The following is a 50107-nucleotide window of genomic DNA, read 5'->3' as shown; positions in this document are numbered from 1 at the left end:
GATCGTCAGGGTGCATCTACTTAATTTAAGAGTATCACTTTGGGGTGGGGGGTGTCACCCCTTTTTTGATTTTTTTTGGGGAAAGGTTTTTACTCTTAACTCTGGGAACGAAAAAAAGGGAGAATCACGGGTGGTGACTCTCCCTCTTATCAGGGTGCATCTACTTATCACAATATAGCATCTTGGGGGTGGGGGGTGTCACCCCCTAAGACAAATTTTTTTGACAGTAATATGATTTGAAGATCGAAAAATGATTATTGTGCTTAAACGAGTAGAGCGAACATCAGAGCAAATTCAAATGGAAAAAATTGCTCGCGATCTTGCTTTTGATTAGCTTTCTGGAAAAGAGCGAAAAACTTGAGTCCGACAAAAAAAAGAGAGTCACAAACTGTGACCCTCCCAATCATCAGGGTGCATCTTGCTAACACAATATATCATTTTAGGGCTAGGGGGTGTCACCCCCTAATTTGTTTTTTCTGTAAAGATTGTGTAAAAACTGAGTAAAGGTTTCGGTTGATAGTCGAGACGCGACACTGCGCGTCTCCAAACAGTTAAGCGATCGCTATTTTAGCTTTTTACCCAACAGTTGATTAGTCAACTTCGGATCTGCACGTCCGCTAGTTTTCTTCATCACCTGTCCCACAAAGAAACCTTTCAGTTTTGTTTTACCATTGTGAAACTGTTCAACTTCTTTGGGATGTGCAGCTAAGACCTCATCAATAATTTTTTCCAGTTCTCCAGAATCGGAAATTTGCACCATTCCCTTACTTTCGACCAGTTTTTTGACTGAACCCCCCTTAGTCAAGAGTTCCGGGAGAATTTCTTTAGCAATCTTACCACTAATCGTACCTTCTTCAATTAACTGAATCAACTCAGCCAAAATTAAAGGTGTCAGCGCAATTTCAGTAATACTGAGTTTATTCGTATTCAAGTAAGCAGCAATATCTCCCATCACCCAGTTAGCTACCTGCTTTGGGTTAGCTTTCGCAGCTACAACAGCTTCAAAATATTCTGTCACCGTACGATCTTCAGTTAAAACCTCAGCATCGTAAGCAGAAAGTCCTAACTCTTGTTGATAGCGCGATCGCTTTTGCGCGGGAAGTTCGGGAAGTTCAGCTTTCCATTGCTTGAGTTGCTGCTGAGAAACTTCAATTGGTGGTAAATCCGGTTCGGGAAAATAGCGATAATCACTCGAACCTTCCTTACTACGCATACCTTTAGTCCGTTGACTACCTTCTTCCCAAAGTCGAGTTTCTTGAACCAGAGTTTCTCCCCCATTTAAAGCTTTAATTTGACGTTCAATTTCATAATCGATCGCCTTTTGGATTGCGCTAAAGGAGTTCATATTCTTGATTTCAATCTTCGTCCCAAACTTTTTTTGTCCCACGGGACGCACAGAAATATTCACATCGCAGCGCAGAGAACCTTCTTGCATATTACCGTCACTGATGCCAAGATAGCGCACGATCCGACGTAACTCTTGAGCATATTCTGCCGCTTCTTGACCCGATCGCAAATCCGGTTCCGAGACAATTTCTAATAAGGGGACTCCAGCGCGGTTAAAATCGACCAAAGAATGAGTCGAACCAGAAAGGCGATCGCTACCTACATGAACCAGCTTACCTGCATCTTCTTCCATGTGTAAGCGAGTAATCCCAATCTTTTTGCGAATTGGTTCTTTCGTCTTTTGATCGAGAAGTTCAATTTCTAACCAACCATGTTCCGCGATCGGCAGATCGAACTGCGAAATTTGATAATTTTTCGGTAAATCCGGATAAAAATATTGTTTACGGTCAAATTTACTGTAAGGAGCAATGTTACAGTTCAAAGCTAAACCAGCTTTCACTGCATATTCGAGAACTTTCTCATTCAGGACGGGTAAAACCCCAGGATAACCGAGAGTAATCGGAGAGATATGAGTATTCGGAGGTGAACCAAATTCTGTCGAGTCAGCACTAAAAATTTTTGTCTTCGTATTAAGCTGACAGTGGGTTTCCAGTCCAATAACTGCTTCGTATTCAGTCTTAACTTTGGTCGCTGTGGTCATAAGTTAGAAATTAAGGAGAATTTCAAATATTAGCCTTATTGTATCTTTGACTGTTCCAACAGCATTGGTAGTATTTCCCCTAAAACAGTTTAGGGTGCTATAAAATGCACCCTAGAACCATGTTTATTCTCTTCGGAGCAAATCTGCATTCAGACTACATTAAGCCCCAGAAGTGCAATAAACCTTGACCTGAGAACAATTCGATTAGCAGCGCAGCTAAAAAGCCGATTTGCGCTAGACGACCATTCCAGATTTCTGCTTGTGGTGTGAAACCGAATTTCCACTCGTTACGGTCTTCTGGTTTAGTAATAGGTGTTTGTGGGTTAGTCATAATTGCTTCCTCCGTGAGTTAACTGAGAATTGACGAAAATTATTTAGGTTTTGGTGATACTCTGGCTTACATTAAGCCCCAGAAGTGTAGTAAACCTTGACCTGAGAACAGTTCGATTAGTACCGCAGCTAAAAAGCCGATTTGCGCTAGACGACCATTCCAGATTTCTGCTTGGGGTGTGAAACCGAAATTCCAAGCGTTGCGTTCTTCAGGATTGGTGATGGGTGTATTTTGTGGGTTAGTCATAATTGCTGTAATGGGTATTTAGTTCTCTATGTCAATCAATTTAACAAAAATTTATAGAGGGGTTATCTCTCCAAGGAGATAAACCAGTAATAAAACTTAATAATCTGAAAGTAAGAGGAAAATTTTTGAGGAATGTTTAGAGGGGACTGGGGACTGGGGACTGGGGACTGGGGACTGGGGACTGGGGACTGGGGACTGGGAGACAAGGAGGATAAACTAATAACTGCTAACTGATAACTGATAACTGCTAACTGCTAACTGATAACTGGTCACTGCTAACTGTTCACTGCTAACTGTTCACTGCTAACTGCTAACTGATAACTGCTAACTGATAACTGTTCACTGCTAACTGCTAACTGCTAACTGTTAACTGTTAACTGAACCTAGTCCCCCGATCGCGTTACCTGTTTGGGGGTCGAAAAGGTGTATCTTATCTATTTGGATGGATAGCCAGAGTGAGTCACCAGGTTTAACGATGCGTTCTGGGGGTATTCTGACTTGTAGGGGTGGTTCGATGGAACCGGAAAGAGAGACGGTGAGATAAGTTTCGTTACCGAGGGCTTCGACTAATTCTACTTTGACAGGTAAGTTTTTGGTAGCTGGGGGACTAATTTGGAGATGTTCGGGACGAATACCGAGAAGTAGCGATCGCGTATCATAAGGTTTGAGAAATGTTGACCATGCTTCGGGTAAGGTAAGTCTAAACTGTGCGTGAGAAATGAGGAGAGGCGCATTTACCTTTACCATAATAAAATTCATTGGTGGCGAACCGATAAATTCGGCGACAAAACGATTTGCTGGTCGGTTATAAATTTCTAAGGGAGTAGCAATCTGCTGAATTTCACCTTGATTCATGACAGCGATGCGAGATCCCATCGTCATTGCTTCTGTTTGGTCGTGAGTGACGTAAATCGTAGTTGTCCCTAATTGTTGCTGAAGTTTGACAATTTGACTACGAGTTTCCGCACGCAGTTTAGCATCAAGGTTGGAGAGAGGTTCGTCCATGAGGAACACTTGCGGTTTGCGCGCGATCGCCCTTCCTAATGCTACCCTTTGTTTTTGTCCGCCGGAAAGTTCTTTCGGGAGTCGTCTCAGTAAAGGTTCAATTTGCAATAATTTCGCTACTTCGCGGACGATCGCATCTACACTCTTTTCTTTTTCAGAAACGTAATGTAAGCCTTTGGGTAATTTTCTGGTAACACCGACAAATAAATCTTCTGCCCAAGGAGGTAATTGAGATTGGTTGGAGTTATCTGGGGTTGCTGTCTCGGTTTCTGCTGCTTCCCCTTTACTCATGCGTCGTAACCCAAAAGCGATATTATCGTAAACACTGAGATGAGGATAAAGGGCGTAATTTTGGAATACCATTGCAATATCGCGTTGCTTGGGTGGAAGATTGTTAACTAAAGTAGACCCTACGAAAATATTGCCACCAGTAAGTTCTTCCAGTCCAGCAATAACGCGGAGTAACGTACTTTTCCCGCAACCAGAAGGACCAACGAGTACCATAAATTCGCCATCTTTGACTGTTAGGTTAATACGTCGTAACACATTAATGGATTTTGGCGATCGCGTTTCAGCCTTCAACTGCGGTGGTGTGTCAGCAGGAGACAACAACGGTTCCGTCGTCACAGGTTCAATAGTATCCTGACTACTACCCCCGCGATCGCGAAAACTTTTATAGACATTTTCTAATACAACCTTTGCCACTTCCAGATCCTTTCCCAACGAAAATCACACCGATCGGCAAACCTACCGATCCTAGTGTAGTAGTTAAGCAACCAACTCTCTTAACCGTAGCGATCGCCATTACCAACTTACCCTACCGAAAAATCTCGCAGCGATCGTTAAACGTCTTTTTTTTATAATAAATATCATTAACTATATTTTATTACCAAATAAGATGTCATCAATTACCCAAAAAGTTGATTCTGTTATTGGTTGTTTACTGGGAACGGCAGTAGGAGATGCTTTAGGACTTCCTTATGAAGGTTTATCAAAGCAAAGACAACGAAAAATTTATTCTCGGATCGATCGACATCGCTTTTGCTTTGGTAAAGGAATGATTTCTGATGATACAGAACATACTTGCATGGTTGCTCAAGCTTTAATTGTTTCGGGGGGAGAGCGAGCTAAATTTGCTCGCTCTCTTGCTTGGCAATTTCGCTTTTGGTTGTTAAGTTTACCTGTTAATTTAGGTCTGGCAACCCTGAAAGCAATCTTGAAGTTATGGTTAGGTTTTTCGCCAGATCGTAGTGGTGTATTTTCGGCGGGAAATGGACCAGCGATGAGAAGTGCAATCATCGGTGTTTGTTATGGCGATAATTTGGAAAAAATGCGCGAGTTGGTAAAAGTTTCGGCGAGAATTACGCATACAGATCCCAAAGCTGAATGGGGAGCGTTAGCTGTGGCGATCGCTGCACGCTTTGCTACCAATCAGTCAAAGGTATCTCCAGAAACATACTCTCAATTTATGACAGAAATTTTACCACCAGAAGCTCCTGAATTTCTCGAATTAATTGAACTAGCTTGTGAGAGTGCAATCAAACAGCAATCAGCAGAATTATTTGCTCTAGATTTAGGACTTAATCAAGGAGTTACTGGTTATGTTTATCATACAGTCCCTGTCGTAATTCAAATTTGGTTGCGACATCAAACAGACTATGCAACTGCTATTCAAGAAGTTATTCGTCTCGGCGGCGATACTGATTCTACAGCCGCAATTTTAGGTGGAATTATTGGTGCTTCGGTAGGAAAAGTTGGTTTTCCTCAGCAGTGGCTTAGGGATTTATGGGAGTTTCCTAAAAGTAGGGAATGGCTGGAAAATTTGGGGAGGAAATTAGCTGAAGTTAGGGTTAGCGGGAGGAGACAAAAACCGTTATCTTTGCTACCTGATGCGATTTTCTTGCGCAATCTTTTTTTCTTATTTGTCGTAATTTTACATGGGTTGCGGCGTCTGTTACCTCCCTATTGATTATCTCAATCATGCCAAGCTAGAATTTAGGTAAATTATTTAATCAAGAAAAACGGCATTCCTTTATTGTTGCCCCAAAAAAAGGCGATTAACGAGCATAAGCAGAATGTTTATTTTCATTGTTTGATGTGATATAATGCCAAACAAGAAAATCAATTATTTTTTAGTAAAATCTTGTTAAGAAATAGTTGACAAAAATGTCAGACGAGCAATTAAAAAAAGACGCTGCCAGATTACGGGAATGGCAGGAAAAAATTCACACAGCCAACCGGAAAAATATTTTCTGTCATTGTCGTGACTGTGACAGCGAATGGGTAGATTCCTCATTTGAGGTTGTTTGTAGTCAGTGTGGAAGCAAAAATGTAGAAAGTATTTCTTGTTGGCAATTTCCCGATGATTGAGTTGAATAATAAGCAAAAGTAGGGAAAATAGCAAGATCGCCATTCCCTACTTTCAATTTCTTTTGCTGACACTAAATTTTAACAGTCGAAATCAGCCCTAGCTTGAAAAACCTTGGGCTTTAGCATCATTTTTCCTCCTCAAATTATCTCGAAGGACTCACCTCTAATCCCTAACTACTTTTTTTGTTAAATCAGGAAAAAAATAGTTGACTTTAGGGTTAGGCGATCGTAGAATTAGACATTAATCGATAACTGCCTTGATTCTTGTTCGAGTAAACGAACTAAATCTTCATTTCCACTAGCTTTAGCTGCTTCCATACGGCGTTCTAAACTGCGACGAATGTTATTTAAGTGAATTTGTGCAGATTCGGAGGAAATGCCGCTATTTACTTGACTGTTAAGAAACGCACAAGGATTAGTAGTAGAATTAGATTGAGCTAGCTGTGAAGATTGACATTTAACTACAGGACGCTTGCTATAAGCAACGCCACGATATTGCAAGTAGATTTTAGGCTGAAGTTCAGGAATATGTCTGGGATATTTGTATCTAATTTCTTGTCCTCGGTACTTACCTGCTACTTCGCCTTCAATAACTTCCAGATTTAAACTTTGGCGATCGTAGCCAACACCACGGTAAGAAAATCTCATTATTTTTACTCTCCTATTGTTGTTTGAAAAAGAAAATTAATAAATAGGGAACAGTCATTAATTGGTTAAGGAATAACAGCAAGATTCGTAAAAATATCTTACTATTATTCAACTTTGTCAAAAGTGGAAAAACTTAACCACGTTTGTAAGTAACACCGCGATAGATGAATTCTTGGCTAGGTTGATGACGGCGATTCAAACGAAAACGGTGAACTTTCCAAGCAGAACCCCGATAAGTACCGCCAACTGCGCCTTCAGTTACTTCTAAAGATACTGGCTGAGTTTCGTAATTGTTACCGCGAAAATGAAGTTTCATCTACTTTACCTCCGAAGGGATTTTGATTGGATTAGCGGCGTTACTGGGAAATAGTCCAGTTGAGATGCGATTGCTCTCTCCGTCAGAGGCAAGGAGAGAGCAAAAGGCGCTCGTAGCCTGCATTACAAACTTATCAAATTTATTTCTGTATCTATTTTGACAGTTTTTCTAGTTAAGTGGCAACTATTTCTGGCAAAAATCAAGAAATTATAACTTTTGGTCTACATCGATACTTATTGTCGTGAAAAAATGGGTAAAAACACCATCTCGTTTTTCAAACGGATTGAATATTATACGAGAAAATGCGATCGCTCTGGTTAGGAAAAGATTAAGTTTAATTAAATTATTGAGTCAAAAGTGAATCTATGTGCAAGTCGCGGAGAAAATAGAAGCGAGATTCGTTGTTGACTTTTTTGCGACCCAAGTAGCCAGCTAAAGGCGAAGAAAGCTCAATTAAAATTTCGTGTAATTCTTTTGGTGTTAACGATGGAGAATGATTTGAACCAATATACGTGCCATGTAGTGAACCGACTTCAGCATTATCTAGACCTGTTTTTTCCAAGTAGTTTTTGACAACCTGAACTACGTGCGATCGCAGCTTAATTTCTGTTAAAACTTTCTCAATATACTCATCAATTCTGGCATCAATTTGTCCAGCTTCTAAATACGGCTTTAATTCAATCAAGTTAACTGAACCTGGAAATTTGGCTTCTAATTCAACTAACTTTTGCAAAGTCATAGGCTTAATGATACTGATAGTAGATTTTTGAGCAGATTCTTGTAAAAATTTCGTTGGTTTACCGGGACCAATAATTAACTTAACAGCACTTTCATAATCTTCTTTTCCCAGATGTCTTATCCCAATTCTATATAACTGTTCAGCCGTAGAATCAGGAATATTTTTACCCGCTTTGCACTCTCCCACCAAAGAATATGGTGTAGTGCAATATAAATCCATACCACCAGCACCACCCTTAGCATTAGGATCGACACCAAAACCGAGAAATTCGAGACTTTTATGAACTACTCGTTCAAAGTCTGTACCAGCTTGATAGTTACTTTTATTGGCATCTTTTTCATCACTACGATTACCAAAGATAACAATATTTTTAATCCATGCTTTTTGGGGATCGACTAATTTATTAGGTGTTTCACTTTTCCAACCTAAAAAGTGACTGATTCTGTTAGCTAGCAGTGGTGCTGATGAATCATTGAATTGCGCGATCGCACTTTGCAATTCTTCCAATTCCGGATGAAAAGGTGGCTGTTGCGCTTGTAATTGCTGACAGCGCTTTTGAAACATTGTCTTGCTCAAAACAGGTTGCGTACCTTCAATTGACAAGGGCGACAATAATGCAACAAACAAATTTTCTGGATCTACAATAGCCGATACTTCTATTGCTTGAGCAAACTTATAGACACGCAAATAAGCTAGAAAAATATAGGGTTGTTGGGCAAATATTTTTTGAAAAGTTTCTGGTTGCCAAATTGTTAATCGCGATAAAGCTTCACAAGATTCGCTACCATCTAAAATTTGGCAAAATTCACAACTAGCCCAAGCCTTAACTTGTGGTGTTTCAGAGTTGAGTTGAACAAGAGCATTTTGAGCTATTGGCAGAAAATTTGAGCGATAATATTGCTCAATAGGTAATAAACTAGGCGATACTGCTGAGGGATAGAGAACAAATTCACCAGGATCTATATATTGTTTGAATAGAGCAACAACAATTCGCCCTTGAAGTAAAGCTTCAATATCTGGTGCTGGTAAACATAAAGCTGTATCAATCATCACTCAAACCCTCCGGTATTTTTCCAGTTGGCTCACTTAATATTTTGTGAATCAAAATATTATCGATTGCCAGTTTTTTTCGATCGACAAAATCAATAATATCTTTGTCTTTTAGATCGTAATCATCCCGGCCTTTATACACCAACCAAACCGCTAAAAGAGGTTCGATATCTTCTGGTTTAAAATCAGCATATATACCACCGTATTGAGGAGATAAAAGTTTTGTCAAGTTTTCCTGAGCTTTACTAGCAGTCTCGCTAACAGTTCTCGAACGAACAAAACAACCACGATTTAAATCGAACTTTTTATATGCAACTAAACGGCTTAAACCAGCCATAACTGAATTGGAGTTCGTCTTTTGTAATACTAATATTCCTAGTTTGATAGTTTTTCCCTTATGTTTACCAATGACTTTAAACTTGATATATTTTTTATTATCTTTGTTTGGTTCAACCTTCTTTTCTAAGCGCTCGATTTGAAACTCGTTAACAGTTTTTCCAGATAAAGTGTGAAAACCTAAACAAAGAGCGTTAGCAATCTTGTCTTCTTCTTCTATCCAAATTGTCCGAGTTTTTTTGAGTAATTCAAGTTCTTTATTATAAGCATTTTCTACCGGAGGAGATGTAACATTATCGTCATACCAACGTTCTCTACACCATTGTAAAACTCGTCTCACCGAGCTTTCACTACCTAGTTTTCTAAGTTGATTTTCTTCAAACGGATAAACTTCAGTTGGTGGGTTTAAATTTCTTTGCTGATAAAAAGGTTGCAACCATAATTTGACTAACTCAACTATCGAATCATCATCGATAAATTGTAACTGAATTGACTCATTGGCGGCTGAAACTCGATCTGCTACTCCCCCTGGCATTTGTTTGATTTTCCACTTCCAAGTATCGGGCATCATTACTGTTAAAATGACTATACCATTGCTCTCACTAGATAAATTAATACTATCAACCAAAGATTTGATTAATTGAGCAACAACATGGGTTCTGGTTAAACCTACCTTACTACGTCTAATATCCACTGTATCCAGTTCGTCAAAGCAAATAGTAACAGCTTGATAATCGCTAACTAAACTTAATATTTGGCTAATATTTTCAAAAGCTTTTGATTCGGAATCGCGACCTAAGATGCTAGATTTTGGTAATTCTAATTCTTCTGCTTTTTTGGGTGATAAATCATTACCTGATAACCACTTGAGGGCATAAGGAGTTTGTTCTTCAGAAAGTGTCCAAAAAATAGCCCGAACCAGATCCACATCAATACGCTTGCTTCTTGTCAGTCTACTGAATTTGCTTGTCATTATGCCAACCCACCGATAAATTTTTTCAGTTGTTTGAGTAGAATCGTTCAGAGTTGCTACTAACTTTTGAGCCGAATTAGTCTTAGCTTCTGAGTTACTTGTTTTCAAAACTTTATTAACCATAAAAGTAGCTAATTCTTGCCATTGTGTGACATTTTGACTGCCAATTCGATCTAAACTTTCAGCCAAAGTCTGTTGAAATTCACGATTAATAAAGTGTAAAGAGTATGTTTCTACACCTGCATAGATAAATAAAGCAGTTCCATCTAATTTGCAACGGCGACGAATGCGACTAATAATATGACTTTTGCCGACTCCTTTTTGGGCAGTAATTACCATTGAAGTTATTTTATTATGTCCAGAGGTTGCCTTGCGAACCCTATTAATTGCTTCAAAAACAGCATTGGAAGCATGAGCATTAAAACTTTCAAGATCGGGAAAATTTCCATCCCAAATATCTTGCTCTCTAACAATAGCTAAACTAGCAAAGGGATTTTCTTTTTTTATAGCAGCTTGAATGTCGTCAATTGGAGATGTAGTCATAGGAATTTTTTTCAGGTAGATGTATTTAGTAAATGATTGAGGAAATTTAGTTATTTAAGTGCGTAGCGTAGTAGCGCAATTCTCCTAAAGAAGTTTTAATTGAATCTTCAGCTTTGTCAGGAGTAATATCGAGCATTTCTCCACCCTGAAGCAAAAAGATTCCTTGAGCTTGCATTTGACGGAGCCATTCATTAAAGTTAGAGCGAGTTATACGATCGCCAATTTCTCTTCTGATTCGATAGATGGGGACGAGATTTTCTAGGTTGTAATCCTGATTCAGGCGATCGTAAACATCCAGTGTAAGCTGCTTAAATTCGTCGTAAGACTCAATCTGAGCCGCTTCAGGTGATTTTTCTTCAGAAACACTAATTCCATCACCCACAGAGCGAATCCACTTGAGTAGCCCATTTGCAACTGCACTACCCACTTGATTTCCCCCAAACTGAAACTCAGGTGCTTGCAAACCCTCAGCAAGCATTTGTAAACCCGTGTTTGTCAGCGAAACGGTAAACGAGCTACCTTTTTTCTTAAGCGCGATCGCACCAGCTTCCTCCAAGCGATCGTAAATACTGCTATATTTTGCCGATTTTTCTTTACCTCGAATCAGTTTTTTGTTTAAATCGCCTTTTTTCACTTCTTGCTCAATTCCACCTAAATCCCATAAATACAGAAGTAAACGAGTTTGAGCTTGCTCTTCAAAACTCTGCGAGCTTATTGTTGCGTCTTTTGGTGACATCTGCGTATTTCCACTTAAAATAAAAATCTATCTCTAGTCTAAGGTCAAACCACCCTGAGATATTGTAACTTAACCTCTTTCACAGCCGAGACGCGATCGCCAGTACAATTTATTAAGAAAATTCAATTTTCTGCAAAAATTCTCTTTAGTAACTCGTGACTATTGACTCACTACTCCAACCATTTCAACGCTTTGGTGTTCATCTCGGACTCGCTCGTATTGAACAACTTTTAGCTGATTTAGGCAATCCTCACCAGCAAGTACCAATTATTCATGTTGCAGGTACTAACGGTAAAGGTTCGGTTTGTGCTTATCTTTCATCAGTATTAACTGAAGCTGGCTACAAAGTCGGACGTTATACTTCACCTCATTTAGTAGATTGGACAGAAAGAATTTGCTTAAACGAACAGCCAATTTCGACCACAGAATTAGAAAAAATTCTTCAACAAATTCAAGCAGCGATCAATCTACAAAAAGAATCTCCCACACAATTTGAAGTTATCACTGCTGCGGCTTGGTTATACTTTGCTCAACAAAAAGTAGATATAGCCGTAATCGAAGTAGGCTTAGGAGGAAGATTAGATGCAACTAATGTTTGTCACGATCCTTTAGTCACAATTATTACTTCAATTAGTTTAGAACATTGGCAACGTCTTGGTCCTACTGTCGCCGATATTGCGAGAGAAAAAGCTGGTATTCTTAAGCCCAGTTATCCCGCAATTATTGGTAACTTACCAAGGGAAGCTAAAGAAGTAGTTGCGAAGCGAATTCAAGAATTAAATTGTCCCGCAGTTTGGGTAGAACCCGCACAGAAGCTATCAGATAATTGGGCAGAATATCAAAATATAAAATATCCTTTACCCTTATTAGGAGAAGTACAATTAATCAACTCAGCTTTAGCAATTTGCTGTTTACAACATTTGCAAGAACAAGGTTGGAAAATACCGCTACAAACTATTGAAAATGGGATGGCAAAAACTCGTTGGTTAGGGCGACTGCAATGGTTAACTTGGAACCACCAAAAACTACTTATTGATGGCGCACATAATCCAGCCGCAGCCGAAAGTTTGCGTCAATATGTAGACACCCTCGATACAAAAGTTACTTGGGTAATGGGGATTCTTGCTACTAAAGATCATGCTGATATTTTTCGAGCATTATTACGTCCTGATGATAAATTATATCTTGTTCCAGTACCCGACCACAGTACAGCCGAGCCAGAATATTTAGCAAATTTAGCTCAAGAAATCTGTCCTAATTTAGCAGAATGTCGCACTTTTCCGGAACTTTTTGCTGCTTTAAATACAGCAATTCAAGGCAAAAGTCAAGTAGTTTTGTGTGGTTCTCTTTATTTGATTGGTTATTTCTTGAAAAGAGAATCGGAGATTAGGGATTAGGGACTGGTATTTTCAGTTACCAGTTAACAGTGAACAGTGACCTAATAACTGTTCACTGTTATTTCTCAATCCCCAGCTAAAATCAAGAAATTTGATTCCAGGTTTCGGCTGCATCAGCAACAGCTTGTTCGACAGTTTTTTCACCTAACATTGCTGCTTGTAAATTCTCATAAATTGCCTTTTGCAGTTGATTGAGGTTTTCCCTTGCAGGAACTAAAACTTCTGCATCTTTGATTTGCATTGCGCTAACTTTACGTGCTTCTTCCACCGCAGTTGCATTCTCTTGCTGTTCGATTTGTTCGATATATATTTGCAAAGCTTTAGTAGTAGAAGGAAGCACATTAGCCGCTTGAGCAAACGCTAATTGATTTTCGGTATTAGTAACAAATTCAGCAAACTTTAGTGCCACTTCTGGTTTATCGGTATCGCGAGGAATTACTAAATTCATGACTGCAACATTCTTCTTCCCTGTTTCACCTGTAATTTGCGTTGCTGCTGCGGAAACTTCAGCAATTTTGGGAGCATTATTAGCAATTGTTTTGAGGAACTCTGCACCAGAAGAAAGTAAAGCAGTTTCTCCTGCTTGATAAAGTTCGATTCCATAACGATGTCCTTGAGTAAGAACTTCCGGAGGTAAAAGATTTTTTTGATACAAATCAACCCAATATTGAAAAGCAGCAATACCTTCAGGAGTATTAAACGCTGCTTTGCCATTTTCATCGACTAAAGTAACATTCATTTGTACCAAAGACTCTAATACTTCACCAGAATCATTAGGTACAAAAGTAGCGAAAAACGCATATTTACCTGTTTTTTCTTTGACTTTTTCCGCGACTTCTGCTAACTCAGTGTAAGTCGCTGGTGGTTGGGTAACATCAGCTTGTTGTAACAAATCTCGATTGTAGATAGTAACGCGCGTGGTAAGATACCAAGGAAAACCAAAACTAATATCCGCGATCGCGCTAGCATCCCAAATATTTGCTAAATACTCTTGCTTTACCTCTGTGGGTACTTGCTTATTTAAATCCAACCAAGCATTGCGCGTCGCTAACTGAGAAGCAAAATTAGGATTTAGGTTAACCACATCCGGCGCAGTTTTCGCACTCACCGCCGTTAAAATTTTACTTTCCATCGCCGCCCAAGGCACATCCACCCAACGCACTTTGACCCCTTGATTTTCCGCTTCAAATTTGGTAATGAGGTCATTAAAATACTCAGTAAACTGTGGTTGTAGTTGCATCGTCCAGAATTCCAATTCCGGACTATTGGAAGTCGAAGCACCCCCACAACTAACTAGCCAAGTTAACAATAACCCAAACAGCGCCCATAAACCGAAACGTTTAATTTTGGTAATTATACTCATTTGCTCAAGAAGAAAAAAGTAGAACCAAAGCGAGATTTGTAATTGTCTTATGAAAGAAAAAGAGTGAAATCCGAGAGTGAAACACCAGTATATTTTAAGGGATTGGGGATTAGCGATCGGGGATTGGGCGATAAGAGAGACAAGTGAAGATAAACTGATAACTGATAACCGCTCACTGTTCACTGGTAACTTTTCACTGGTAACTGGTAAACTTTTGCCTGGAAAAAGATGCCAAGGGTGCTGAATCTAAGCTAAATTGATTACCATCACAAGCGCATAGCGAAGGTCAGCGTAGCCATCGCGCTTCAGTTGCTTTTTCTTTCTCTCAAAAGCGCTAGCTTTACCTAGGTTGATAAAAATATGATTAGTCGTTTAAAAGGCATTTTCTCAAAAAAAAGTCACGGCATCGGCATCGAAGTTGCTCCGGAAAGACTAAATCTCGTACAACTGCGTCAACAAGGACAAGTATACAAACTTGTCAACTATCGTTCAGTAGAAGTTCCCGAAGGAATATTTGAAGAAGGACAAATAGTTGACTCACCCGGACTAGCAGAACTAATTCAAGAAACCCTGGCAGAAACTAAAATTAAAGCTACCAAAGTAGCTACAGCCGTACCGATGCGGGAAGCAATAATTCGGATTATTCCCATTCCCGCCGAATTAGATGACAACGAATTACGCGAAATGGTTCTCAACCATGAAGCAGGTTTATACTTACCTTATCCTCGTGAAGAAGTCGATTTAGACTATCAAAAATTAGGATTCTTCCAAGATGAAGACGGTATTGAAAAAGTACAAGTGCTGCTAGTTGCTACCCGCAGAGAAGTTACCGATAGTTACTTAGATACCTTCACCCAAGCAGGATTGTACGTCGATGTCTTAGAGATTAACAGCTTCGCCTTAATTAGGACAATCAGAGAGCAACTGCGACAATTTGGTTCCAACGAAGCGGCGGTACTCGTGGATATCGAATTTGACAGCACCGAAATCGCGATTATCGTCGATGGCGTACCGCAGTTTTCCCGTACTGTACCCATTGGAACCTATCAACTGCAAAGCGCCCTTTCCAGAGCAATGAATTTACCAGTATCGAGAAATACCGAATTATTACAAGAAATGACGATACCCGAAACCCCAGCCGACGGTATCCGCACAGGTGCAACTGGGATTAATCCTGGTATGGCAGCATTATTAAGAGTTTTAGGAGAATTAGCAGACGAATTGCGTCGTTCGATCGACTTTTATTTGAATCAAAGCGAAAATTTAGAAGTAGCGCAGCTATTACTAGCAGGTCCGGGAGGAGGAATAGGACAACTCGACGACTTTTTCACCCAACGCCTTAGCTTACCGACAACGAAATTAGATCCGGTAGCAGCGTTATCCTTAGAAATGGAAGAAGAAATTCCCGAGATCCAACGACCGGGATTAGGAATTGTCTTAGGTTTGGGAATGCGAGAGGTATAAAACAGAGGGATAAGATAATGTATAGTTTAGATGTCAATTTTCTCAAAGATCGCCCCGAATTAAATCCAGAAAAACCAAAAGGTAGAAAACGCCAGAAGCTCGATTTGGGAGAAAAAGCCCCTCTATTGGCTGGAATAGCTGCATTGCTGCTCTTACCAGCACTTGTCGGCGGTGTTTGGTATTTCTTGACAACACAAACCGCAAAAGTAAACCAGGAGATCGCGGAACAAGATCGACAGATTGAGGAACTCAATGCTCAAGCGCAGAGTATCGAGCAACTAGAAGCGCAAATCCAGCAAGTGAATGCAGACGTAAACTCACTCGCGAGCGTCTTTTATCAAATTAAACCTTGGTCAGCAATTTTACAGGATATCCGCGATCGCATTCCTCCAGGAGTGCAAATTAGCTCGATCGAACAAAGTGAAGTTGAAGGTTCAACTTCTGCACCTGCGGAAGATGGCGAAGCTACAACAACCTCAGTACCAACAATTCAATTAACCATTCAAGGTGCAGCTATTTCTTTTAACCAAGTCAATGACTTTTTGCTGACACTTCAACAGTCGGACTTACTTGCTAATGAAGAAACTAGGCTAATTGGCGCTCAATTAACCAATAACCCAGCCCAGTTAGTAATCCCTGATAACCAACAATCGGAGAATGTTACAGTAGAACTCCCAAAAGTGGTCGAATATACAATTTCTACAGAACTGACCAACAAACCAGCTTCCGAGTTAATCAGACAACTCGACGAAAAAGGTGCTACAGGATTAGTAACTAGACTGAGAACTATCGAGCAACAAGGAGTAGGTAAATAATGACTTACGCACAAGATGAATTTATTCCCGAAGGTGCTGAATTAGAGGAAAATCCCGAATATCCCACCGCCTTTGGGATTACTTTTACCCCCAAGGTAAGCGGTGTTATTTGTGCGGTTTTAGGAGTAGCCGCCGCCGCCTACCTCGGCATTAACTTCGTTAAACCTGCTTGGGAGGTATATCAAGAAGCACAAACTACTAAAAATACCAAACAAGAAGAAATTGACCTCAGAGAAGAGCAACTAGACCAAGCTCCACTACTAGAAGCCGAACTTCAACAAGCTCAAGCTCAAAGACAACAAGTCTTAAACTTGTTTGCTAATGAAAGAACCTTAGATACTTTATTGTTAGACCTGAATCGTTTTATCGAATCTAGACAAGGACAGTTGGTCAATTACCAACCTATTGAAGAGAAACCAGTTCCGATTGAAGACGGTTCCTATGGCAGTGGCGTTAATGGTAAGCTGAAACGCCAAAGCGTTGAAGTTACTGTCGAAGGTGGTTTTGATGCTACGCGATCGATTCTGCGTAACATTGAGCAACTACAATCGCTGTTAGTTGTCAAAGACCTTACTTCTAATGTCGCGGAAAATCAAGTTCTTGTTTATGAAAACGGTAGGCTCGTTCCCCAAGGTCAACCCAAACTGGAAACTAGCTTTAGGTTGGATGCACTCCTACCGTTGAGTGAGGAAGAATTAGCGGAAGCGGCTGAGGAAGCGGCTGAGGAAGCGGCGGGTGAAGAAGGTGCTGAGGGGCAAGAGTAAAAATAATCAAGAAACAACGCAAAATTAGCACTGCTGATGGTAATTAATAAAAAGTGGTGTAGAGGAAATAATATAAATGCTTTTTTGAGCAGCTTAGGTTGAGGAGTGAATGGTGAAAGATTACCAAAGTCAGCTAGGAATTTGGGTCGGCGCAACAGTGGTTTTAATGGTAACGCAGCCAGTTTATGCCGCTAGCACTCAGGTAACAGGGGTGGAGATTAAGCCCAATGGCAACAGTATCGAATTGCGGCTTTCAACTAATGGCGGTGAGGGGTTGCCACAAGTATTAACTGAAAATCGAGGCAATGAGCTAGTAGCAAATATTATGAATACTCAGCTTAAGTTGCCTTCGGGTCAGAGTTTTGTGCAAGAAAACCCGATTCCGGGTATTTCTTCGGTTGAGGTAACTCAAGGAGATAGTAACAGCGTGCGGGTGGTTGTTCGAGGTGAAAGTAGTCCTCCTCGACAACAAATTCTTCAGCAAGAAGCTCGGGCAATTACCCTGAGTTTGGGACTGGCTGAAGATAATCAGGCAACATCGCCGACTTTGAGTGCTGAAAGTTCACAGTCTCAAGAATCTCCAGTTGCTCAAACTCCGACGGCAGTTGAACCTGCGAAACCAGAAATTTTGTTTCCTGACCCGGAAATTACGATTGATGGTACTCCGGCTCCGGCTACGGGTGTGGTGCAACCTGTTTCTCCGGCACCGCCGTTTTTACCGAGGGCGGTGGCTCCTCCAGTGGGAGATATTGCGGTAGCCAATATTGATTCTTCCCCAGAAATTCTGGATTTGGGGACGGCAGCTAGGGTTCCTCGTTTGGTATTGCGAGAAGCTCCGGTGCGGGAAGTTTTGGGATTGTTGGCTCGTTCGGCGGGTTTGAACTTGATTTTTACAAATACGGAGGGAGAAGGAGTTGACTCAACTATTTCTCTCGATTTGGAAAATGTTCCGGTACAAGATGTGTTTAACTACGTGCTTCAGGTTTCTGGTGTGGAAGCTAGTCGTAGGGATAATACTATTTTTGCTGGGTCGCAATTGCCTTTATCGACTCGCCGTTTGGTAACTCGTACTTTTCGTCTCAATCAAGTTGAGGCGGCTAATGCGGCGGCGTTTTTGGCAGGTCAAGGGGCGGCAGTACAAAGGTTAGTGACACCAATTACGGAAACACGGAGTCCGACGACGGGTGCGGTGGTGGAACGGCGAGAAGAACCTGCCGAACTGCAACCTTTGACGGTTAATCAGCCAGAAGGAGGCGGTCCGTTGTTGCTTCAAGGACTTTCGGTGGCGACAGATGACCGACTCAATGCTTTGACAATGGTGGGTGAACCGCGCAAAGTGCAAATTGCGACTTCTTTCTTGACGCAGCTTGATGCTCGTCGCCGTCAGGTGGCGATTAATGTGAAAATTGTTGATGTTAATTTGGCGGGAACTGAGGCTTTTAATGCGAGTTTTTCGTTTGGAGTCGGCGATGGGTTCTTTGTTCAAGATAATGGGGCGGCGATTTTTAATTATGGTGGTTTTAATCCTCCCGACCAGTTGACGGTGACGGGTAGTTCCCTTTCTCCGCCTGTAATTACTAATCCTTTTGCTGGTGCAACGATTTTTCTCGATCCTAATAGTACGATCGCTGTTCCGGGAACGGGAACTGGAGAACGCAGAATTGTTGATGGAGAACTGGTCTTTGATTCTCCTCCGGGAGCGGGAATATTTTTAACGCCGAGGGCTGAGATTGGTGACGATCCTTTTGATGTGGGAATTACTGATGTAACTTTAGGAACTCGTAATGTTACTCAAGTTGATATCACTCCCGCAGTTCCTCCGACTCAACCGCAAATTATTACTAACCCGGTGACTGGTGAGATTACTTTTGTTCCCGGTACGGCAGGTATCCCCCAAAGTAGAGATACTACGTTTACCGCAGGAGATGTTGGTGAGATTACTACTTCTTTGCCATCTTTGATTCAGTATCCGACTAGGTTTTTGAGTTTGTTACAGGCGCAAATTACGAGCGGGAATGCGAAGATTTTGACCGATCCTACTTTGGTGGTGCAAGAAGGACAACAGGCTACTGTTAATCTGACTCAAGAAGTGGTGGGAAATATTGAAAGTGAGACGGAATCTGCTGAGGGTATCGTGACGAGAACTGTTACCGCAGAAATTAAAGAGGCGGGTTTATCGCTGACGGTTAATGTCCAAAGAATTGATGATAATGGTTTTGTCACGTTATCAGTAGAACCGACGGTAACGGCGATCGGTAATGTACAAAATTTAGCTGTTGGTGATGATATTAACCAGATTGCTTTACTACAACGACGGGAACTAAATTCTGGTTTCATTCGCTTGCGAGATGCTCAAACTTTGATTCTGTCGGGTATTATTCAGGAGTCAGACCGAACGGTTGTCTCGAAGGTGCCGATTTTGGGCGATTTACCGATTATTGGGGCTTTGTTTAGAAGTACAAGCCGGGATAATCAACGACAAGAGGTAATTGTGTTGCTTACTCCGCAAATTATCGATGATAGCGAGCGTTCTGCTTTTGGCTATAATTACACTCCCGGACGAGAAGCACAGGAGTTTTTGGAACGGCGCAGATTTGATGTTCCTAGAGGTAGGGAGTAAGTCTGGTAACTGAACTTACTCACTAATTCCTCGTTCCTTTTCAGAAGGGGAAAAAAGGATCTCACCTTTTCCCTTTTTTTTTGCAAATTTTTATTACAATAATTTGACAAAAAGTCAATTGCATAGTAAGAGAATTAGTTTTTTAGGGTTCAAAAAAGCGATCGCCAAAAAAAAATCGCGAAATCTACATAAATTAAAGGTTTCAGCTATCCATATCGGGCAAGCTTCGCATAGAATAATGCAGTGAAATATTGAGCTAATGCGTATTTCAGCGATTGATAACGCAAAATACTAGTTTAAAGACTCACCTCTAGCTTTAATTAAATAAAGACAGAGGAAGTCTGAACTAGATAGTTCGACAAAAGAAAAGCAAAAAGGAGATATTGAATGAATAAAGGCGATTTAGTTAACGAGATTGCAGAAAAAGCGAATGTAACGAAAAAACAAGCGGATGCTGTCTTGACTGCTGCTTTGGAAACGATTATGGACGCAGTTTCTAACAACGATAAGGTGACGCTGGTTGGTTTTGGTTCTTTCGAGCCGCGCAAACGTAAAGCTCGCGAGGGTCGTAATCCTAAGACTGGCGATAAGATGGAAATCCCAGAAACCGTTGTTCCTGCTTTCTCGGCGGGTAAACTGTTTAAAGAAAAAGTCGCACCGAAGTAATCTTCATCGAGACGCTTCGAGGAAGTTTGTGAACAGACCTGTTCATGGGGGAAATTTAGCTTGGGCAGCCACAGTTGCAGGCTGTTCCCCTTCCTCAATTGCAGATTTTTCAGCAAGTATTAACCCGTTGGGACCGCCAGAAAGCGCGAGAAAAGCAATTCAAAACAATTTGAAGCTTCTTTCAGCTTATCCAGACCCGGACTACTCTGAGTTGCGTTCCGCGCTGGCTGAGTTTCATCAGCTAGCGCCAGAATGGATTTTGCCCGGTAATGGTGCGGCAGAGTTGTTAACTTGGGCTTGCCGAGAATTGTCTCAACGGGAACGTACTTTTCTGTTGGTTCCTGCTTTTGGGGATTATGAGCGGGCGCTCCTGGCTTTTGGTGCTAAGGTTGAAAAGTGTTTGCTAGATTGGCGTAGAAATGGGCGGCTTGTCTTGAGTTGTCAAAATGTTGGGGAAAAGCCAAATCGGAAAGTGGCGGGATTGTTACTCAATAATCCGCACAATCCTACGGGGCAAATTTGGACAGTGGAGGCGATTTTAGCTTATTTGGAGGAATTTGACCTAGTAGTCATAGATGAAGCCTTCATGGACTTTCTACCACCCGATCGCCAGCAAAGTTTGATTCCCTGGCTAAAAAAGTACAGAAATTTAATAATTGTGCGATCGCTAACGAAGTTTTACAGTCTTCCGGGGCTAAGATTAGGTTATGCGATCGCGCACCCAGATTTTCTCCAACGTTGGCAGCAGTGGCGCGATCCTTGGACGGTGAATGTCCTCGCTGCGGCGGTGGGAGCAGCAGTAGTCAAGGATACAGAATTTCAACGGCAAACCTGGGATTGGTTAATTCCCGCACGAGCAAAACTATTTCAAGGTTTAGCAGCGATCGAAGGGTTACAACCTTTTCCTAGTGCGGCTAATTTTTTGTTAGTAGAAACCCAACAACCAAGTTCTCAATTGCAGTTAAAATTACTCGAAAACTGTCAAATTTTAATCCGCGACTGTTTGAGTTTCCCCGAACTTGGATCTCGCTATTTTCGGGTAGCAGTTCGTGACGAAGCCGAAAATCAGCGTCTATTAACAGGTTTAGCAACTACTTTGAATTATGGCAGTTGAGTACGATTTAATCGTTATTGGCGCTAGCAGAGAGGGAATTTATGCTGCTTTGACTGGGGCTAGATTTAATGCCCGCGTCGCCCTTGTCGAACAAGGAATTTCCCAACAAAATCACGCTTGGGGAGAGATAATTAAAAGTCGCACTCTTAGCCACAAAACTCGTTTACATCAGTTTTTGGAGCTAGAAAAATTAGCAACAGAAGTTTCTTTTTCTATCCAAGATCGACTCGCAGCCGCCGGGGAATGGGCGACGGAAGTTTTATCTACTTTGGCAGAAGAGTCCGCCAGTGCGGTATTAGCTACTGTGGGAGTAGATGTAATTCAAGGTTTTGGTGAATTTGTCCGGTTGCCAAATCAAGCTTTTGTTGTTGAGAAAAGACGTTTGCTCTCCCGTACTTATTTAGTGGCGACAGGTGCGCATTTAGTAGTACCAAAAGTTGCTGGAATTGAAGAAATAAGTTATTTGAAAATTGACGATATTTGGCAGCAAAATAAATTGCAACCTCTGCCAGAAAATTTAATGGTAGTTGGGGGCGATCCTCAAGCAATTGTCTTAGCTCAAAATCTAGCTAAACTAGGTAAAAAAATTACTTTAGTAATTCCCAATGAACGGATTTTGCTCGCGGAAGATGGCGAAGCTGCGATGCTTATTCAAGCTGAGTTAGAAGCGGAAAAAGTGCGAGTTATTACTCAAAGTCCACTTACGCAAATCAAAAAAATTGAGCAAACTAAATGGATACAAGTAGGAAATCGAGCGCTGGAAACTGAAGAAATTATTTTTGTTGGTGAAAAACAAGCGAATGTTGCAGGTTTAAATTTAGCTAGTGTAGGCGTTCAATTTGGGCGCGAGGGTATTAAAGTTAACGAAAAATTGCAAACAACTAATCGGCGAATTTATGCTTGTGGAGACGTAATTGGTGGCTATCAATTTCCCCATATTGCTGAATATGAAACTAAGATTGCTTTAAAAAATGCTTTGTTTTTCCCGCTATTTAAAGTCGATTATAGTTATCTTCCTTGGACAATTTTTACCGAACCAAATTTAGCAAGAGTTGGGATGACAGAAGCCCAAGCAAGACAGCGTTATGGTAAAGAAGTATTTGTCGTGCGAGAATATTTTCAGAGTAATGCTAGAGCACAAATTTTGGGCGAAACGACAGGATTTTGTAAATTTATCATCCGTCGTCAGGGAGAGATTTTAGGAGCGCATATTGTCGGTGTCGAAGCAGGAGAATTAATTAGCGCGATCGCTGTAGCTATTCAGCAGAAAATTAAACTTAGCGATCTGGCTAAAATTTATTTTCCTTCCCCCACTTTAGCAGAAATTATCGCCAAAACTGCTAGAGAAGGGGAAAGACAGCGCCTCAGTGAAAATAAGACTTTACTCAACTTATGCGATCGCTTTTTCGATTTCCGCCGCAATTGGTCGAAATAAAATCTGCATATCATATAAAAGCTTGAAAGTCAAGGAGATAATTTCGCTTTTTTAGCGCGAGATTCCAGATACCATTCTGCCACGGCGGGAGTCCATTGTTGAAGATGCACAAACAGCAATTCGCAAAACTTTTGCGCTTCCAATTGAGCATCTTTTTTCCAACGTAAATCGAGTAAATGAAGTAGCGATCGCAGATTACAACTCAAAACAAAATGCTGTCTAGCATCAAAAGGAATCAAACCCCTAGCGTGTTCTTCTGCTAAACCCTCAGCAATGCTTTGTTGATAGCGTTTACAAGCATCTTTACACCATTTTACATCTTCTTGGCGCTGTTCTTCGGAATAAAAATAACGCTTACCTTGGCGATTAGTATACTTTCCTACCGGACGCAAATAAAACACATCTTCAACATCCTTTATTCCCGCAGCAACATCAATAATTCTTTGCCCCGTATAACGAAAAGAATTATGAACAACGATGCCATTGCCTACAAAATTATGCCATTTTCCAGCAACTTCTAGATCGTAAGTTATTTGTTCGCCTAGATATTCAACCTTGACAACTTTGACAGGATGGGCTTTCAATTTTCTTCCTGAAGATTTAGCCTTAGCTTTCCAATTAACAGGTTGTAAAATTGGTTTAAATTGAGACATTTGTGCAATTTGTTCTGCACTTCGCCCTTTTTCAATTTGGTCGCATAACCATTGCTGATTTCTGTCAAGTCTATTACCTGCTACAGCCAAGCCATTACACAAGATAAAACACTCTTGTTGAGTTGTAATTACCCTATTATCTAAAGCTGTTATTAAACCCACAGCTTCACCCATCGTTTGCCAACCTTGAGAGGTTAGTAGCCGATGATTTTGCGTACAATCTAACGTTTTCCCATCTTCAAGAGTAAGGCGATATACAGGTTGTTTTCCACTACAAATTACATCTTGAATATGTCCAATTTCAAAGAATCCAGTTTCTTCATTAAGAACTCGCAAGCGCATTTTCTGAATGCGTTTTTTGCAGTCACGACGATACTCTCCAGGTGGTTCATTATTTCTACCTCGAATATTTTTTTGTCGAACCGATTTTTCTCCATTAGCCCAAAGATCGTAGAGTTCTCCAATTGTCTTTTTCAGTTTCTTGTTAGTTTCGCCATTGCAGTTAACAAAAGTAATTTCTGTATCCGCAGCTAGACACTGAACATCAAAACTTACACCGACACGATGAGTGCGTATTTGCTGCATCATCGAGTGAGGAAAATAGCCAATATTAAAAGTGATTTGAGGATGTTCTAAGGGTCCAAAATGTCCGCGATCGCCAGCCAACAAATGCTTAACAATTAATTCCCCTGCTCGTTGTTCGTTAGGAAATTTATCTCGATTATCCACCACAAAATATTCAGAATAATCTTGGTGCATTGCCGCCCAAACTACTTGTTGAGGATTAGGTGTAGAAGCAATAACTTCAACTCGAAATTTATCCATTTAATTATCTTTTTACTTTAAAATTGCTATAATTGTTTTGGTACTTTTGTAGCTAACTAGCTAAACTTAGGCTGATAGCTTTAAAAGGAATAACCCATTCTACACCTTTGGCATAATATCTTTCTGAGGGACATGGAACTGCTTTGACTTGAAAATCTGGTGAATTTGTTGTTTCTTTTAATTCAAGAAACTGTTGGTGTTGTTGGTTTGATAAGGTAATGGAGGTACAAAAATCTTCAGAGTGAACAATTATCATGTAGCCATCTTTTTCCTTACCTACCATATAATCACCACTAATTATTAAATTGAGTTCTTTCATTCCCATATTGGCAATATACCAATGTCCATAATCAGGACGGAAGTTATTAGGTAAGATTCTATTTGCTTCTTCAAGCCATTTTTTAGCTTTTTCTTTTAACATATCTTCTGGCAAATTTTCCAAGGCTTTGCCGTAATTAGGATCTCGTTGCTTGCGTCGTTTTGCTTCGCCCATAATTTCCTCGCTCTTTTTAATAATTATTAAACTCTAGAGAAGACTACTGTTTCCGGTTGATCTTGATATTTACCGCGTCGTTTTTCATAGCTAACTGCACAAGGATCGCCCTCTAAAAATAATAGTTGAACAACTCCTTCATTGGCATAAATTCGACAATCAGCACTAGAAGAATTGGAAAATTCCAAGGTCAAATGTCCTCGCCAACCAGCCTCAGCCGGAGTTAAATTAGCAATTAACCCGACACGCGCATAAGAACTTTTGCCGATACAGAGAACGGTGATATTGTCAGGTACTTGGAGCTTTTCTAATGCTACACCGAGTCCGTAAGAATGAGCGGGAAGAATGAAATATTGACCGTTAACATCTTCATGTAAACGGACTGGTTCGAGATTTTCTGGGTTAAAATTTTTGGGATCGACAACTTTACCAGGAATATGGCGAAAAACGCGAAATTCTTGGGGAGAAAGTCGGATATCGTAACCAAAACTACTTAATCCATAAGAAATAACTGGTAAATTATTTTCCAAGCGACGAATTAATTTTGGCTCAAAGGGAGAAATCATTCCTTGAGCCGCCATTTCTGTAATCCAAAAATCGTTTTTAATCACGGTTTTATTCTCATATAAATTCAGTAGAGACAGTAGAGACGTTGCACGTAACGTCTCTACATACCTTATCAGTTTCTTCCTATTTTCCCAGTCCCTAATCCCCAATCTCCAGTCCCCAATCACGGTTGATGAGAACTTTGTAAGCTGGATCGGTAGTTAGATTTCGAGTTGCGGTTTCTAGCTGGGCAATCATTGCTGGTACGACTGGCAAATTAGTGAACAATATCTAGGGTTAATTTGCTATTTTCTTTCCTATCGAACACTATATGTGTGCCTTTCGTCAATACTGCTCTAAAGGTAAGCTATTTTAAGTTTGTGTGGTAACAGGAGCGGAAAAATGGTGAGACTGGTGATGTTAGGAGGATCGGGTGCAGGTAAGGGAACTCAAGCGCGAAGACTATCGACTCAGTTAGGGATTCCCGCGATCGCTACTGGAGAGATTTTACGAGGTGGAATTGCGGCTGACACTACTTTGGGTAAAAAAGCAAAACCTTACGTCGAGAAGGGAGAATTAGTACCAGATGAGATGATGATCCAGTTCATGCGTCAGCGTTTGCTTGAGTCTGATATTAGCAAAGGTTGGGTCTTAGATGGTTATCCTCGTACGGCTTTTCAGGCTGAGGAGTTAGATTTTTTATTAGAAAACCTCGAACAAAGGTTAAATTGGGCAATTTACTTACAAGTGAGTGAAGCTGTGATGATGGCAAGGTCTTTAGCGCGATCGCTACCTGACGATCGCCCCGAAATCCTCCAGCGTCGTCTTCAAATGTTCCGCGATCGCACTATACCCATTTTAGAATATTACGATCGCAGTAAGAGACTTTTGACAATTCCCGCCGAGGGAGATCCAGCACAAATTGAGCGGGAAATTTTACATAAACTTAATTTAACTAGTTAATCTTCTAGTTAAACTAAGCTATTTTTAGGTGATTACACATAGGTTTGTTTGAATCTTTTTTATCTTTTTCTGTGTAAGCTACGTCGCCATTTCCGAGATTAGAGGCTAATTTTAAATTAGCTAATTATTTCTTAATTTTCAATTCAAATCTATGTTAAAGCCTTACGTTTTCCCTAAGCAAGTGCCAAATATTGTTATACTTTTACAAGCAATTTATCAGCAAATTTTCACAAAAGCTTATCTGAAAACGATCGCCGTTATTCTGGCGATCGTTTTAATTGGTTTACCAACTGTAGATGACTATGGACTATCTGTAGACGAACCCACAGAAATTGCAATGCTCCGCAGAAACCTAGAGTTAGTTACAGAAGACAAACATATTCCTGGAGATTTAAGATTTTTTGGCACATTTTTTAACTTAACTGCGGAAGGAGTTTTTCAAGTCAAACAATATTTAACGAACGCTGGAGATTACAACCCTCTTAACTATAAAACCCAAGCAGAAGATGAACAAGCAAAAATAGAAGCTTTAGCTGCGAGAGTTGAAGTCAAACATTACGTTACTTTTTTCTTTTCTTTAATTACTTATGCGGCTGTTGCTTGTTTAGTTGGAATTCTTGCTGGCTGGAATTATGCTTGGTTTGGTGCAATGAGTTTAGCATTTTTACCGCAATTTTGGGGACACAGCTTTTTTAACCCAAAAGATCCGCCATTTGCAGCTATTTTTACACTCACAACTTTAGCCGGAGCTTATTTAATCAACTATTATCTACGAAGCGATAAAGAAATCAAACCCGGATTGAATCGCGCCACTTTATACACAGCTTTATTTGGCATTCTCGTTGGGATTTTAAGCGGAATTAGAATTGGTGGCTTTTTAGTTCTCAGTTTTATTTTAATTGCTTATTTTTTACTAGCTTTAAACCAAAAAGCAACTCGAAAACAATATATTAACTTTGTCGGATTATATCTAATTATTTGTCTCAGTTGGTTTGCTAGCAACACCATTTGGTATCCCGCATTTTGGAGTAATCCCATCGGCGGTTTTCTCGAAACAATAAATTATCTTTCCGGACATTTATTGAGAATCAAAGTCTTATTTGCAGGAGAAGAAATTTTTATCCAAAATGTACCCCGACATTACCTCATCACGTGGATGTGGATGACAATTCCACTAATATTTCAAATAGGATTTCTTCTCGGTATCGGCTTAATTCTTGCCAAATACAAAAAACTATCTAATTTGCAAAAAACTACAGCAATTTTAGGATTTTGTCAAGTAGTTTGTTTACCCTTAATCGCCATTATCAAAAACTCGCCCATTTACGACGGAATGCGGCACTTTTTATTTACCTTACCAGGAATCGCCGTCTTTACCGCCACAGCAGCAATTTGGATATATCGACAACTGCCCAAGAAAAACCTGAAAATAATAGCAGTAACATTTATTGTAATCGTATATAGCGCGATCGCCGCAGAAATGATTGCTTTACATCCCTATCAATACATCTACTTTAATCGCATTTCCGGCGGCTTACCAGCAGCCCACGGACACTACGATACCGAATATTGGGGCTTAAGTTTGCGCGAAGGAATCGAATGGATTAATCAACAAAACACTCCCCCAAATACCACAGTTTTAGTCAACGGATTTCTTTACTCAGCGCAACTTTATGCTGCCCCCAACCTCAACTTAATCGACTACAAAAAAACACAACCCACAACCTTACCCAAACCATTTTACTACCTAGCCTGGTCGCGCTGGAACGCCCCCGAAAAACTACCACAATGTAAAATAGTTCATCAAGTAACCCGTCAACAAACCCCACTAACAACAATCAAATATTGCCAATAACCCAAACAACAAAACTTCTTAGCATCTTTCTTAGCGCCTTTGCGTCTACTCGAAACGAGAACGGCTCCGCCGAATGCGCGAAACAAAAAAACACTTAAATCGCCACCATCCATGTTATTCTCAAAAAGAGATAACGAGGCAAACATAATGACCCGGCAACGTCCCGATGGTCGCAAAAAAAATCAACTGCGTCCAATTCGCTTCCAGCGAGATTATACTCGTTTTGCCACCTCTTCTGTCTTAACAGAATGTGGCGACACCAAAGTTCTTTGCACCGTCACCATTGAAGCGGGCGTACCACCTTTTTTAGTTGGTAGTGGAAGCGGTTGGCTAACTGCGGAATATCGAATGCTACCCGGTGCAACTCCTCAACGCCAAAAACGCGAATTTATCAAACTTTCGGGACGTACCCAAGAAATTCAAAGATTAATCGGACGTAGTTTGCGCGCAGCGATCGATCTAAAAGCAATTGGAGAGCGTACAATTACAATTGATGCTGATGTTTTGCAAGCTGATGCAGGAACGCGCACAACTTCAATTACTGGCGGTTATGTTGCTCTCGGTTTAGCAATTGAGAAACTCTTAAAAAATGGTGATTTAGACACTTCTCCTTTACGCTATCCCGTCGCTGCGGTTTCGGTAGGAATTATTGAATCAGAAATATATCTAGATTTAAATTACCCGGAAGATGTCGCTGCTGAAGTTGATTTTAATGTGGTGATGACGGGAAATTTAGATTTAATTGAAGTTCAAGGTACGGCTGAGACGGGAAGCTACAGTCGCAGTCAGTTAAATCAGATTTTAGATGTTGCAGAAAAGGGAATTAAAGAGTTGGTTGAAGCGCAAAAAAAGGCTTTGAAAAGTTAAGTTGATTGGGTGGTTGATGACGGGATAAAGCCCTAACTATAGCAGAAAACGAGTTAGCTCTTGACATGATCAGCGAAACTCAGGCGTGGCGATCGTTTTTCGTCTGCTCTAGCTATCAGGAAAGGAAAAATACGTTAGCTGTGGCGATGGCTACGCTGATAAGAGTGGAAGTTTTCTCTTGGGCTGGAAAATGTAACGAAGTGCAAAGTATAATGAATCCCAGTATACACTAACCACTAATTGGAATTAGAAAGATTAAATGCGAGTAGCGATCGCGGGAGCTGGTTTAGCAGGACTTTCTTGCGCCAAATACTTAACTGATGCAGGATATACTCCGATTGTCCTGGAACGAGAAAATGTTCTTGGTGGCAAAATTGCCGCTTGGCAAGATGAGGATGGAGATTGGTACGAAACTGGACTTCACATTTTCTTTGGAGCATATCCGAATATGCTTCAGTTGTTTAAGGAATTGAATATTGAAGATCGGCTGCAATGGAAAAAACATACGATGATTTTCAATCAGCCGGAAGCACCGGGAACTTACTCTCGGTTTGATTTTCCTCGTCTTCCTGCCCCTTGGAATGGTGTGGTAGCGATTTTACGCAATAACGATCTGCTTACTTGGGGTGAAAAAATCCGCTTTGGCATTGGTTTGATTCCGGCAATGATTCGGGGTCAAAAGTATGTTGAGGAAATGGATAAATATACTTGGTCGGAGTGGATGAAAAAACAAAACATCCCCCCCAGGGTAGAGAAAGAAGTCTTTATCGCCATGTCGAAGGCGTTAAACTTTATTAATCCTGACGAGATTTCTGCAACAATTTTACTGACGGCTTTGAATCGTTTCTTACAAGAAACTCATGGCTCAAAAATGGCTTTTCTGGACGGTTCGCCGACAGAAAGATTGTGTCAGCCGTTAGTTGATTATGTGACTAATAAGGGTGGCGAAGTGCGTTTGCATGCACCAGTCAAAGAGTTTTTACTAAATGAAGATAATACAGTACGAGGCTTGCTGCTCAAGGGTGGTGAGGTGTTGACAGCAGATGCCTATGTATCGGCGATGCCTGTTGACCCCTTAAAATTAATCTTGCCTCAAGCTTGGCGAGAAATGGCTTATTTCCAAAAGCTAGAAGGTTTAGTTGGGGTTCCGGTAATTAATTTACATTTGTGGTTTGACCGGAAATTAACTGATATCGATCATTTGCTCTTTTCGCGATCGCCTCTTCTCAGTGTTTATGCTGACATGAGCAATACTTGTAAAGCTTATGCAAATCCGGATCGCTCAATGCTGGAATTAGTTTTAGCTCCCGCTCAAGATTGGATCGGCAAATCAGACCAAGAAATCATTCAAGCGACAATGGCAGAGTTAGAAACTCTTTTCCCAGATCATTTTAACGGCGAAAATCAAGCTAAACTGCTTAAATATCACGTTGTTAAAACTCCTAGGTCGGTTTATAAGGCAACTCCTGGACGACAAGCACATCGTCCCCACCAAAAAACACCGATCGCTAACTTCTATCTTGCAGGTGATTACACTATGCAAGAATATTTGGGAAGTATGGAAGGAGCCGTGCTGTCAGGAAAATTAACCGCAGCCGCGATCGCTGCCGATTTTCCTCAGCAATTGAACTCCTCTACTACACCTGCTCAAGCTGAAGTGTCAGCCCCTCGTCAATTGACTTCCTCGTTAGATACTAAAAATTTCTGACCTGGATTGTCTCAATTAATTATTGCTTATTAAAAATAAGTGAACGCTAAAAACTCAGGTTTAATTTAGGCAATGATGCTAAATTAAAACCAATAGAAAAATAAAGAAACTGGAAAAATAACCCGACTAAAATGAGTAATTTTTCCAGTTTCTTTATTTTCTTGAAGATTAAGCGATCGAAGTTCACAAAAATTTACCGATTGATGTCTTCTTTACTACCCATTATCAATAATTTTCATTAATTGAAAAAAACTGGTCAGCAAGCAAACCCTGTAAGTTTCTTGAAAAGAACTTTCTAGCTAATTTGCTGAGATCGAACTCAGGTAAAGATCGTAGCAAGTAAACCTGTAAGTATAGCTAGCTACAATAGCGAGTCTCAGGTCGGACTTTTTACCCTTTGTAAATTAACTAAGCTAATTTTCATAAGTTAGGGGGTGCGGATTGTAAGATGAGGGATGACACTCACGAGCAATTTAAGTAACATTACAGTACACAATCGTATTTCATGTAAGTGATGGAGTAATGAATGAGGGATAGTGAGACAAGAGAAAAACAAAAAACTGGAAAATATGGACAATAGGGGGTATAGGCTATGGAATTTAGCGTGGGGAACATTGTCAGTGCTGGCTTGCGGATCTATCGCGATCGCTTCAAAACTTATTATGGTTTAGCATTCAAAGCTTATTGGTGGATACTCGTACCAATTTATGGTTGGGCAAAATTTGCTGCCATTTCCGGACAAATCTCTCGTCTTGCTTTCAATGAAGTTAGGGAACAACCAGAAGCAGTAAAAGATGCTGAACGCCACGTGATGCGACGAATGTGGGACTTTTTCTTTGCCGGAATCTCGATCGGTTTGATTATATTTGGGATCTTATTCATCAGTTTTTTCATTCTCGGAATTATTTTTAGCATTGTCGTTGCAGCAGTAGTTGATGTAGGTGCGAACCAACAGCCGAATATAGGAATAATTATATTTGTTGGTTTAGGAGGATTCGTAATTGTTTCTCTGTTTTTACTAGGCTATATTTGGCTCTATTCTCGCTTTGCGATCGTTGAATTACTGATAGCAGTTGAAGAAAACATCGGCGCAACAAATGCTATCAGTCGTAGTTGGAATTTAACTCAAGGTTTCGTGTGGCGATTAGTGGGAGTATTTACGGTAGCTTTTTTGATTACACTACCGATTTCAATTATTATTCAGATCGTCAGCAGAATCTTACAACTTGCTTTCACTCTATTGCTCAATCCCGATGCTCCTAATCCTGGTCTTTTTTTGTTACTCTACTATTCGATCCTTTTGCCAATAAGTTTTGCTTCTGGTGCGCTTTTAGTTCCTTTTTGGCAAACAGTTAAAGCCGTTATTTACTATGATTTACTCACTCGGAAGGAAGGTTTAGGTTTGGAAATGCGCGATCCTGGTTTGTGATAGCTTGTTACTATCTAATTCTAGAAAGAAAGAGAAGTTGATTTCTTACTATCGTTTTTTGAAGCAAATGGAGAAAGATTAGAAACATTTCTTGATTACTCGAGCGAATAATTTTTTGAGAAGTTTTTGGCTATGCACTTTTTTAATCGAGTTACACTGCAAACTCCAGAAAGTGTGGAACTAGATTTCACTTTAGCGGGTATAGGTAATCGAGCTTATGCTCTCTTAATAGACTATATTATCTGGAGTTTAATTTTATTATTTTTTATCCTAGGATCGAGTTATTTATCGATTCAACTAGTAGATGTTTTCTCAGAAGTAATTGGCGATAATGTCGATCTAGAATTGTGGTTTTTTTCAATTCAACTAATAATTACTTTTGCTATTTATGTCGGCTATTTTGTCTTTTTTGAAACTTTATGGCGAGGTCAAACTCCTGGTAAGCGGTTCGTAAAAATTCGGGTAATTCGTGATGATGGTCGTCCGACAAGATTGCAACAAGCAACTTTGCGTGCTGTCCTCCGACCTGTAGACGATCTTATGTTTTTGGGAGTGTTTTTAATTATTTTTAGTAAGCAGGAAAAGCGGTTAGGAGATTGGCTAGCAGGAACGATTGTAATTCAAGAAGAACGATCTATTAATGCGGCTAATTTTTCAGTTTCTCCGGAAGCGGCAAATTTGGCATCTCAGCTAATTTTAGAAGCAGATTTATCTCGTTTGATTCCTGAAGATTTTGCGATAATTCGCGAGTATTTGCAGCGAAGAAAAATAATGACACCGCCAGCTAGAATTGAGAAAGCGAGACAGTTAGCTTATCAAGTGAAAGATATTATTGGTTTGGAAGTTATTCCCGAAAGAGTTACGGCGACACAATTTTTGGAGGCTGTTTATGTGGCTTATCAACAATAATCTAATGATGTTAGATTTTAGTTTGATAGAGACGTAAAGATGCTACATTTCTCCAGAATTAACTTGTGCTTCGCCTGCGGTAACAATTACACACACCTTCTACAGAATCTAGTTCGTAGGCGATCGCTCCTGGATCGTTTCTCATTTGTTATCGATCGCTAGAGGAGTTTCTCAGTTTGTTACCAGCGAAGATTAAATTATTTCATTATCACATTCTTTTATTTTTGTCAAGCAAAGCTCGCTTTTTGCTGAGCGAGAAACTTCGCGATCTCATCATCCCATCAATTCAGTCTTCAGTTCCTCTAGTAAAGGTATCAAAAAAGACACATATCTCCGATTTGAATGAGGTAGCTTGGCGGAGTATCTTTTACAATTGAAGGTAGACTAAGTACATATACTAAGGGACACATTACCTATGGCTGGTGGCGATGTAAATACCCCGGCATCTCTTTCCGATCGAGAATTGCAAATTATCGAGCTAGTAGCTGCTGGCTTGACTAATCTCGAAATTGCACAAAAACTAGAAATAAGTAAAAGAACTGTCGATAACCATATTAGTAACATCCTTAACAAAACTTCCACTGATAACCGCGTGGCATTAGTGCGCTGGGCTTTGCAGTGGGGAAAAGTTTGTCTTGATGATGTTAACTGTTGTTCTTTACCTTTTCCGCAAAACCAAAACGAATAAAAATAACACGATGAGAAAAACACACTAGGTGTAATAGACGCAAAATAAAGATTTGCCGTTAGTTGCTGTCAGGAACGCTACAGTTGAAATAATCATTTCCTTGCTCGATCGTAGCGAGTGCCAAAGTTGAGTGCCAAATTGAGGGCAGCCCTGTAGCTAATGAATATTGAGAAAATTTATGAATAATGCTGCTTCTATTTCTAGCAATTTCTGGGAGTTTCGGGAACCAACTCCCCAACCCAATCAAGACAGCGATCTACTCGCCAAATTTAACTTTGTTCCTGGACTAAAAGAAATTCTCCTTCTGCGTCAGGTTCACGCCTTGGAACACGCTACTGTTTGGGTACTTAGTGAAACAGCCCAGAGTAATTTTAGCTCTGCTGGTAGTAAGTCTTCCACCGCGATCGATGACGAAAGTTTAGGAGGGCTTTCTACCGAAGCTGGATTTTATTTGTACGGACAAGTCAACCCAGCTCATTTAAGGCGTGCAGTGATGACAGCTTTAAATCGCTTACGTGCGGGTGAATGGGATTTAGCTTTGCATCCGAGATGCGGAACAAATTTATCAGTAGCGATCGCCTTAACTGCCGCGATATTCGGTACTAACGTACTATTATCCCCCAGAGAACCCCTAGAACAACTGATCGGTTTGGGAGTGGCAACAACTACAGTTTCTCAACTAGCACCCGATTTGGGAACCCTCGCCCAAAAGTACCTAACTACCTCAATCCCTTTCAATTTAGCAGTGGAAGATATCTACGAAACTTACGATTTTTGGGGACATCCCGCCTATTTCGTCCAGGTACGCTGGCATTAGTTGCAACAAAACTTAAAATCAAAAATTAACAGTGAGTGGCTCCCAGATAGTACGCTGTGATTAAAGCTAAACGAGGAATCGCGATGGCAATAGAAAGAAAATCAAAAGTTAGAATACTCCGTAAAGAATCCTACTGGTATCAAGATGTCGGCACAGTAGCTACTGTGGACAAAAGCGGCATTATCTATCCAGTCATCGTTCGTTTTGATAAAGTTAACTACGCCGGAGTAAACACCAATAACTTCGCTTTACACGAACTCGAAGAAATTGGCGGCGGCGCACCCAAGAAAGGGAAATCAACGCCAACAGCTTCGGGCGGTAAGCAGACTAAAATGGATCCCGGCGGTCGTACAACCAGTAGTGGTGAAAATGCCCCCACTAAGGACGCTTCAGCAGAAGAACCTGGTGGCGGTAGCGCAGATAAAGAGGGCGATCCTAACCAAGGTACGGAAGCACGTTAATTTTGCCTGAACTTCCAGAGGTAGAAACAGTTTGTCGGGGTCTAAATAAATTGACCCTGAATCAGGAAATTAGGGGTGGGGAAGTGTTGCTTCAACGCACGCTTGCTTACCCTCTTTCTGCGAGCGAATTTTGGCGGGGAGTTAAAGGTAAGCAAATCGATCGCTGGCAACGACGGGGTAAGTACCTTTTGGCAAATTTGTCAAGCCCTGAAGGAGAATTTGCAGGAGTTTTGGGCGTTCATTTACGGATGAGCGGTCAGTTATTATGGGTAGAGCGCAAATCGACGTTGCCAAAGCATACGCGAGTAAGATTGTTTTTTGAGGAAAACCAAGAATTACGTTTTGTCGATACCCGCACTTTTGGTAAATTTTGGTATGTTCCGCCCGATCTACCACCAGAAAAAATTATTACAGGTTTACTGAAACTTGGAGCGGAACCTTTTTCCTCTGAGTTTTCACCAGAATACTTAGCACAAAAGTTGCACAAATCGCGACGCAATATCAAAACTTTACTTTTAGATCAAGCGATCGCCGCAGGTATTGGTAATATTTACGCTGATGAAGCTTTATTTTTGAGTGGGATACATCCACAAACCCTGGGTTGTAATTTGACTCATTTACAAATTGAACGCTTACATCAAGCAATAATTAAAGTTTTGCAAACAGGTATTGACAAAGGCGGCACAACCTTTAGTAGTTTTCTGAATTTGATGGGAGTCAACGGAAACTATCTGGGCGTAGCCTGGGTTTATGGACGCACAGGCGAACCTTGTCGCAATTGCGGTACAGCGATCGCCAAGGTAAAATTAGCAGGGCGATCGTCTCACTTTTGTCCAGAATGTCAATTGGTGACTGGTGACTGGTGATTGGGGACTGGGGACTGGGGACTGGGGAGAGGGAACTGGGAACTGGGGACTGGGGACTGGGGAGAGGGGGGAGAGGGGACTGGGGAGAGGGAACTGGGAACTGGGGAGAGGGGGGAGAGGGGGGAGACAAGGAGGAGGGGGAAGACCAGGGAGAGGGGAGGATAAACTTCTAACTGGTAACTGCTAACTGCTAACTGATAACTGTTCACTGCTAACTGTTCACTGAAATCCCCAATCCCTAATCCCCAACTACCAAATCGCCTTAAAATATATTAAGAATTCTCGAGCAAAAAACATGGCAGGCAAAATCAAAAACAAAGCATTAGTTAGAGTCGTGCAAGAAAAACTAGACAATAGCGTCGAAGCAACAGCTAGCGATCGCCGCTTTCCACCTTATATATTTGAAACTAAAGGCGAAGTTGTAGACATGAACGACGACTATGCCCAAGTGAAATTTTACGTCCCTACACCGCCAATCTGGTTTCACGTCGATCAACTCGAACTAGCCGACTAAAACCCCATATCTGTGTTTATCTGTGTCCATCTGTGGTTCCCAAATACCAGATTTAACTAAAATGAGTTCACCCCTAGTTTCCATTATCGGCGCTGGTAAAGTTGGTAGCACCCTCGCCCAGCGAATTATTGAAAAAAACCTCGCAGACGTAGTGTTACTAGATGTGATCGGTGGTTTACCCCAAGGAATCGCCCTTGACTTAAGCCAAGCCCAAGGATTAGAAAGACACGATCGCGCGATCGCGGGAACTAATGACTACACTGATACAGCTAATTCAGATCTTGTCGTCATTACTGCCGGAATACCACGCAAACCAGGGATGAGTCGGGATGACTTAATCGCCACAAATGCGAAAATTGTCGTTGAAGCAGCCCAAAAAGCAATTGCTTACTCACCCAACGCCGTGTTTATCGTCGTGACAAATCCTCTGGATGTCATGACATATTTAGTTTGGCAAGCCTTGAAAATACCAGCAGAGAGGGTAATGGGGATGGCAGGTGTTCTCGACTCAGCCCGACTGCAAACCTTCATTGCAATGGAAATGAAAGTAGCGATCGCTGATGTCAGTGCGATGGTTTTAGGAGGACATGGGGATTTGATGGTTCCTTTACCGAAATATTGTACAGTTCGCGGCATTCCCATCGCGGAATTATTAGATGGTAGCACGATTGAGCGTTTGGTAGAGCGAACCCGCCACGGTGGAGCGGAACTTGTGAAATTATTTAAAACAGGTGGGGCTTATTACGCTCCCGCCTCTTCTGTTTGCCAGATGGTTGAAGCTATTTTACACGATCTCTCGCGTCTATTACCAGCCGCAGCTTATGTTCAAGGCGAATATGGTTTAGATGACCTTTTTATTGGTGTTCCCTGTCGCTTAGGAAGTAAAGGTATCGAAAGCGTGTTAGAGTTGCCAATTAGCGACAGCGAACGCAAAGCCTTACATATTTCGGCGGCTGACGTGCGTGAAAACGTCGAGAAAGCCTTAAAAATGGTAGAAATTAATTAATTATCTGATTTGGGTTGATGGTGTAGCTTCGTAAAAGGAACCGCCGTAATTCCATGAGCGAAAATCGAAGTAAAAACAATTAAACTGGCGATCGCCCAAATTTCCTCGATTCCTGTATCCCGTACAGCCAGATTAGCCTAAAAAATTGCCGCTACGCAAGAGTTTTAGCGCGTTGGCACCTCATAGCAGTTTCTCTAGCAATACGCCTTCTCGCTGCCCCTAGTGACACGAACCCTATATTTAGTCCTTGTCAGAATTAACTTAGTGGACTACTAATCTATTCTTTATCTAATAATTATAGAATTACCAACAATTACTAGCAATTTATTTTTAATCATGTCTCACAAATTTAATTTCTTTAAAAGTCCATTATTTTATCTCACGTTAACAATTATTTTCTTACTAGCTTTACTACTGATAAAAATTAATGATAATTTTCCCGTTCAGGTATTCATTCTCACACCTGCTCTTATTTTATTTCCCTTATGGTCTTTCCAAGAAAGAATTTTCAAATTTGCAGAAATCGGAGAGATAGAGCGGGTTGCCAAACACATTAATCAATTAAAAGATACTAAGCTAAAAGGAAAAATTGGTTACAGAATACTACATATTGCTTCCGATAAGGGACATCAAGAACTGGTAGACATACTAGCAAAAAGGGGGGTAAACATAAATGCTCTTTGTGAAGATAGCTTTACTGCCTTACACCGTGCCGTACTCAGTAACCATTTAGAAGTAGTTAAAACGCTAATAAACTATGGAGCCGAAGTTAACTGTCAAGACATTAATGGTTTCACTTCTTTACACATCGCCGTAATAAATAACAACTTAGAAATAATCTCAACTTTAATAGAAAATGAGGCACAGGTCAACTCTAGACTTTTGAATGGTACAACTCCGCTATCCCTAGCGTTGCAATCTGAGAACCAAGAAATAGTAGGTTTTCTCAGCAGTCACGGTGGCATAAATTAAAAGTATATGACCATTTTTGAGCTAGAATTTTTTCGGCTGATTTCAAACTGTCTCTAGGAATTGATAAAACGATTGGAGCATTGAGTCTGTTGGGGATATCAACGTATAGCTTGTATTCTTCAACCAGAATTTTATAGGGATGAGCTTTAGTAATTGCACTCCAAGGAATGAATAGGGTGGGATGGGAAGGTCTAAGAATAAACATATATAAGGTCATAGAAAGATAAAGTCCTTCTTGTGAGGAACTAATCCTTAAGCTACGTTGATAAGTAAAGGAGTTTATAGTGATAGTTTGCCATGTTAGCATAGTATCTTTTGGTATTGGTAGGTTTGTCTTATAGTGCTGTGCAAGGATCATCCAATTACTATGAAAAGATTGTAGAAATCCGATAATAGTTAAAGCAACAAGTCCAATAAGTGTATGAGTTATTGTGTGAGCAAAAAAATCCATTAGTAATTAATTATCTGATTTGGGTTGATGGTGTAGCTTTGTGAAAGGAACAGCCGTAATTCCGTGAGCGAAAACAGAAGTAAAAATAATTAAACTGGCGATCGGCCAAATTTCCTCGATTCCTGTATCCCGTACAGCCAAATTAGCATAAAAAATTGCTGCTACCCCAATCGGACCAAACCAACCCATAAACAAAGCATCAGCGCGGCGTCTTAACCCCATCAGAGAATACAGTAACAGCATTCCAGGTAAGCGACGTAATAACAAAACAGCCACAGCTAGCAGTAAACCTTTCCAGCCCAAATCTAACCATTCTTGCCAAGGTAACGCTAAAGCGAATAAAACAAAAATTGAAGTGGTCAACAACAAATCCAAAGAATCTTGGACTTTTTCTTCCTCAATTCTATCTCTCGATTCCACCTTTAAATCAAAAGCAATTCCCGCAACAAAAACTGCTAAAATTCCATCACTGCCAAGTAATTTAACTATCCCAAGCACACCGACAGAAAGAGCCAAAGTATAAGTAAAAAAAGATTGTTTATCAATAATTTCCTTCTCTTGCGCCCAGACTAAGCAAACACCAGCCAAGTAACCAAGCAAACCACCCATAACAATAGCAGCCCCCACTTCCCAAAGCCAAACCTCAAGCAACCAGTGAGAAATTGCTTCACCTTGGGGACGATTAAGCATCAAAATTGGTAACAAAACAAAAGGATAACCCAAACCATCATTTGCACCAGACTCAGCCGAGAGTAAATGGCGAATTTGTTTAGCGAGATTTTGTTCAGCAAAAGCACCAGTTACAATCGTAGCGGCTAAAACTGGGTCTGTCGGAGTAATAACTGCTCCGAGTAACAAAGCTTCCCAAACAGATAAATCGAGAATTAAATAAGCCAATAAGCTACTACACAGCCACATAAGCGGCATAATTAAACCTAGTAGCACTCCTAATCCACGCCAATGACGGAAAGGATAACCACTAGGTAATCTTAGTGCAGTAGACATCAATTGAATTGCGATCGCCACTCTCGCAGCTTCGAGCAAAATTATCTCCTGATTCCCCCAATTACTCGGAGCAAACCAATTTAGCACCAAAGGACTCAACAATATTCCCACTAATACCGCCAAAATTGGGTCAGAGATGAGTAGCCTTTCTTTGAAAAAGCGAGAAAATAAAGCATAAATTACTACCAATCCGCCAAAAACTGCTAAAGCAAGATTGATTTGCGCTGAGATTGATTCGCTCACGGTTTAAGGTAGTTGAAAAATCTTGAGAAAATATTTTTTTAATTAAAAATAACTCTATCGAATAGTAGTTTCGTTTCAATCTGCTCCAAGATACATTCACAAAGAAGAAACATTTTGGATGCGAGGTGAACGGTGCGCCAGTTATGGATTCAAACACCACAGGGATACGGAAAAGAAGTTCTTAAAGTTGCAAAAGAGCATCGGGGAGTTAACTTAGTACAACTTACTGGAACTGATTCCTCTGGAGAGGTAGATGTAGTAATTGTGCGGGTTTCTAACCGTCAAGTCGAGCATTTACTGAGGAAATTAGAGCCTATTCGCGACTTGCACGTTAGCTTTTTTCCTCAAGGAGCGATCGCTTTGCAACCTCCTCCTTCGGAAGCACCAGATCGGGTTACTGATGTCCAGGTACGCAGTCCGATTGAAATCTTTTTAGCGGGATTGCAAAGTGTTGGTTCCTGGAAAGGCTTTTTAGGTTATGCGGTAGTGGCTGGTATTGTCGTCTGGATTGGCTTATTTACCAATAGTAGCTTTTTATTAGTGGCAGCAATGTTAATTGCACCCTTCGCCGGACCTGCGATGAATGTGGCGATCGCTAGTGCTAGAGGTGACAAAATGCTTCTCTGGCGTAGTTTAGTGCGTTATTTTGCAGCTTTAGCTGTCACGATCGCGGTAACTTTACTTCTCAGCTTGATTTTCCAACAACAAATCGCTACCAGTTTAATGGTTGATAACAGTCAAATTTCTGCTGTCACTGTCTTACTACCTTTAGCCGCAGGTGCAGCCGGGGGTTTGCAATTGGTGCAGTCAGAAAGAAGTAGTCTTGTCTCTGGTGCAGCCACGGGGATGTTAGTCGCTGCTTCCCTCGCACCACCAGCCGGAATTGTCGGAATGGCGATCGCCATAACTCGTTGGGATATGGTAATTAGCGGTGTATTTCTCTTAATTTTGCAATTGGTGGGAATTAATTTGTCGGCGGCGATCGTTTTTCGTCTGTTTGGAGTTACGGCGATCGGTGCTAGATACGATCGCGGCAAAAAATGGCTTTTTCCGGTTGCGCTTGGGGTAACAATTGTCGCACTTGGAGGTTTACTTACTTGGCAAATTTCTAATTCTCCTAACTTACAACGTTCCAGTCGCGCTCAACGTGCAAATGCTGATGTTCAACAAATAGTTAATCGTAGTGATTTGGTTAATTTAGTCGAAGCGAATGTGCGTTTCACTCGCTCCAATATTCCCGGTCAAAATACTTTATTAGTTACAATTTACGTTCAACCTCAAGAAGGGATCTCAGCAAGTTCTCAAGAAATACGCCAAACCCTCACCCAAGTTATCCAAACTAATTTACTTCAGGAATACAATGCTACGCCCTTAGTTGATGTTACCGTCCTCGAACCACCTAATTATTTACGATAATCTGGCTTGGCTGTTTGCAGAAAAGCTAAAAAAAACTCCGTCGAGCAATTTTTGTCGTCAACGGATCTGATTAATTTGTCTGCGTGACGAGCGCGGAGGGATTTGAACCCCCGACACCCAGAACCGGAATCTGGTGCTCTATCCCCTGAGCTACGCGCCCTCGTCTCCATCTAGGATAGCATCTCCGCTCCTAACTTGCTGCTTTTTGCTTTCATCAGCTTTGTTGAGAGGGTGAAATCGAGAAACCTCTTTCTATTTTAACATAACTTAAAGCCCTTGCCTTTTGGACAAGATCGTGGTAAAGAGTTATATTCACTTGTTTTTCCCAAAATATTGAGATTTATGGCAAATAGATCTAAGCCTTTACTTCACAAAAACTTCATAATTCTTGTGGAAAATTAAAGGCAGGATGAAGGATTTTTCTTTAAATTTAAAGTATAGACAAAAACGATTTTAAAATTCTCAGGTTGAAAACGGATTATGCATAAATGTCCTTGTTGCTCCGGGCAGTTACTTCACTACGTTCGCAAAAGCGGTCCTTACTGGTTTTGCTCTCACTGTTGGCAGGAAATGCCAGATTTAGCTTCAATCGTTGCTGCTCAAAAGCAGAAGCAAAGGTTGGAACGCCTTAGTAGTAGTTTAGCTACAGTTACTCAGGAAAAAGAGTTAGTAGGAGTTGGGAATAGATAACGCCTAGCGAGGTTAATTGGTTAAAACTAAAGATAAATCATTTAGTTGAGCTTGCCAATTATCTAAATCGCTTAGCGATCGCTCGCTGTATTTCCTGTATCTTTCTCTTTTCTTCCCGATCCGAACTGGCAATTCCGGAATTATACCAAAATTGGGTGGCATTGGTTGAAAATGTTTTGGCTCTGCCGAACTAATAAATTCCAATAATGCTCCCATCATGGTTGTTGGTGGAACTGCGATAGTTGATAATCCTAACACAATACGTGCTGCATTTGTCCCCGCTAGCCAACCTCCGGCGGTTGCGGCTGTGTAACCTTCTGTACCAATGAGTTGACCTGCGGCTAATAATGTGCTGCGATTTTTAAATTGCAGCGTGGGATGAAGTAACTGGGGTGAATTAATAAATGTATTGCGGTGCATCACGCCCATACGGACAAACTCGGCTGATTCTAAACCAGGAATTAAGCGAAAAACTCGCTTTTGTTCGCCCCAGCGCAAATTCGTTTGAAAACCGACCATATTCCACAATTGACCAGCTTGATCTTCTTGGCGTAACTGAACTACTGCATAAGGGCGATCTCGCTCATTTTCCGGCTGGCGAGGGTCAAACAATCCCACAGGTTTCAAAGGTCCATAGCGCATGGTATCTTCGCCTCGCTGCGCCAATTCTTCGATAGGAAGACAACCTTCAAAAAATTTCGCATTTTCTCGTTCAAAATCTTTCACAGGGGCTTGTTCGGCGGCGCATAATTCTCGCCAAAAACGAAGATACTGTTCCTTATTCATCGGACAGTTGAGATAAGCAGCTTCGCCTTTGTCATAGCGGGAAGCGAGAAAAGCAAGATCTCGATTAATTGACTCACCAGTAATTATCGGGCTAGCCGCGTCGAAAAAGCTGAAATATTCCATACCCGTCAAGCGTCGCAAATTTTCAGCTAATTCGGGGCTAGTCAAAGGTCCAGTAGTTAAGACAACCACACCATCAGTGGGGATTTCGGTTATTTCCTCGCGGCGTAATTCAATTAAGGGATGGTTAGCGAGAGTTTCCGTTAAATTTTGACTAAAAACAGCCCGATCTACCGCTAAAGCGCCACCTGCGGGAACTGAGTGTTTGTCAGCAGTAGCGATAATAATCGAACCCAAACGACGTAACTCTTCGTGGAGTAAACCAGCCGCGCGATCGCTATTTTTCGCCCCAAAAGAATTACTACACACTAACTCGGCTAATTCTCCCGTATGATGAGCAGGAGAAAGTCGCACGGGTCGCATTTCGTGCAAAACTACAGGTATTCCTGCTTGGGCAATTTGCCATGTGGCTTCGGTTCCAGCTAAACCACCGCCAATTACATGAATTTTCTGTTTGTTATTAGTCATATAGGGGATTAGGGATTGGGGATTAGGGATTGGGGATTGGGGGAATTGGGTGTTTTGGAGGAATTGGGAGTGTTGGGGGTATTGGGAGTGTTGGGAATTAGGGATTGGGGATTAGGGATTGGGGATTGGGGATTTCAGTGAACAGTTAGCAGTGAACAGTTATCAGTTAGCAGTTAGCAGTTGCCAGTTATCAGTTTATCCTCCCCTCTCCCCGGTCTTCCCCCTCCTCCTTGTCTCCCCCCTCTCCCCAGTTCCCAGTTCCCAGTCCCCAGTTCCCAGTTCCCAGTCCCCAGTCCCCAATCCCCAGCCCCCAGTCCCCAGCCCCTAAAAATTCAACCACTGAGAAATAGTAGCGGGTACGGGTAAGAGAATAATAACTAACAAAGTTAGCGCCAGTAAACCGATAAAATCGCGCTTGTTGTCTAATTCTGTGACATCATTGAGTGCAGGTTCGTCAGCGATCGGCATTAACCAGAGGATAATCGCCCAAAGTAAGAAATCTGACTGAACTAATGCCAAACCTAACATTAATAACCTTGCCACTTGAGCAATACCGATCGCGGTACGTTGTCCAAACATAGCATGAACGATATGACCGCCGTCTAGTTGTCCTACAGGCATTAAATTCAAGGCTGTCACTACTATACCGACATAACCGGCAAAGGCGATCGGATGAAGGTCAATTGCTGCTTGAGGAGTGAATTGGGTTCCCAAGGCGATTTTACTCAAAACTGCGAGTAAAAATGAGTAACGAGGATCGATTGATTCGATGTTCAGTAAACCAGATTCGTCGGTGAGAGGAACAATTTCCGAGAGAGACAATCCCCAAAGTAAAATTGGTACGGAAGCGATAAAACCTGCTAAAGGACCTGCGAGGGAAACGTCAAATAAAGCTTTACGATTAGGAACAGGCGATCGCATTTGAATAAAAGCCCCAAATGTACCGAGGAAAAAGGGTATGGGGATAAAATAAGGCAAGGTTGTGCGAATTTGGTAATATTTGGCTGTTAGATAGTGACCGAATTCGTGTATGCCTAAAATTCCGACGATTGATAAGGAATAAGGAAGTCCCTGTAACAGTAAACTAGGGTCTTGTTGTAATGCTTCAAGAGAAACGCCGGCTATTTCCGCTCCAATCGTTGTTGTGGTAAAAAGAGTTATAAACAACAGTGCTAGGGCTAGACTTGGGCGTGTAAGTTTTTCTTCTGGCTTTAGTTTATCTTGGGATTGCGATCGCGGATTGGGAACTAATGCAAAGAAAGGCTGACCTTTGAAACCTTCTTGGAAAATAAGCAGGAAGCGATCGCCAAATTTTTCGGTAATATTTTCTTTAATCGTTTTATAAGCTACTTCTGGATTTGAACGCAGTTTTCCCCGACAAAGAATCGCTTGGGGACGATAATCGAGATTTTGCAGATAATATATACCCCAAGGGAAACAATTGCGTAACAGCTTTTCTTCATTAGTTGTAATTGGACGAACTTTCGAGGAATCTTCTGAAGAAGCTGCTAAAGGCGCTTTTTCTGGATCTCCTGTGGAAATATCTGGCTTAGCTGGTGTTTTCGGTGCATTGCGCCTACCGATCCCAATCAGCCACCAGTATACTAAAGGACAAAGCACAAATGGCGCGATCGCCAACAAAGGTGGAATTGGTCGCTCTTTACCAAAATACGCGATCCAAGCAGTCCAGACAAACGCCGGAGTCATCATCACTAGCCATAATAACCAGATTGGTGTCCGAGTTATGCCAGCGACACTGCGTTTCACAATAATGTATGTAATAACACTCAGTACAATGAGGAGTAAAAATTCCAACATATTTAACAGCCGATTTGCGATCGAGAAGCCTCTTTAGAACCACAGAATTTACATTCTGTTCCACTTTTACAATAGATCGAGAAAGTATTTAATTTACACTGCGATCGTTAATTTAGATCGCTGCCCCAAATTTACATTCATAGCGAGTAATAAGATTAAGATGCAACCCTTCGAGTCAAATCCTCCTCAAAGCCATCTGGGGACTAATCATTCTACTACTACTCCTAAATTACCTCGTTTGCTCAGGTCAGGAATTTTTGCTTTTCCTCCCAATCGAGATACTCTAGGTGCAACCTCTTATTTTATTGTAGAAAATGACGGTAACATTCTGCTTGATTGTCCGGCTTGGCATGAGGTCAATCATCAGTTTCTCAATCAGCATGGAGGCGTTAAATGGCTGTTTTTGACTCATCGAGGTGGTATTGGTAAAGTTGCGTCAATTCAAGCAGCGACGGGCTGTGAGGTGATTATTCAAGAACAAGAAGCATATTTATTGCCAGAAGTCAATGTAAATTCTTTTGAACGAGAGGTAAATTTGGCTGACAAATATGTAGCGATTTGGACTCCTGGTTACTCTCCTGGTTCTGCTTGTCTATATTATCAAGCTGAGGGTGGCGTTTTGTTTACTGGACGACATCTGCTACCCAACCAAAAAGGAGAAATCGTCCCTTTGCGTACTGCTAAGACTTTTCATTGGTTGCGTCAGGTGCGTAGTATAGAGAAATTGCGATCGCGTTTTTCTCCGGAAACTCTCCAATACATCTGTCCTGGTGCTAATACTGGTTTTCTCCGTGGTAAAGGTATTATTGACGACGCTTATCAACATCTCACAAAGTTAGATTTATCTGCTTTAACTCATTCTCCAGTTGTTATCTGAAACACACAAATCTTGTCTACCAATTATTAATACCAATTTGCTTTGACTGTGCTACATAAAATTGGGTAGAGACGCTGCATTTTAGTCTTTACAGGGTCTGTATCTGTAGCATTCATTTATGGAAATGGTATAACTCATAAAGGCATTTTGGACAATTTCTCTAGATAACATTTCTAGACTTTTTTCTGCATTTTATCTCAGTTACCACGTAGCCGCATAAAATAGTTATCAACTATCAATTGCTAGTTATCCCAATTTGATTTGGCTACGCTACATGAAATTGTGTAGAGACGTTGCATTTTAGTCTCTACAGAGTCCGTATCTGTAGCATTTATTTAGGAAAATAAGATTACAAGTTATTAATTTCCAGTCCCCAGTCCCCCTTAAATTTTCTTTTGCAACTGTTCTACCAAATCATAAAAAGGTTCCCAATTATCTTCCAGAGTAATTGGTTCCCAAATCGACTCAATTACTGGTCTAAGTAAAGCAGTTTTCGGATTAGCAAACCTCAAGCGATCGCTAACTTTATCCATTTTTTCAGCAGGTAAAATATTCAAACTTTTATGGTACAATTCAATCCAATCTTGCCAACCAGAAAGCGAAAACGAAGCATTTTCCCAAATAATTGAACTATCATTTCGCCAATTCGGACTAAACCATTCTCTTAATTCAGCAAAGAAGAGATGATAACCAACTTGAGTATCTTTCAACGCTTGAATAGTTTGCTGAACTAACTCCTCACCTTGAGAAACTGGTAAATCTGGCAAACCTAACTTGCGTAACATCAATTGATAATAACTAGATTGATAAAAATCGTCGAATTGTGCTAAACCAGCCTCCAATTCATAATTAGCCATCACTAAAGCCAAAGGCTTTTGTAATCTTTCTAAATTCACCTTACAAATTAACGGCTGATTTTCATAACAATACAAGCCACCATAATCAAAATAAGCCGCAGTAAATTGAGGATTATAACTAGGAATAAAAGCATAGGGACCGTAATCAAAACTTTCCCCAGTAATTGACATATTATCCGTATTCAAAACCCCGTGACAAAAACCCGCAGCCATCCACTGCGCGGCTAATTCTGCTATTCGCTGCACTAATTCAGCATAAAATTCCGCATATTTATCTTTAGATGAAGTAAGATTAGGGTAGTAATAATTAATAACGTGGTCTAACAATTTACGAATTAAATCTGGACGTTGAATGTAGTGGAGACGCTCAAAAGTACCGAAGCGAATATGAGAACGACTCATGCGTACCATCACACAAGAACGAGTTGGAGAAGGTTCGTCAGTACGCCATAAAGCCTCGCCTGTTTCAATCATACTCAAACAGCGAGAGGTATTAACTCCTAATTGATGTAAAGCCTCGGCCGCCAAAATTTCGCGCACGCCACCTTTAAGAGTTAGTCTACCATCAGCACTGCGGGAGTAGGGAGTCATTCCAGAACCTTTGGTTCCGAAATCGTAAAGATAGCCATCTGTACCTCGTACCTGTCCGTAAACAAAGCCTCTACCGTCTCCTAAATAAGGATTATAAGCGCCAAACTGATAGCCGTGATACCTTAAGGCTAAAAAGGGACGTACCCCCTCAAATTTGCCAAAAGCTTCAATAAAATGGTTGTTGGTAACTTGTTCGGGATTTAGTCCGAGCTTGGAGAGTAACTGGTCGTTGCGCCAGCGTAAAATATGGTTAGGGAATTGAGCTGCTGGTACTCGATCAAAATAGTCATCTCCTAAATTTTCTAAGGCTGGTTCGTAGTTGAGAGTGAGCAAAGGATTCATGAAATTTTCGATAGCAAAATGGTGGATTAGCGATCGCGTCGCACTCTCGGATTAAACTTGAAGATAGATTAAACGCTTACGCTGCTTTTTATATTTATATGCCAGACTCAATTATGTATCAGGAGGACGGTTATGTCGTTCTCGAAACTGACAAACCAGAGCAATTTCTTACTCCAGAAGAGTTACTAGCCAAACTCAAAGGGATTTTACAGCAATATCAAGACGATCTACCGCGAGATTTGCGCAAATTTGACTCTCTTGACGCACAAGCTAAGTACCTCATGGAAACTTCTTGCGAATTTGATGTCGGTGCAGGAGAATATCTACAGTGGTATGTGGTGCGTCTGTGTTAAACTATTACTCATCAAAGTTACATAAAAAAGCACATAAAGGATGAGTGACAGATGAGTGATACAGTTAAGCCCTCAGAAGCCTGGAAAGACGGTAGTTACAACATTCCACACCTAGTGACCGAAGCTAACGAGCGCATTAAAAAAGCGGGTGAGTATGGTAGCACAGCCGCTATCTGCATCAAGAAAGGTAGCCTAGAGATTCAGTTTAGTCACCCTACCCTGCTAGGCAGTAACGGTAAAGCTAAACGCCAATCTGTCCGGAATAACTGGGGAGGTGCTAGCCAACCAATCAACACGCGCCATCTGGTAGAAGCTGAGACAGTAGCCACCAAGATTACCCAAGCGTTAACCAGTGGCACATACACCGATGACTGGAAAGACGAGTTAATCGGACGTAAACCTAAACAACAACAGCCCCCCACCACAGCAACTACAGAACAGAAACTAACCTTTCACGACGCTTGGGAAGTAATTAACCGTGACTGGGAAGGACGTAAAAAGAAACTTAAAAATCCAGCTTGTTCTTATTATCAACATTTCCATTGCTTTGCTGATTGGCAGAATAACAACGATGAATTTACCTTGATAGGTTTAGCTCAATGGGCATCTAATGTCCCACTAGGGGGGCAAAGAAAAAAAAGGCACTTGAGAGTAATTAAGCGAAACTTGTCAATTTTAGAACTGCCTAACAAATACACAACTTGGGTAGAAAAAGAGATGGATAGCACAGAGTGTTCTGAGCAAAAAAACCATCTACCTGATGACAAAGAGATAAGAGAAACATGGGAAAGTTTAAACGAAAGATGGGTAGTTAATGCGCGGGCAAAAACAGACCAGGAACGCAATAAACGTTCCTTAAGACTCTATGGCATCCTTGCTATCTATGGCTTACGGATTCACGAAGCTTTCTCAATCATGAATTGGGATAATCCTGTAATTATCAAAAATGGCGAATTTATCGTTATTGATAATGACTCAAAAAATGATTCACAAGAGACAATTAAATATCAGGGCAATAACAAAGTAGTTCTTGCAATTAACGACCCTAACAACACTGAGAAAATCCTAGTAATTGAGAAAGGTAAAACCGGGAAACGTTTAGCGCTTCCATTTATGCCTAAAGGTGAGGATTGGTTCGAGACTTTTGACTTAATCAATCAACCATTTAGTGAAGTTTTACCACAGTATAAAAATCCATTAGGTTTCTGCAAGGTAAATGGGTACAACTGCTCATCAAACTATTCTACTTGGATATCCAAGAAAAAAATTCCTTTCTCCTCTCACAAACTACGCCATGCTTGCAACATCAGAATGCACCAAGCAGGTTTAAACCACCTAGCAATCGCTAACAGTCTTGGTCACACAGTAGCAATGAACCAAAGCACTTACCTCCGTTACCAAGGTCAAGAAAGCAAACTCGAAGGCTTACAATCTGCGTTGAATGACCTACGAGGTAAACAGAATGAAATAGACACCTTAAAGACTGAAAACGAGCGATTAAAAACAGAGAACGAGCAGTTAAAGCTACAACTACAGCGAC

46 protein-coding genes and 1 tRNA gene are annotated in these 50107 nt (G+C 40.9%); 29 read left to right on the top strand and 18 right to left on the bottom strand.

The features are described 5' to 3' along the window. Positions 1-562: 562 nt before the first annotated feature. From gatB to G3T18_RS14035, 4 genes are all read right to left on the bottom strand, one after another. On the bottom strand, positions 563-2047 hold the full coding sequence (gatB, locus tag G3T18_RS14050; RefSeq protein WP_224411193.1) for an Asp-tRNA(Asn)/Glu-tRNA(Gln) amidotransferase subunit GatB: 1485 nt from the start codon (positions 2045-2047) through the stop codon (positions 563-565). 154 nt (positions 2048-2201) lie between these two features. Next, positions 2202-2378 carry a chlorophyll a/b-binding protein gene (locus tag G3T18_RS14045; RefSeq protein ID WP_224411192.1) on the bottom strand — a complete coding sequence of 59 codons (177 nt, stop codon included), beginning with the start codon at positions 2376-2378 and terminating at the stop codon, positions 2202-2204. Positions 2379-2444: 66 nt separating this feature from the next. Continuing rightward, positions 2445-2624 (bottom strand): high light inducible protein, encoded by a 180-nt coding sequence (locus G3T18_RS14040; protein ID WP_224411191.1) that lies wholly within the window; start codon positions 2622-2624, stop codon positions 2445-2447. A 366-nt stretch (positions 2625-2990) separates the two neighbouring features. Continuing rightward, complete coding sequence (locus G3T18_RS14035; protein ID WP_318013974.1) at positions 2991-4334, bottom strand: ABC transporter ATP-binding protein; 1344 nt, start codon at positions 4332-4334, stop codon at positions 2991-2993. Here G3T18_RS14035 and G3T18_RS14030 point away from each other — a divergent pair. The 3 genes from G3T18_RS14030 to G3T18_RS14020 all read left to right on the top strand — a co-directional run bounded on the left by G3T18_RS14030 (position 4328) and on the right by G3T18_RS14020 (position 5999). Next, positions 4328-4492 carry a hypothetical protein gene (locus tag G3T18_RS14030; protein WP_224411190.1) on the top strand — a complete coding sequence of 55 codons (165 nt, stop codon included), beginning with the start codon at positions 4328-4330 and terminating at the stop codon, positions 4490-4492. The two genes, G3T18_RS14035 and G3T18_RS14030, sit on opposite strands and share 7 nt — an antisense overlap. A gap of 35 nt (positions 4493-4527) precedes the next feature. Next, a complete protein-coding gene (locus tag G3T18_RS14025; RefSeq protein WP_224411189.1) occupies positions 4528-5598 on the top strand; it encodes an ADP-ribosylglycohydrolase family protein in 1071 nt (356 codons plus the stop codon). A gap of 197 nt (positions 5599-5795) precedes the next feature. Beyond that, entirely contained in the window at positions 5796-5999 is a 204-nt protein-coding gene (locus G3T18_RS14020) for a hydrogenase maturation nickel metallochaperone HypA (RefSeq protein WP_224411188.1), read from the top strand. A gap of 234 nt (positions 6000-6233) precedes the next feature. Here G3T18_RS14020 and pirA read toward each other — a convergent pair whose 3' ends face one another. The 5 genes from pirA to G3T18_RS13995 form a co-directional block, all read right to left on the bottom strand. Next, a complete protein-coding gene (gene pirA / locus G3T18_RS14015; RefSeq protein ID WP_224411187.1) occupies positions 6234-6647 on the bottom strand; it encodes an arginine synthesis PII-interacting regulator PirA in 414 nt (137 codons plus the stop codon). A gap of 133 nt (positions 6648-6780) precedes the next feature. Beyond that, on the bottom strand, positions 6781-6963 hold the full coding sequence (locus G3T18_RS14010; RefSeq protein ID WP_224411186.1) for a DUF4278 domain-containing protein: 183 nt from the start codon (positions 6961-6963) through the stop codon (positions 6781-6783). A 343-nt stretch (positions 6964-7306) separates the two neighbouring features. After that, entirely contained in the window at positions 7307-8752 is a 1446-nt protein-coding gene (locus G3T18_RS14005; protein WP_224411185.1) for a DUF1802 family protein, read from the bottom strand. Continuing rightward, a complete protein-coding gene (locus G3T18_RS14000) occupies positions 8745-10604 on the bottom strand; it encodes a hypothetical protein (protein WP_224411184.1) in 1860 nt (619 codons plus the stop codon). Before G3T18_RS14000 ends, G3T18_RS14005 begins: the two co-directional genes overlap by 8 nt. Positions 10605-10650: 46 nt before the next feature. After that, on the bottom strand, positions 10651-11340 hold the full coding sequence (locus tag G3T18_RS13995) for a hypothetical protein (protein ID WP_224411183.1): 690 nt from the start codon (positions 11338-11340) through the stop codon (positions 10651-10653). A gap of 155 nt (positions 11341-11495) precedes the next feature. Between G3T18_RS13995 and G3T18_RS13990 the strand changes: the two genes are divergently transcribed. Then, positions 11496-12737: a bifunctional folylpolyglutamate synthase/dihydrofolate synthase gene (locus G3T18_RS13990; RefSeq protein WP_224411182.1), complete on the top strand. Its 1242-nt coding sequence runs from the start codon at positions 11496-11498 to the stop codon at positions 12735-12737. 82 nt (positions 12738-12819) lie between these two features. Here G3T18_RS13990 and G3T18_RS13985 read toward each other — a convergent pair whose 3' ends face one another. Next, the gene (locus tag G3T18_RS13985; protein WP_224411181.1) at positions 12820-14100 is read right to left on the bottom strand and encodes an ABC transporter substrate-binding protein; all 1281 of its coding nucleotides are present in this window, start codon (positions 14098-14100) and stop codon (positions 12820-12822) included. Between the two features lie 360 nt (positions 14101-14460). On the opposite strand from G3T18_RS13985, the gene pilM reads away from it, so the two are divergent. The 7 genes from pilM to G3T18_RS13950 all read left to right on the top strand — a co-directional run bounded on the left by pilM (position 14461) and on the right by G3T18_RS13950 (position 22978). Then, complete coding sequence (gene pilM, locus G3T18_RS13980; protein ID WP_224411180.1) at positions 14461-15564, top strand: type IV pilus assembly protein PilM; 1104 nt, start codon at positions 14461-14463, stop codon at positions 15562-15564. A 17-nt stretch (positions 15565-15581) separates the two neighbouring features. After that, positions 15582-16379 carry a PilN domain-containing protein gene (locus G3T18_RS13975; RefSeq protein WP_224411179.1) on the top strand — a complete coding sequence of 266 codons (798 nt, stop codon included), beginning with the start codon at positions 15582-15584 and terminating at the stop codon, positions 16377-16379. Further along, positions 16379-17143 (top strand): hypothetical protein, encoded by a 765-nt coding sequence (locus G3T18_RS13970; protein WP_224411178.1) that lies wholly within the window; start codon positions 16379-16381, stop codon positions 17141-17143. Before G3T18_RS13975 ends, G3T18_RS13970 begins: the two co-directional genes overlap by 1 nt. 109 nt (positions 17144-17252) lie before the next feature. Then, complete coding sequence (locus G3T18_RS13965) at positions 17253-19763, top strand: type IV pilus secretin family protein (RefSeq protein ID WP_224411177.1); 2511 nt, start codon at positions 17253-17255, stop codon at positions 19761-19763. A 387-nt stretch (positions 19764-20150) separates the two neighbouring features. Further along, positions 20151-20429: an HU family DNA-binding protein gene (locus G3T18_RS13960; RefSeq protein ID WP_224411176.1), complete on the top strand. Its 279-nt coding sequence runs from the start codon at positions 20151-20153 to the stop codon at positions 20427-20429. 28 nt (positions 20430-20457) lie between these two features. Continuing rightward, complete coding sequence (cobD, locus tag G3T18_RS13955) at positions 20458-21543, top strand: threonine-phosphate decarboxylase CobD (protein ID WP_224411175.1); 1086 nt, start codon at positions 20458-20460, stop codon at positions 21541-21543. Further along, a complete protein-coding gene (locus G3T18_RS13950) occupies positions 21533-22978 on the top strand; it encodes a dihydrolipoyl dehydrogenase family protein (protein ID WP_224411174.1) in 1446 nt (481 codons plus the stop codon). The genes cobD and G3T18_RS13950 overlap by 11 nt, the downstream gene beginning before the upstream one ends. A 29-nt stretch (positions 22979-23007) precedes the next feature. On the opposite strand, the gene thyX is transcribed toward G3T18_RS13950, so the two are convergent. The 3 genes from thyX to dcd are packed head-to-tail and all read right to left on the bottom strand — an operon-like array spanning position 23008 to position 25560. Next, positions 23008-24456, bottom strand: a complete 1449-nt coding sequence (thyX, locus tag G3T18_RS13945) for an FAD-dependent thymidylate synthase (protein ID WP_224411173.1) — start codon at positions 24454-24456, stop codon at positions 23008-23010. A 52-nt stretch (positions 24457-24508) separates the two neighbouring features. Then, complete coding sequence (locus G3T18_RS13940; RefSeq protein WP_224411172.1) at positions 24509-24949, bottom strand: hypothetical protein; 441 nt, start codon at positions 24947-24949, stop codon at positions 24509-24511. Positions 24950-24975: 26 nt separating this feature from the next. Continuing rightward, on the bottom strand, positions 24976-25560 hold the full coding sequence (dcd, locus tag G3T18_RS13935) for a dCTP deaminase (protein WP_224411171.1): 585 nt from the start codon (positions 25558-25560) through the stop codon (positions 24976-24978). 337 nt (positions 25561-25897) lie between these two features. Here dcd and G3T18_RS13930 point away from each other — a divergent pair, with 337 nt between their 5' ends. The 13 genes from G3T18_RS13930 (at position 25898) to G3T18_RS13870 (ending at position 38550) form a co-directional block, all read left to right on the top strand. Then, positions 25898-26458, top strand: coding sequence for an adenylate kinase family protein (locus tag G3T18_RS13930; RefSeq protein WP_263480412.1), 561 nt, complete (start codon positions 25898-25900; stop codon positions 26456-26458). Positions 26459-26639: 181 nt separating this feature from the next. Continuing rightward, complete coding sequence (locus tag G3T18_RS13925; RefSeq protein ID WP_224411170.1) at positions 26640-28313, top strand: hypothetical protein; 1674 nt, start codon at positions 26640-26642, stop codon at positions 28311-28313. A 147-nt stretch (positions 28314-28460) separates the two neighbouring features. Further along, complete coding sequence (gene rph, locus G3T18_RS13920; protein WP_224411169.1) at positions 28461-29180, top strand: ribonuclease PH; 720 nt, start codon at positions 28461-28463, stop codon at positions 29178-29180. 259 nt (positions 29181-29439) lie between these two features. Beyond that, positions 29440-30888 carry a 15-cis-phytoene desaturase gene (pds, locus tag G3T18_RS13915; protein WP_224411168.1) on the top strand — a complete coding sequence of 483 codons (1449 nt, stop codon included), beginning with the start codon at positions 29440-29442 and terminating at the stop codon, positions 30886-30888. Between the two features lie 592 nt (positions 30889-31480). Next, complete coding sequence (locus G3T18_RS13910; RefSeq protein WP_224411167.1) at positions 31481-32317, top strand: DUF975 domain-containing protein; 837 nt, start codon at positions 31481-31483, stop codon at positions 32315-32317. Positions 32318-32449: 132 nt separating this feature from the next. Continuing rightward, entirely contained in the window at positions 32450-33226 is a 777-nt protein-coding gene (locus tag G3T18_RS13905; RefSeq protein WP_224411166.1) for an RDD family protein, read from the top strand. A 415-nt stretch (positions 33227-33641) separates the two neighbouring features. Next, positions 33642-33914 carry a photosynthetic electron transport-dependent transcriptional regulator PedR gene (gene pedR / locus G3T18_RS13900; RefSeq protein WP_224411165.1) on the top strand — a complete coding sequence of 91 codons (273 nt, stop codon included), beginning with the start codon at positions 33642-33644 and terminating at the stop codon, positions 33912-33914. A 178-nt stretch (positions 33915-34092) separates the two neighbouring features. Further along, positions 34093-34731, top strand: coding sequence for a DUF6391 domain-containing protein (locus G3T18_RS13895; protein ID WP_224411164.1), 639 nt, complete (start codon positions 34093-34095; stop codon positions 34729-34731). Between the two features lie 83 nt (positions 34732-34814). Continuing rightward, the gene (locus G3T18_RS13890; RefSeq protein ID WP_224411163.1) at positions 34815-35192 is read left to right on the top strand and encodes a photosystem I reaction center subunit IV; all 378 of its coding nucleotides are present in this window, start codon (positions 34815-34817) and stop codon (positions 35190-35192) included. Positions 35193-35194: 2 nt separating this feature from the next. Continuing rightward, complete coding sequence (locus G3T18_RS13885) at positions 35195-36058, top strand: DNA-formamidopyrimidine glycosylase (protein WP_224411162.1); 864 nt, start codon at positions 35195-35197, stop codon at positions 36056-36058. A gap of 295 nt (positions 36059-36353) precedes the next feature. Beyond that, positions 36354-36572, top strand: coding sequence for an NAD(P)H-quinone oxidoreductase subunit O (ndhO, locus tag G3T18_RS13880; protein ID WP_224411161.1), 219 nt, complete (start codon positions 36354-36356; stop codon positions 36570-36572). Between the two features lie 61 nt (positions 36573-36633). After that, positions 36634-37578, top strand: coding sequence for a malate dehydrogenase (mdh, locus tag G3T18_RS13875; RefSeq protein ID WP_224411160.1), 945 nt, complete (start codon positions 36634-36636; stop codon positions 37576-37578). Between the two features lie 336 nt (positions 37579-37914). Next, positions 37915-38550: an ankyrin repeat domain-containing protein gene (locus G3T18_RS13870; RefSeq protein ID WP_224411159.1), complete on the top strand. Its 636-nt coding sequence runs from the start codon at positions 37915-37917 to the stop codon at positions 38548-38550. 457 nt (positions 38551-39007) lie between these two features. On the opposite strand, the gene G3T18_RS13865 is transcribed toward G3T18_RS13870, so the two are convergent. After that, entirely contained in the window at positions 39008-40249 is a 1242-nt protein-coding gene (locus tag G3T18_RS13865; RefSeq protein WP_224411158.1) for a cation:proton antiporter domain-containing protein, read from the bottom strand. A gap of 132 nt (positions 40250-40381) precedes the next feature. Between G3T18_RS13865 and G3T18_RS13860 the strand changes: the two genes are divergently transcribed. Next, a complete protein-coding gene (locus tag G3T18_RS13860) occupies positions 40382-41665 on the top strand; it encodes a DUF389 domain-containing protein (RefSeq protein ID WP_224411157.1) in 1284 nt (427 codons plus the stop codon). Positions 41666-41752: 87 nt separating this feature from the next. Here G3T18_RS13860 and G3T18_RS13855 read toward each other — a convergent pair. After that, positions 41753-41825: transfer RNA gene (locus G3T18_RS13855), tRNA-Arg, on the bottom strand. Positions 41826-42145: 320 nt separating this feature from the next. Here G3T18_RS13855 and G3T18_RS13850 point away from each other — a divergent pair. Further along, the gene (locus G3T18_RS13850) at positions 42146-42355 is read left to right on the top strand and encodes a hypothetical protein (protein ID WP_224411156.1); all 210 of its coding nucleotides are present in this window, start codon (positions 42146-42148) and stop codon (positions 42353-42355) included. A gap of 12 nt (positions 42356-42367) precedes the next feature. Here G3T18_RS13850 and trmFO read toward each other — a convergent pair whose 3' ends face one another. Both trmFO and G3T18_RS13840 read right to left on the bottom strand, forming a co-directional pair. Continuing rightward, entirely contained in the window at positions 42368-43729 is a 1362-nt protein-coding gene (gene trmFO, locus G3T18_RS13845) for an FADH(2)-oxidizing methylenetetrahydrofolate--tRNA-(uracil(54)-C(5))-methyltransferase TrmFO (RefSeq protein ID WP_224411155.1), read from the bottom strand. A 324-nt stretch (positions 43730-44053) separates the two neighbouring features. Next, entirely contained in the window at positions 44054-45547 is a 1494-nt protein-coding gene (locus G3T18_RS13840; protein ID WP_224411154.1) for a site-2 protease family protein, read from the bottom strand. A 160-nt stretch (positions 45548-45707) separates the two neighbouring features. On the opposite strand from G3T18_RS13840, the gene G3T18_RS13835 reads away from it, so the two are divergent. After that, the gene (locus tag G3T18_RS13835) at positions 45708-46424 is read left to right on the top strand and encodes an MBL fold metallo-hydrolase (protein WP_224411153.1); all 717 of its coding nucleotides are present in this window, start codon (positions 45708-45710) and stop codon (positions 46422-46424) included. Positions 46425-46807: 383 nt separating this feature from the next. Here G3T18_RS13835 and G3T18_RS13830 read toward each other — a convergent pair whose 3' ends face one another. Continuing rightward, positions 46808-48214, bottom strand: a complete 1407-nt coding sequence (locus tag G3T18_RS13830; protein ID WP_224411152.1) for a protein adenylyltransferase SelO — start codon at positions 48212-48214, stop codon at positions 46808-46810. 98 nt (positions 48215-48312) lie between these two features. Here G3T18_RS13830 and G3T18_RS13825 point away from each other — a divergent pair, with 98 nt between their 5' ends. Both G3T18_RS13825 and G3T18_RS13820 read left to right on the top strand, forming a co-directional pair. After that, positions 48313-48567 (top strand): chlororespiratory reduction protein 7, encoded by a 255-nt coding sequence (locus G3T18_RS13825; protein ID WP_224411151.1) that lies wholly within the window; start codon positions 48313-48315, stop codon positions 48565-48567. Positions 48568-48618: 51 nt separating this feature from the next. Beyond that, positions 48619-50107 (top strand): site-specific integrase (locus G3T18_RS13820; protein ID WP_318013971.1); only part of this gene is annotated, 1489 nt, incomplete at its 3' end.

It is taken from the genome of Oscillatoria salina IIICB1 (assembly GCF_020144665.1).
Classification (GTDB): Bacteria; Cyanobacteriota; Cyanobacteriia; order Cyanobacteriales; family SIO1D9; genus IIICB1.
Note: the sequence above shows the minus strand (reverse complement) of the source record. Positions and strands in the feature narration are given on the sequence as shown.

Coding starts and splice junctions, on each gene's coding strand:
- G3T18_RS13830 (WP_224411152.1), bottom strand. CDS start 48,214: ATGAATCCTTTGCTCACTCTCAACTACGAACCAGCCTTAGAAAATTTA.
- G3T18_RS13965 (WP_224411177.1), top strand. CDS start 17,253: ATGGTGAAAGATTACCAAAGTCAGCTAGGAATTTGGGTCGGCGCAACA.
- G3T18_RS13890 (WP_224411163.1), top strand. CDS start 34,815: ATGGCAATAGAAAGAAAATCAAAAGTTAGAATACTCCGTAAAGAATCC.
- pds (WP_224411168.1), top strand. CDS start 29,440: ATGCGAGTAGCGATCGCGGGAGCTGGTTTAGCAGGACTTTCTTGCGCC.
- G3T18_RS14025 (WP_224411189.1), top strand. CDS start 4,528: ATGTCATCAATTACCCAAAAAGTTGATTCTGTTATTGGTTGTTTACTG.
- pilM (WP_224411180.1), top strand. CDS start 14,461: ATGATTAGTCGTTTAAAAGGCATTTTCTCAAAAAAAAGTCACGGCATC.
- G3T18_RS13825 (WP_224411151.1), top strand. CDS start 48,313: ATGCCAGACTCAATTATGTATCAGGAGGACGGTTATGTCGTTCTCGAA.
- G3T18_RS14010 (WP_224411186.1), bottom strand. CDS start 6,963: ATGAAACTTCATTTTCGCGGTAACAATTACGAAACTCAGCCAGTATCT.
- G3T18_RS14020 (WP_224411188.1), top strand. CDS start 5,796: ATGTCAGACGAGCAATTAAAAAAAGACGCTGCCAGATTACGGGAATGG.
- G3T18_RS13960 (WP_224411176.1), top strand. CDS start 20,151: ATGAATAAAGGCGATTTAGTTAACGAGATTGCAGAAAAAGCGAATGTA.
- gatB (WP_224411193.1), bottom strand. CDS start 2,047: ATGACCACAGCGACCAAAGTTAAGACTGAATACGAAGCAGTTATTGGA.
- G3T18_RS13985 (WP_224411181.1), bottom strand. CDS start 14,100: ATGAGTATAATTACCAAAATTAAACGTTTCGGTTTATGGGCGCTGTTT.
- G3T18_RS13995 (WP_224411183.1), bottom strand. CDS start 11,340: ATGTCACCAAAAGACGCAACAATAAGCTCGCAGAGTTTTGAAGAGCAA.
- G3T18_RS13850 (WP_224411156.1), top strand. CDS start 42,146: ATGCATAAATGTCCTTGTTGCTCCGGGCAGTTACTTCACTACGTTCGC.
- G3T18_RS14005 (WP_224411185.1), bottom strand. CDS start 8,752: ATGATTGATACAGCTTTATGTTTACCAGCACCAGATATTGAAGCTTTA.
- ndhO (WP_224411161.1), top strand. CDS start 36,354: ATGGCAGGCAAAATCAAAAACAAAGCATTAGTTAGAGTCGTGCAAGAA.
- pedR (WP_224411165.1), top strand. CDS start 33,642: ATGGCTGGTGGCGATGTAAATACCCCGGCATCTCTTTCCGATCGAGAA.
- G3T18_RS13940 (WP_224411172.1), bottom strand. CDS start 24,949: ATGGGCGAAGCAAAACGACGCAAGCAACGAGATCCTAATTACGGCAAA.
- G3T18_RS13895 (WP_224411164.1), top strand. CDS start 34,093: ATGAATAATGCTGCTTCTATTTCTAGCAATTTCTGGGAGTTTCGGGAA.
- G3T18_RS14000 (WP_224411184.1), bottom strand. CDS start 10,604: ATGACTACATCTCCAATTGACGACATTCAAGCTGCTATAAAAAAAGAA.
- rph (WP_224411169.1), top strand. CDS start 28,461: ATGACCCGGCAACGTCCCGATGGTCGCAAAAAAAATCAACTGCGTCCA.
- trmFO (WP_224411155.1), bottom strand. CDS start 43,729: ATGACTAATAACAAACAGAAAATTCATGTAATTGGCGGTGGTTTAGCT.
- G3T18_RS13970 (WP_224411178.1), top strand. CDS start 16,379: ATGACTTACGCACAAGATGAATTTATTCCCGAAGGTGCTGAATTAGAG.
- mdh (WP_224411160.1), top strand. CDS start 36,634: ATGAGTTCACCCCTAGTTTCCATTATCGGCGCTGGTAAAGTTGGTAGC.
- G3T18_RS14045 (WP_224411192.1), bottom strand. CDS start 2,378: ATGACTAACCCACAAACACCTATTACTAAACCAGAAGACCGTAACGAG.
- G3T18_RS13910 (WP_224411167.1), top strand. CDS start 31,481: ATGGAATTTAGCGTGGGGAACATTGTCAGTGCTGGCTTGCGGATCTAT.
- thyX (WP_224411173.1), bottom strand. CDS start 24,456: ATGGATAAATTTCGAGTTGAAGTTATTGCTTCTACACCTAATCCTCAA.
- G3T18_RS13975 (WP_224411179.1), top strand. CDS start 15,582: ATGTATAGTTTAGATGTCAATTTTCTCAAAGATCGCCCCGAATTAAAT.
- pirA (WP_224411187.1), bottom strand. CDS start 6,647: ATGAGATTTTCTTACCGTGGTGTTGGCTACGATCGCCAAAGTTTAAAT.
- G3T18_RS13905 (WP_224411166.1), top strand. CDS start 32,450: ATGCACTTTTTTAATCGAGTTACACTGCAAACTCCAGAAAGTGTGGAA.
- G3T18_RS13835 (WP_224411153.1), top strand. CDS start 45,708: ATGCAACCCTTCGAGTCAAATCCTCCTCAAAGCCATCTGGGGACTAAT.
- G3T18_RS13950 (WP_224411174.1), top strand. CDS start 21,533: ATGGCAGTTGAGTACGATTTAATCGTTATTGGCGCTAGCAGAGAGGGA.
- G3T18_RS13840 (WP_224411154.1), bottom strand. CDS start 45,547: ATGTTGGAATTTTTACTCCTCATTGTACTGAGTGTTATTACATACATT.
- G3T18_RS13930 (WP_263480412.1), top strand. CDS start 25,898: ATGGTGAGACTGGTGATGTTAGGAGGATCGGGTGCAGGTAAGGGAACT.
- G3T18_RS14040 (WP_224411191.1), bottom strand. CDS start 2,624: ATGACTAACCCACAAAATACACCCATCACCAATCCTGAAGAACGCAAC.
- G3T18_RS13870 (WP_224411159.1), top strand. CDS start 37,915: ATGTCTCACAAATTTAATTTCTTTAAAAGTCCATTATTTTATCTCACG.